Origin of the sequence: Labrys sp. (in: a-proteobacteria), from assembly GCF_047605565.1 — a bacterium.
Taxonomy (GTDB): Bacteria; Pseudomonadota; Alphaproteobacteria; order Rhizobiales; family Labraceae; genus Labrys; species Labrys neptuniae.
In genome coordinates, this window is sequence record NZ_JASGFM010000017.1 from 56512 (window position 1) to 112693 (window position 56182).

The following is a 56182-nucleotide window of genomic DNA, read 5'->3' on the forward strand; positions in this document are numbered from 1 at the left end:
ATCAACCGGCTGCTCGACTAAGGGCAGCACGGCGGAGGGCGGGCAACTGCCCTCCGCATTCAACGTGGACTTGGACTTTCAGGACAGAGCGCGACCAGCCTTCTCCCCTTGCGGGACCTGGCACTTCCTTTTGAAGTGCCTCGGGTGGCCGAGTGCAACGAGGTCGGATGAGGGGTGTTGGCAAAAAGCCCGCAAGGCAGTGTTTCTCCCCTCATCCGGTGCTTCGCACCACCTTCTCCCGCAAGGGGAGAAGGCTGGTCGCGCCTCATCCGGCCCGCTCCTGGCCCGCTCCGATCGCCGACTCCAGCAGGGTACGCACCGAGGTTTGCAGATGCTCTTCGAGCCGCATCTGCGCGTCTTCGATGATCCCGGCTTTCAGGGCCCGCAGAATGCCCAGATGCTCCGCCAGCGCCGTGCGATACCGCTCGATCTCGTCATCCTTGCGCCATTGATAGTGGTAGTGAAAGACGAAGGAGACGACATCGTAGAAGCTTGTCACGAAGCGATTGTTGAGCTGGTCTACCAGGAAGCGGTGAAAGCGACGGTCGAGTTGCGGAAACTGGCGGATGACCTCGTCCCCTCCCCGGCTCATGGCCTCATGCGTCTCGATCAGCCGGCCAATCTCCCGCCATACCGGATCGTCACTGCTCCGCTGCGTGAAGAGGCGGATCGCCTCGATCTCGAAAGTGCGCCGCGTTGCCGCAAGCTCACGGGCGAAGGGGGCATCGAAGGCGCAGAGCCGCCAGCCTCCGCGCGGCGCCTTCTCGACCAGGCCGTAGCGTGAAAAACCGATCAAGAATTCGCGCACGCTCACCGTACTGGCGCCGAAAGTCCGTGCGAGTTCAGCCTCCGAGAAATTGCGTCCAGGCATCAGATCCCCGGCGACAGCCATTTCGAGGAAGCGCCGTTCCACCAGATCCGAACGGCTCTCGGTTTCGGCCACGCCGAAATAATCCGAGGCCAACGGCAGTCGGTGCAGCAAGGTGCGCCGGCCGTCGCGCCGGACCAGCCCCGCTTGTTCCAGGCCTTCGAGGGCCGAACGCATCGCCGTACGGCTCACGCCGATTTCGCGCGCCAGCACCGCCTCCGGCGGCAGCAGCGCGCCGGGCTGCAGCTTCGCCATGATGTCGAGGGCCAGATTGGTGGCCTTCATCGAGACATTGCGCGGGCGCGGCATCGCCGTTCCTCAAGATTGCAGTCGCATTTCGTTTTCGCTCGACGTCTGGTCGTCTCTGCGTGGCCCGCTTAGACGCGATTCATCGCTGCACAATCAAGCGGTGCTGAAGTGACCGGGCCAATATGAACGCGACGCTTTGTGCCCTTGCCGCCCCCAGCAGCACATGTTAGTGTTCTCTATAAATAAAAGACACTTTGGTCACAAGAGTGTCGAGGAAACGCACAATGCTCGCCACCCGGCTCGAACCGAGTGATGCCGCACTGGAAGCGCGCGGCATCTCCAAACGGTTCGCAGGCGTCCCCGTCCTGCACGACGTCGACTTCTCGATCGCGGCCGGAGAGGTGCACGCGCTCGTCGGCGAGAACGGTGCCGGCAAGTCCACCTTGATGAAGATCGTCAGCGGCATCTTGACCGAGTTCGACGGCAACCTTTTCAGCCGTGGCCGCGGCCTGCGTTTCGCCTCGGTACGGGATGCCCAGGCTGCCGGCGTCGCCATCATCCACCAGGAGCTCAACCTCATTCCCGAGATGAGCGTGGCCGAGAACATCTTCCTCGGCCGCGAACCCCGTATCGCCGGGCTGTTCGTCGACCGCCGTGCCCTTGCCCGCGCCGCCGCCAACCTGCTCACCGGCTTCGGCGTCGCCCTCGATCCCGAAGCGCGGGTCGGGTCGCTGCGGGTCGGCGAGCAGCAACTGGTCGAGATCGCCAAGGCGCTTTCGCTGGAGGCGCGGGTCCTGATCATGGATGAGCCGACCTCGGCCCTGTCGCCGAGCGAATGCGAGCGCCTGTTCGGCATCATCCGCAAGCTCGCCGCCTCGGGCGTGGCCATCGTCTATATCAGCCACCGCATGGATGAAGTTTCCCTGCTCGCCGATCGCGTCACGGTAATGCGTGACGGGCGGCGCGTGCTGACGGCTGCCATGGCGGAGCTGACGCCCGAGCGCATCATCGCCAGCATGGTCGGCCGCGATCTCAGCCTCGCGACGCCGCCCCACACGCCTGATCGCTCTGCCGAAGCCCTTGCCGTGCAAGGTCTCGGCCTCAGCCTTCCCCAGACGCGCGGCGGTTGGAAACGCGTGCTGCGCGACGTGTCCTTCAACCTGCATCGCGGCGAGATCCTCGGCATTGCCGGCCTGCTCGGCTCCGGCCGCACCGAGATTCTGGAAACGATTTTCGGGGCCACCATGGGACGCCGTGAGGGCCGGATCGTCGTCGACGGCGTCGAAGCCCGGATCGACAGCCCGCGCCAGGCCATCCGGCACGGCCTCGCTTTGGTGACGGAAGACCGCAAGGCGACCGGGCTCCTCCTGCAATCGGCCATCCGTGACAATGTCTCCCTGCCTTCCCAGCCCTTGCAGCGGCGCTTCGGCCTGCGCGACGACGGCCTGGAAACCCGGCTTGCCCGCGAGGCGATCGCCAGCCTCTCCGTGCGCTGCCGCTCGGACGAACAGGTCGTAGCCGAACTCTCCGGCGGCAATCAGCAGAAGGTGGTGATCGGCAAATGGCTCGCCATCGGCCCGCGCATCCTGCTGCTCGACGAGCCGACGCGCGGCATCGACATCGGCGCGAAGAAGGAAATCTACGATCTGATCTTCCGCCTTGCCGGACAGGGCATGGCCATCCTCGTCGTCAGCTCCGAACTGCCCGAATTGCTGCTGCTCTCCGATCGCGTGCTGGTCATGCAGGAAGGGCGCCAGGCCGGCATCCTCGAACGCGGGGAGGCCAGCGAGGAAGCGATCATGACCCTCGCTTCGCCGCGGCGGTCTGGAAGCTCCCGTTCGCAGTCTCCGGCCGGCGACTTGCTTGCAGGCGGGTCCGAAGACCCGCCCCCCGATATTCCGCGCCCCTCGCCTTCCTCCATGAGCCGTCAATGACCTTTCTGAGACTTCTGTCGCGGACCAAGCTGTATTGGGGCCTCGCCGCCCTCTTTGCGATCGGTGTCGCCTTTTCGCCGGTCACCTCCAAGGGGCGGAACATCTTCCTGACCTCCGGCAATCTCTCCGACGTACTGCGCCAGGTCTCGATCACCGGCCTTGTCGCCGTCGGCATGACCATGGTGATCCTGATCGGCGGCATCGACCTGTCCGTCGGCTCGATCCTGGCCCTGGGCACCGTGCTGGCGGCGCTGCTGCTCACCCAGCCGGGTCTCACCGTGGCAGCGGGCATCGCCCTGCCTGTCACCTTCCTGGTCGCAATGGTCGGCGTCGCCCTGATCGTTTCCTTCGTCTCCGGCCAGCTCGGCATGGGCAGATCCGTGGCAACGGCGACATTGATCCGTCACGACCGGCGGCGATCGGCGCTTTCGGCCATCTGGCTGCCTCTCGTCGCGGGCATCGTCGTCGCGGGACTCCTGACGCTCTGGCTCGCCTCCCAGGCCGGCAGCCAGTTCGGCATGCCCGGCGTGCTGATTGCGGTGTCCTGCGTCGGACTCGCAGTCGGCGCGCTCAATGGGGCGATCATCGTCAGCGGCCGCCTGCAGCCCTTCATCGTCACCTTGGCGATGATGGTCACCATGCTCGGCCTCGCCCGCCTGGTCGCCGGCCAGGACAGTGCCGTGGTCGCCGTCTATTCCGGCACCAACGCCACCACCGACATCGATCTCCTGCGCGCCGTGCTCTGGGGCGTGCTGCCCGTGCCCGGCCTGTTCTTCCTGGCCGCCCTCGCCCTCTTCATGGTGGTGCTGAAGTTCACCGCCTTCGGCCGCTATGTCTATGCCATCGGCGGCAATGAGGAGGCGACACGCCTGTCCGGCATTGCCGTCACCCCGGTGAAGATCGCGACCTATGCCTTCTCGGGCATGCTCGCCTGCATCGCCGGCGTGCTCTATGTGGCGCAATACCGCCAGGGCAAGCCCGACGCCGGCGTCGGCCTCGAACTCGACGCCATCGCCGCCGTGGTGATCGGCGGCACCAGCCTGATGGGCGGGCGCGGGAGTCTCGCCGGCACGCTGGTCGGCGTGCTCATCTTCGGCCTGCTCACCAACATCCTGCAGCTTCACAACATCTCCACCAACGTCCAGTTGGTGATGAAGGGGCTGATCATCATCCTCACCGTGCTGCTGCAGGAACGCAATCTTGGCCAGATCTTCGCGTCGCTCAAGACGAGCCCGCAAGCCGAGGCACAGGATGAGAAGACCTATAACAAGCTGGAGGAAACCCCATGATCAATCGCCGGAACTTCATCCATGCCGCGCTCGCCGGCGGCGGCGCCATGCTGATCCCGTTGGGCTGGACGCCGCGCGCCCTTGCCGACGACAAGAAATATACGATCGGCTTTTCGCAAGCGACGACGCTCGAGCCCTGGCGCGTCCAGTTCAACAAGGACCTGAAGGCGGAGGCCGAGAAGCATCCCAACGTCAACCTGCTGATGGCCGATGCCGAGGACAAGACCGAAAAGCAGGTGTCGGACACCGAGAGCTTCATCACCCAGGAAGTCGACGCCATCCTGATCAGCCCGAAGGAATCGGCCGGCCTGACTGCGGTTGTCGAAAAGGCGATGGACGCCAAGATCCCGGTCTTCGTGCTCGACCGCAACGTCAATTCCGAGAAATACACCCAGTGGATCGGCGGCGACAATGTGGTGATCGGCCGTGCCGTCGGTGACTTCGTGGTCAAGACCCTGGGCGGGGCCGGCAAGGCCAAGGGCAATGTCGTCGAGATCTGGGGCGGCCTCGGCACCCAGGCGAGCCACGACCGCTCCAATGGCTATCACGAGAAGGCGGACAAGGAGAGTGGCATCAAGCATCTCCTCAACCAGCAATCGGCCGACTGGAAACAGGCCAAGGCCTATGAGGTTATGTCGACGGCCCTACGCAATTTCGAGGACATCAACCTGGTCTATGGCCACAACGACCCCATGGCCTATGGCGCCTATCTTGCTGCCAAGGATGCCGGCCGGGAAAAGAACATCCTGTTCGTCGGTGTCGACGCCCTGCCCAATGAAGGTGTCAAATACGTCCATGACGGCGTGCTTGCGGCAACCTTCGTCTATCCCACACCCGGCGCCGAGGGCCTGCGCCAGGCTCTGAAGGTGCTGGGCGGCGGGACGGTCGAGAAAAAGCTGGTGCTGGATACCCAGACCATCACCAAGGACAATGCCGACGCCATTTTGAAGGCGAACGGATTGCTGTGATTTTTAAAGGAGACGGCCGGCAGGCTCCCTCCTCCGACGCTCTGGGAAACAGCTCTCTTGACGAAAGGTAAGGGCGAGATTTTACTCAATCTCGCCCCTACCTCATGTCCCACACCCAGAGAGTTCGCATGCTGCGCCTCCGTACGGCCTGTCTCGGCCTCGCATTCGCCTTTATCGGCGTGAACAGCCTTCACGCCGACGACGCCGGGCGGCTGGCTCAAGCCAAGGAGATCATCGTTCTGGCGCGTACGACCGACAACATGCGCAAGCTCTTCCCGACTTTTCTGTCACAGATGAAGCCCATGCTCATGCGGCAAGGCGCCGATGAGAAGACTGCGGTCGAATTTTCCAAGCGCTTCGCGGAGCGGCTGGACAAGGATCTCGACAAGTTCGTCGACCTGGCAGCGCAAGTCTATGCGCGTGAATTCAGCGAGGAAGACCTCGCCAATCTCATCGCCTTTTATAAATCGCCGACCGGACAGAAGATGGTCGAGAAACAGCCGGTCATCGCTCAATTCATGGCGACCGTCGGGATGCGGTGGGGGCAGCAGGTCGGCAGCGAGGTGATGGGCGAATATCTGAAGGAAAGAGCCGGCAACAAGTCGGCGACGCCGTAAAGGCAGCAGCAGGATCATCCCAGCCGCATCAGCACCAGTCCGCCCAGGATGAGCAAGGCCGAGAGGCCGCGCACCGGCGTGAGGGGTTCCTTCAGGAAGACCATGGCGATCAGGCCTCCGAACAACACGCTGGTCTCGCGCGTGGCGGCAACCAGGGCGATGGGCGCCACCGTCATCGCCCAGATCACGATCCAGTAGGCGGCGAGCGACATCGCCCCGCCGGCAAAGCCCGGCACCAGGAATTTCAAGGCTGGTCGCACGCCGGCCCAGCCCTTGCGCCACAGGCAGATCACCAGCATCGGGTAGGCGTCGAGCGCGAACAGGGCAGCGGCATAGGAATTCGGGCTTCCCGCGGCGCGAGCACCGATACCGTCCACGATGGTGTAGAGCGAGATGGTGACGGCGGTGAGCAGGGCGTAGATCACGGCTGTTCGGCTCGGGACCAGCGAACCGCGCTGCCCCTTCAGCGAGATCAGCAGGACCCCGAGCCCCAGCACGGCAATGCCTGCGACGTTGCCCCAGGTCATGGGATCATGGATGAAAGCCAAGGAAATCGCGGTGGTGGCCAGCGGTGCCGCCCCCCGCGCGATCGGATAGACCTGGCTCATGTCAGCCCGCCGATAGGCCTCAGCCAGGAACAGGTAATAAGCCAGATGCAGGGCGGTCGACAGTGCCACCCAGACCCAGGCTCCCTTGTTGGGCAGCCCCGTGATCGCCAGGGCCGGCAGGGCAATGATGCCGCAGGACACCGCAATCAGCGTCATCGCCAGGAAGGGATCGAGCTTGATCTTGACCAGCGCATTCCACCCGGCATGCAGGGCCGCCGCAGTGAGCACGGCCAGGAAGACGGGGAGTTGCAATTCCATGGGGGGCGGACTTCGAAACGACGGACACCCACCGGCGGCGGCAGTGCCGCTGGCGGGTGGCACACGATAGAGGGACAGACAAAAACGCGGGACGAATTTCACCAGCGCTTTCAGTGCCCTCCTTCTCATTATGACAGTTCGATGTCAAAGTCGCTTCGCAGGGTGCGACGTTTCGCGTGCGCCTTTCAGGCCGCCACCCAGACCAGATTGTCGTTGGAGAGAATGGATTCGCCAGACCAGCGATAGGCGGTCAGCACACCGCCCTTGGCGACGCTGAAATCAAGACAGGATGCGGTAGGCGACAACAATTGCGGCCTGCCCGACAGCCAGTAATGGCCGAACATCACGGGCACGGCCTCTTGATAGTGATAGTCGTGGGGAACGGGATCATCCGGCAATTCGCTCCTCCGACCGTCCAGCCCCAGGGCCGCGAGCCGGAAAGTCTTGGCCTCCCGATCCCACCAGCGCAGGCGAGCCTCGTGCCTGGTGTGACCGTCCTTGTCGCGGAAAGAGTGCCCGACGGGCAGTCGCACTTCCGGTCCCTTGAGCAGGACATCGGCCGCGAGATGTTCCGGCGTGCCGCCGCGATAGGCCTTGCGCAGGCCCTTCTCGTGAAAGCACCCGGCTGCGTCGAGGCAGGTCGCTACGAGGCAGGCTTGCGAGGCGGCATGCCAGCACGCATGCACCATCCGCAATCCGCCGAGATCAAGCCACACCGGCAGGGAGGCAAACCAGGCCAGCGCCTCGCAGTGGGCCGGCGATCTCTCCCCGATCTGCGCCAGAAAGGCGGCATGCTGCTTTTCGTTCTTTTCGGTGTGGGGCCGCAGGAAGCCGCCGGTGCCGTTCGGCGTTGCCCAGCCAAGTGCATTGAACTCGTGGTTGCCCATGATCGCCCGGGCCGTGCCCGCTCTCGCCATGGCACGGACGACGCTGAGAACCTCGACCTGTTCCGGCCCGCGATCGATGAAATCCCCCAGGAAGATCACCTTGCGCGAAGCATGCCGATAGGCGCCGTCCCGTTCGCGATAATCGAGCCTCGCCAGCAGCCTGTGCAGCGCATCGGCATGGCCATGAATGTCACCGATCACATCATAATTCATCGTCAAACGATTGATTTTCCTTGTTCATGTCGAGATAGAGGCGATTGCCCATCCGATCCCGTCTCGTTGCTGGAGCGCGCACCGCCCATTCTCTCCGAAGTGTGCCATGATGGCGGCTTGACAGGGAAGGGTTGCCCACGGCAGGATAGCGTATGGCTATTTTGCGCATCACTCTTGCCGTCTCCAAACAGCACCTCCTCATCGGGGGTAGGTGATCGTCGCGCGCGCCATAAGCAGCGAACCAAGATCGAAAATGTACCCCGCCGGTTCGACGGGGTTCTTTTTTGCTGCCGTCTCCGGCACATCGGAGATGATCCATGGAAATCCCCTCTTCTGCCAACCGTTCGCAGGTTTCCCCGCAGGGCCTGTGGCTGCCCCTGATCACGCCCTTCCGCGACGGCGCGCTCGACGAGACCTCGCTGCGGCGTCTCATTCGCCATTACGGCACGCTCGGGCTGGATGGCCTCGTTCTCGCCGGGACGACAGGCGAGAGCCTGACCCTGGACGAGGATGAAACCCAGCGGCTGGTCGAGGTCAGCGCCGACGAGCTTGCCCGGCAAGGCTACCGACTGCCGCTCTATCTCGGCCTTTCCGGCAGCAATACGCGCAAGCTCGCCAAGCGGCTTCACCGCCTGGCGGACTGGACGATCGCAGGCCATCTGATTGCCTGCCCCTATTACAGCAGACCCTCCCAGGCCGGGCTGATCGCCCATTTTCGCGTGCTGGCGGACAGTAGCCGGCACCCCATCCTGATCTACAACATTCCCTATCGCACCGGCGTAAACATCGGCAACGAAGCAATGCTGCAGCTCGCCGAACGGGCCAATATCGTCGGGGCGAAGGACTGCTGTGGCGATCCGGCCCAATCGGCCGAATTGATCCGGCGTCGGCCTCCAGGCTTTTCCGTGCTGACCGGCGAGGATGCCTTCTACCACGCCGCCCTGACGGCCGGCGCTGACGGTGCAATCCTCGCCTCCGCCCATGTCCAGACCGCGAGCTTCATCGCCATCCGCGATGCCTTTGCCCGGGGCGACGAGCCAGCCGCCGGCGCCGCTTGGCGCTCCCTTGCCGATCTCGTGCCGCTGCTCTTTGCCGAACCCAATCCGGCTGCGATCAAGTATTGGCTCTGGCGCACCGGTCTGATCGACAGCGGCGAATTGCGGCTGCCGATGACGCCGGTGAGCGCCGCGCTCGCCGTCCGCCTCGACGGCGTGATCGACCGGATGAAGTCGGCGGCTTAGCCCTCGACGCAATCCCCCTTGAAGGGAAGACACCCCGATCTGCCATAGCCGGGCTTGACCCGGCTATCCTGAAGCCGCGCGAAGGGACTGGATTGCCGGGTCAAGCCCGGCAACGACAGGGTCCTGCGAAATCGAAAACTCTCAAATGACATGCATTGCACTGAGCCCACTCCACAGCCAGGAGGCTGCGCGCGGGATTGACGGGTCGCGGCGCGGGTGTAGGTTTCATTGCGGACGATGGAGGGGGACAGGATGATGAAACTGGCATCGTGCATCGTGCTGGCAGCCGCCCTGATGTCCATCATCCCGGCCTTCGCCCAGGCTCCCAAGAGCACGGCTGCATCCGCCGCCGTGCAGAAGGAATTCAGCAGCTTCATCACCAGGTTTCGGGCTGCGCTGAAGGCCAATGACGCAGCGGCCGTCGCCGGCCTGGCGAAACTGCCATTTCAGAATGACAGCGCCATCGCCGATGCCGCGCAGTTCCGCGCCAAGATCTACCGGCCCGATTTCACCGCAAAGACCCGGGCCTGCCTGCAACGCGAAAAGCCCGTTTATGATCGCGATGGCGACGGCAACGACTCCTATTCCGTTGGTTGCGGCGAGCAGATCTTTGTCTTCACCAGGACGCCAGCGGGCTTCCTCCTGATTGACATCGCCGTGAACGATTGACGGGCCCGGCGGGATCAAGCCGCAAGCCGACCTTCAGCTCACCAGTGCCGCCCTGCTGCGCTGGCGCCATTTCGGCCAGATCAGCAACCAGCCAACCAGGACGAGATTGACCACATTCCACAGGAAACCGTGCAGGAAGGCGAGCCGGTAGGACTGGGTGGCGTCATAGATGAAGCCCGAGGCGAGCCCACCGCACGCCATGCCGAGCACGGTCGCCATCAGTACCAGGCTGATGCGGGCCCCCGCCTCGCGCGGCGGCAGGAACTGGCGGATGATCACGGCATACATCGGCACGATGCCACCCTGGAACAGACCGAACAGGCCCGAAATGACCCAGAGCGAGGAAAGGCTGTTGAAGAAAAGATAGAGCAGTAGCGCCGCCCCCTGCATGGCCGAGCCGATCAGCAGCATCGGCCCGGCGCCGATGCGATCGGCGACCACGCCGGAAGCAAGGCGGCTGACCACGCCCAGCCCCAGCATCAGGGCGATGATCTGAGTCCCGATGGCCACGCCGTAACCGAGATCCCCGCAATAGGCGACGATGTGGACCTGCGGCATCGACATCGCCATGCAGCAGGCAAAGCCAGCCACCACCAGGATCGCCTGCAGGGCATTCGCCGAAAGACCGAGTTCTCCGCGCGCGGCCTCCGTCGCGGCCTCAGCGGCCGCATAGGTGGTGGTTGCGGGCCGTCGGGTCAGCGCCAAAGCGAGCGGCACCATTGCAACCGGTGCGAACAGGCCGATGCCGATATGGGTGGCACGCCAGCCATAATCGGACTGGAAGTGCTCGATAACCAGCGGCCAGACGGCGCCGGCAAGATAGCTGCCCGACGCGGCAAAGGTCACCGCCAGCGCCCGGTGCTTGCGGAACCAGTGCGAAAGATCCGAGATCAGCGGCGCGAAACCGGCAGCCGAACCGAGGCCGATCACAATCGAGAGGGCAGCGAACTGCCAGATATTGGAAGTGAAGGCTGCCAGCACATAGCCGGCGCAGAGCAGCACAGCCCCGATCAGGATCGGCACGACAATGCCGGCCCGATCAGCCAGGCGGCCCATCACCACCCCGCCGACCGCAAAGCCCAGCATGGTGCAGGTATAGGGCAGGGAGGCCCCGCCCCGCAGCGTATCGAACTCCACCTGCAAGGTCGGCAATACGACCACGACCGACCAGTTGCCGACACACGCCACCGTACCAAGGATGAGAGTGAGAACCAGACGCAACCAGGAATAGGCGGAATCGACGTCGCCAGGCCGATCGGCCTCACGGGGCAAAGCTGACACGGGGAGTTTCCTCGTTCCGGAATATTGTCCTGAATATGCTTGTTTCGCCGACCGGACGGCGTGCAATGGTCAGGCTATAGCAGCTTCCGTCCCGGCTTTGCCAGATCGATCCGAGCATGGCTGACCTTCTGAACGGGCGTCTCATGTGCCCTGCTCCAGGACGCGCAATACGAAGGCTGCCCGTTCGGCGACAGGCAGGAGCGGCAGTGGAACCAGTTCGTAGTCGAGGCGGGTATAGACATCGACCATAGCGGCATGGGTCGCCTCTGCTTCCTCGAGGCTCTGCTTGCGCTCGGCATCGCCGGCATAGATCGCCGGCCAGGGCGGGGCGATGAAGACTTGCCGCCGGTAGCGACAAAGCGCAGCTGCCCTGCGAGCCGGCTCAGGCACCGGCAAACCGCAGAGGTGAAGGTAACCGATCACATCGGGGATGCCGCGATCGAAAACCACCAGCCCTTCGAATGCCTGCGCCTCGCGATAGGAACGCATGTCGGCGGCGAGCATCAGATTCGCAAAGACAGCGCGGTCGGCCCATGGCAGGGCATCGCCGCCGATGATGATCTGGTCCTGGATGATACCCCGGCCGGCCTCCGGCATGGTACGCACCCCCTCGGCAGCCAGGGCCGACATCAAGGTGGTCTTGCCGGATCCGGGACCACCGGTAACGACGACGAAACGATCGATCTGAGGCAAGGCTCGATCTCCTCCTGTTTGAAATGACAGTGCTTTGGGAAAGACAGCGGGCGTGCGGAGTGCATCCGCGCGAACAGGCCGGATCACGCCGACGATGGAAGGATAGAAGGTAGCTGGTTTGAAGCCGGTCGCATCGACCGGGCACTTGCCCGGGAGGCCGATTTGGGGCCGCAGCTTCCAGGAATCTGGCCTGCCTCGCGACTCGCCGGGCAAGTCTACCCTGATAAGGCTCCAATCAAAACCCCTCGCTGCCGAGCCAGCTTCTCGCCCGTCAAAGGGCCCACGAAATCACACAAACCGTCGCCTCTCCTGCAGAGAGCGTCGGTTGCAGGTCATTTGCTCCGCGTCCGAGGCAACACCATGGCGATCGAGAGGGGGTATGGCCGCTCGTGGCCGCTCCTTCCGCAACATCACGGGGGACAGTCAGGCATGACAGACAGGATCGGCAAGTCGGGAGCACAGGGCTTGATCGTGGATCGCCGCGAGCTGATGAAGGGAGCCGCCGCACTCGGCCTCGGCTATGGCCTGACCGGCGTTCTCGGAGGGCCAGCCCTGGCCGCGGAGGCACCCAAGAAGGGTGGCACGCTGCGCATCGGCATGGAGGGCGGTTCGGCTTCGGACACCCTCGATCCGCGCTCCTTCGCCGATTCCATCCCGCTCAACTACGGCTATCAGATCTGGAACGGCCTGATCGAGATCGACAATAACGGCAATGCCGTCGGCGAGCTCCTGGAGAGCTGGGAAGCCAAGCCCGGCGCCAAGGAATGGATCTTCAACGTCCGCAAGGGCGTCACCTTCCATTCCGGCAAGACGCTCGATGCCGATGACATCATCTATTCGATCAACCTGCATCGCGGCGACACCAAATCGGCGGCCAAGGACCTTCTGTCGGGCATCACCGAGATCAAGAAGCTGTCCCCGACCCAGATCCAGATCAGCCTGAACGGCGGCAATCTGAACCTGCCCTACAACCTGACCGATTATCACATTCTCGGCGTGCCCAACGGCTTCACCGATTTTTCCAAGCCGGACGGCACCGGCGCCTACAAGCTGGAGACCTTCGAGCCGGGTGTGCGTGTGGTGACCAAGAACACCGGCAATTACTGGAAGCCGGGCTGCGGCAATTTCGACTCGGTCGAGCTGCAATATATCGGCGATTCCTCCTCGCGCCTGCAAGCGCTGATCGCCGGCCAGGTCGACGCCATCAACCGTCTCGACCCCAAGACCATGGATCTGGTGACATCCTCGCCCGATGTAAGCGTGGTGCAGACCAAGGGCACCGGCAACCGCTATGCCTTCGTGGCGCTGTGCGACGCCGATCCCTATTCGAATGTCGATCTGCGCTGGGCGCTCAAATATGGCATCGACCGCAAGAAGATCGTCGACACCGTCTATCAGGGCTATGCCACCGTCGGCAACGACACCACCATCAGCCCGATGAACAAGTATTTCGCCAAGGACCTGGCACAGACGCTCTACGACCCGGAGAAGGCGGCCTTCCATTACAAGAAGGCGGGCAGCCCCAAGCTGGAGGTCAAGGTCTCCGAGGGCGCCTATAGCGGCGCCACCGACGCGGCGCTGCTCTACCAGGAATCGATGAAACAGGCCGGTATCGAGCTCACCGTCACCCGCGTCTCCGCCGACGGCTACTGGTCGAACATCTGGCTCAAGGATCCCTTCTGCGCGGTCTATTGGGGCGACCGTCCCGCCATCGACCTGCAGCTCTCGCAGACCTATCTCTCGGATGCGGCCTGGAACGACACCCATTGGAAGCGGCCTGATTTCGACAAGCTTGTCCTCGCCGCACGGGTGGAGGAAGACGAGGCCAAGCGCAAGGAGATGTATTTCGAGGCGCAGAAGATGATCCACGACGATGGCGGCATGATCTGCTTTGCCGTCAGCGATTATCTCGACGGCTATGCCAAGAAGGTGATGGGGACGGCGCCCCATCCGCGCTACGACATGTGCGACCAGCGCATCGCCGAAAAGGCCTGGTTCGCCTGAGTTCGAACGCCCCAGCTAGGGCGCCGGTCAGCGCCCTAGAGCGTTTTTCAGAAAAGTTGATAGACTTTTCGATTAATAAAACGCGCCAAAACAAAGAGTTAGAGAGAAAGTGCGATTCAGAGAAATCGCACTTTACTCTAGCCCCACCAGAAAATGGCGGCGATGATGACGTAGAGGCCGACGAGCGCGGCACCGTCCGCCATGTCGGCCCGGCCATCCGCGGTGACGACCACGCCGATGATGGCCGACAGCATCAGGGCCACGGCCAGCATCGGCGGGATCACCAGGGTGAAGGGCGTCCCGCCTATGGCATAGCTGACGAAGACCAGCACCGGGATCAGGGCGAGCGCTACCTGCAGCGAGGAGTTCAGGATCACGCTGATGGCGAGTTCGGCCTGGTTGCGCAGGGCGAATTGGATGCCCACGACATTCTCCACCGCATTGCCGACGATCGCCACGATGACGAGGCCGGCAAAGGCCTGCGATATGCCGAGCGTCTCGATGGCCGGGTTCAGCGCTTCGACGAACCAGTCGGATACGAACAAGGCGGCAACGCCGGCGATCGCCAGGATCGCCAGTGACAGCCAGAGTGGCCAGCCGCCCTCCTGCTGGCCATGCGCCTCGGCTGGCACGGTGCGTTCGCTGCCGCCCAGCATGACCCTGACGGAAACCAGGAAGACCAGGAGCAGGACGCCGGCGCAGACCAGGGCCAGCTTGTCCTCATGGGCGCCAGCAGGCAGATGCATCACCGAAGCGAGCGTCGGGAGCATCAGCGCGGAAACCGCCAGCAGCAGCAGCGCCGCGATCATGCGTGGCCCGGCCGCATCGAAGACCAGTACCTTGTGGCGGGCACTGCCGGCGATGAAGGCGATACCGAGCACCAAGAGGCTGTTGCCGAGGATCGAGCCGATCAGAGACGCCTGCACCACCTCGATCAAGCCGGCCCGCAACGCGAAGATACATACGCAGAGTTCTGGCAGGTTGCCGACCGCCGATTGCACGATGCCGGTGGCGGCCGGGCTGAGATAGCGCCCGAGATGATCGGTGGCCTCGCCGATCAGCGAGGCCAGCCCGGCAAGAGCCACGGCACCGATGACGAAGACGAGGATTTGGGAAGAGCCGGTCCGGCTGGCAATACCCGTGGCAGCCGATGCCCCGCCTGCGATGGCGAGCGTCACGAAATCACGTTTCGACAGCATGGAACCTCCCGCGGAGCCGTGCAGGTTTCATAGCCCGGCGCGAAGACGCAAGGGAAGGTCAATCTTGCCCCGAAGAACAGGCTCCCCAGATTGAAGAGCCGTCGCCATTCGCCCGGAAGCAATGGAGCCATGCACGGATTTTCCATGCCACACCGGCTCGACAGGCAATGTTCCCCTGCCCTACCCTTCATGCTCGCAATGCCGGAGGGTCCATGCGCGCAACTATCCTTTTTACGATCGCGCTTGCGCTGATGGCAGCCCAGGCCCAGGCGGAGAACCTACCGCGCCTGCGCCAGGGCGACCTCGTCTTCCAGCAATCGAAGAGCCCCCAAAGCGAGGCGATCCGCCTGGCCTCGGGCAGCACCTACACGCATATGGGCATCGTCTCCCTCACGCCCGCCGGACCAATGGTGATCGAGGCAGCCGATATCGTACGGCAAACACCGCTCAAGACCTTCCTGGCCCGCGGCACGCAACGCCGCTTCGCCATCTATCGAGTACGCGGGCTCGATCAAGCCAAGGCGGATGCCGTCATCACGGCGGCACGGACCTATCTCGGCCGACCTTACGATCTCTATTTCCGCCTCGATCCCAGCGCCATCTACTGCAGCGAGCTGCCCTATGAGGCTTTCAGGAGCGTTGGGATTTCCCTCGGACGAATCGACCGTTTCGGTGACCTGTCGGTGCGAAACCCCACCGTGAAGGCGCTGTTCGCTCAGCGCTGGGCCAGCCATCCCGATTGCAAGGGCACGGCGGGTGATGCCGCAGCCTGCTGGACCCGCATCCAGGACCAGGGGATCGTCACACCTGTCAGCATCGCCCATGATAACCGGGTCGACCGTGTCGGCGGTGATCTCTAGAGCCCCCAAGGCTGGAAATCACCGCATTTCCGGCTTGCCCGACGGCTGCGCTGCAATAGGATGTCATAAAAGCCGTCGTCACCATCGGGAGAAAGCGCTGCCATGGCCCTCTTCGCCGATCGTTTCAAAGGCCGTAGCGCCGTCATCACCGGCGGGGCTTCCGGCATCGGCCTCGCCAGCGCCCGGCGCATCGCCGCCGAAGGTGGCCGGATCATGATCTGGGACGTCGACGCCACGCGCATCGATGCCGCGAAGGCGCAGATCGGCCCCGGCACCTTCGGCCTGGTGGTCGACGTCACCAATCCGGAGGCCGTCGAGACCGCCGCCAAGACCTCCGAACGCCATCTCGGCCAGATCGACGCCCTGATCTGCTCGGCCGGCGTCGCCGGGCGCAATGCGCCGGTGATCGACTATCCGATCGAGGAATGGAAGCGCATCTTCGAGATCAATGTGAACGGGTTGTTCTATGCCAACCGCTTCATCGCGGCGATGATGAAGAAGCGCGGCTATGGCCGCATCGTCAACCTGGCCTCGATCGCCGGCAAGGAAGGCAACCCCACCGCCTCCGCCTACTCGGCCTCGAAGGCCGCCGTGATCGGCTTCACCAAGGCCCTCGGCAAGGAACTCGCCAAAAGCGGCGTCACTGCCAACGTCATCGCACCGGCCACGATCGACACGCCCATCCTCAAGCAGGTGGCGCAGGCCCATATCGACTACATGCTGTCCAAGATCCCAATGGGCCGCTTCGGCAAGGTTGACGAAGTCACCGCCATGATCGCCTGGCTCGCCAGCGAGGAATGCTCCTTCGCCACCGGCGCGGTCTTCGATGCTTCGGGTGGCCGTGCCACCTATTGAGCGACTGTCGCTTCAGCGCCAGCGATAGTTGAAGCTGACGCTGATTCGCTCCTCGTCCGCCTGGTTGATCGGCACCTCGTGGCGCAGCCAGCTCTCCCACAGCAGCACCGTGCCGGCCTGAGGCGCCTCATAGACGAAGGGCCGTTGTTCCTGGGCGGCCTTGGCCTTGCGCGGGGGCGCCGCCATCATCAGGCCGAGCCGCGGATCCTCCAGCTTGAGCGCGCTGGAGCCCTTGGGCGTGGCCACGTAATAAGTGCCTGATATCACCGAGCGCGGATGGATATGCGAGGTGTGCACACCGCCTTCCGGCAGCACATTCACCCAGATGTCGTCGAGCTTGAGCTTGTCACGGCCGAGATCGAACTCGAGCTCCTTGGCAAAGGCGGCAACATGGCCGTCGAGCACCTTCACCAGCTTCTTGATGGCCGGAAAGCGCCAGGGCAGGTCGTTCAGCGATGCGTAGGAGGTATAGCCGGGATAGCCATGCTTGTGGCACCAGGCCTGCCCGGCCTCGTCATCCTCGGCAAGGGAGCGGCAGGTCGCGTCGATCTCGGCGAGCGGCGCCTGCGCCTCGTCGAGTTCGGCACGGTAGAGCTTGGTAACGAAAAGGGTCTTGATCTCGGCCATGGCGAGGAAGTGGCCGAGCCAAGCCTCGCCTGTCAAGCCGCTTGTCGCTTCGTCTCGGCTTCGGCAGCGAAGGCTCGCAAGCCCGACGACCTGCGGTGAGGCCCGTGGGCAATGCCGAAACCCTTCCCCTATCGCTGCCAGAAGGGCTTGGCGATCTCCGCCTCGACCTGCCACTTCTTCATGCCGATATCGTCGATCAAGTGAGGATTGGCTTTTGCCATTGCCTCAAGGTCCCTGCGAAAATAGATCCGCTCGCGCCAGATCGTGATCATTCTTGGCAGCATCGCCAGGCAGTAGAGCCGGCGCGATGTTTCATCTCCTCTCGACCAAGCCTGATGGCGGCAGGTCGACCCAAGGGCGGGAAAATCGTTCATGGCAACCTCCATAAAGTTCGAGGTCCAACAGGGTCCCCGATCTGATTGAGGCTGGATTCTGCAAGATATGAACGGCGCCGTACTTAAGCTCTTCCAAATAGTTCTCAAAACTTCCAAATGGGCTATAGATTGCGCCCCATGCAGGGATCGCGCTTTGCCTTCGGTTCGTTCGTGTTCGATTCAGGCGCGGGAACGCTTGTTCGGGACGACGCTCCCGTTGCCGCCGGCTATCGCGGACTGAAGCTGCTTGCGGCGCTGGTCGAAAAGCCCGGCGAGATCCTGGGCAAGGCCGTACTGATGGACGCCGCCTGGCCCGGTACGGCCGTCGAGGAAGGCAACCTCACCGTCCAGATCGCGCAACTGCGCAAGCTCCTCGGCTCGGCCCCCGATGGCGGCGAGTGGATCGTCACGGTTCCGCGCATCGGCTATCGGTTCACCGGCGCCGTCGAAGAGCTCGGGCGCGAGCAGCGAAAGCCGTTGCCGCTGCCCGGCAAGCCGTCGATAGCCGTGCTGCCCTTCGTGAATGTCAGCAACGATCCCGAGCAGGAATCCTTCGCCGATGGGCTGACCGAAGACCTGATCACCGATCTGTCGAGGATCTCGGGCTTGTTCGTCATCGCCCGCAACTCGGCCTTTGCCTATAAGGGCAAGGCGATGGATGTGCGTGGCATCGCACAGGATCTCGGCGTACGCTATCTGCTGGAGGGCAGCGCCAGACGTGCTGCCGGGCGTGTTCGTATCAATGCGCAACTGGTCGACGCCGTGAGTGGCGACCATTTATGGGCGGAGCGCTTCGACCGTAGCCTGGACGACATCTTTGCCGTCCAGGACGAGGTCACCGGCAAGATCATGGAAGCGTTGCTCGGCCGGCTGCGCACTCCGTCGCCCCGCAATCCGCCCCGGAATCTCGAGGCCTACGACCTTTGCCTGCGCGCACGCCGACTGATGGACGATTCACCGCAGACCGCGCAGGAGGCTCATATGATGCTGACGCGCGCGACCCTGCTCGATCCGGATTATGCCGAGCCCTATCGCTGGCTTGCCATGAACCACTGGATGGGATGGGTACATTCGGGTGGGCCGACCGAAACCTCCCGCAGCGTCGCGCTGGAGCTGGCGCGCAAGGCGGTCGCACTCGATCCAAACGATGCCGGCTGCCGCTGGGTCCTGGCCTATCTGCTGGCCTATGATCGCAGCTTCGCCGAATCGGACACGCAATTCGCCAAGGCGATCGACCTCGATCCGAATGAGGCCGACATCTGGGCTGTCCTGTCGGACATCTCGGTCCTAGCCGGCCGGGTCGAGGAAGGTCTCGAACAGATCCGCAAGGCATTCCGGCTGAACCCGTTTCCACCCAGCTGGTATTATCTGACGCTGGGCCAGGCGCAATATGCGGCCGGCGATTATGAAGCCGCCATCGAAACGCTGCGCAGGGACGAGACCTACCGCACCAGCTCACGCCGCTTCCTGGCGGCAAGCCTGGCCCAATTGGGCCGGCTCGACGAGGCGCGCGCGGAGGTCGAACTGTTCCTTGTCGGCAACCCGCATTTCACGATTCGCCACTGGGCCAGGACGGAACCCTTCCGCGATGCCGCCACGCTCGAGCATTTCGTCGATGGCTGCCGCAAGGCCGGCCTGCCAGAGTGAGAAACACAATTCGAGAAAATCGCCTCTTCTCTAATCTTCGGACCGGTCCGAAGCTTCACGATCGCGTTCGTAGTGGCTCTTGAGCGGAAACGGCGGTAACCACGATTCGCGGCGGACGGTCCAGCTTTCATAGGTGGGCATCAACTGATCGGGGGCATCGAGGGTGCCCAGATGCACTTCGATTTCGTCAGCGCTGCGTGCGAAAACAGACGAGCCGCAACGGGGACAGAAAAACCGGCCGGCATAGTCGCGTGTCTGGCCCTCGATCGTCACCGCCTCCTGGGGGAACACTGCGGAGGCATAGAAGAGCGCCCCATGATGCTTGCGGCAATCGAGACAGTGACACAGGCCGACCCGGTATGGGCGCCCCGATGCCACGAGCCGGACATCACCACACAAACAGCCGCCAGTGAATCGGTCCATGTTGCGCCTCCCCTGCGATCAAGCGATCAAATGGTTACAACGAACCGGCCCGTCATTGCCACGATCCCTCAGGGCGATCCTAAGACCGATTCGCGCTTTTTGCCGATCGCCCTGTCTCGTTGCATTTTCATACGTCGAAAAGTCAGCTGGCCTTTCGAAGGGCGCCCCGGACCGCTCAAGCCCATGCTGCCTAAAACCTGATCCTGCTGCCGCCGCATTGGCCAGGTCATCGTCTTGCCGAGACCGTCCGGCGGTATATGGATGCCGTCCCGTTTTCAGGCGGCGGTATTCTCTCCTCGACATGAAGAGCCCGAGCCCACCTGGATCGGCGATCGCGGCATCCGTAATCGAGACTTAACCCGGCAACGCTGGAAGGAAAAACTTTCCCTTTCAGCGTTGTTACAAAGTTGTCATGTAGCATTGTGCCGATGAAGCAGGCTGTAGAAAACTACCGCCTTGCACTCTGGACAAAAAAAGACGGCCGGGACGAACCCGGCCGTAGCTTGGACAAAGTCCAAAAGTCACCATCCAGAGGGGAACGTCAGATGCTCCAGGTCGCCACCGGGAGGATGATGGCCCGAACGTCTGACAAGGCTGAGAGTATATTTGCCGGCCCCCTCCTGCAACGCTTTCTTTCACATGCCGGCCCTGCGTGCTGCGCATAGATGCAATTGCCGCCGAAATGGCCACCCTTTTTGCCCAATCCTTGGTCAAGACGGCGCGCAGCACACCTTTGCTGTAAAAATAGGCAAGTCGATCGGGGAACCCAGCCGGAAAGCACCGCAGTTCACGGAAAGGAATGCCGCGGTTCCGATCCGATTGGCTGGGAGCTGCGCCTGCCGTCGGATAGACGCTGGGTGTCCGGGCCATGCCTGGTTAGGTCATGCAAGCTTGCGGGTGCCTGGATGAATCGCGCGGGATCTGCGGCACCCGATCCGATTTCGGAATCTGGCCCGGTGCCCACAGTCATTGTTGCCGCAGCGTTTTGCCGAAAACCGGCATCGTCTTCTTGGCACGAGGTTTTAGAAGGCCCAGCGCTGGGCCTTGCTGACCAGGAAATCCCTGAGAACCTGGATACGGGCCAGATTCTTCATCTCCTCGGGATAAACGAAATAGGTCTCGAGCTGCGGCATTTCCGCATCGGGCAGCACCTGGACCAGGGTCGACTCACGGCCGACGAGATAATCGGGCAGCACGGCGAGGCCCACGCCCCTCTCCACCGCCGTCTTGACGCCGCCGAGATTGTTGACCTCGAACACCGGCTCACGCGGGTCCTTGGGATCGCGCCCGACCGTATTCAGCCAGTTGATCGCCTGAAGGAAGCTGCCCGCCGTGCCACCGAAGCTGATGATGCGATGGCGGTCGATCTCCTCGATGCTGCGCGGCTGGCCGAAACGCTTGATATATTCAGGCGCGGCATAGGCATGAAAATGCACCGTGAACAGCCGGCGCTGGATGAGGTCTCCCTGCTCGGGCTGGCGCATGCGCAGCGCGACGTCGGCTTCACGCATGCCCAGGTCGAGCTCCTGCTCGGTCAGCAGGAGCTTGAGTCGCATATCGGGATAAAGATCGAGAAACTCACCGATGCGCGGCGTCAGCCAATAGGTGCCGAGCCCCACCGTGGTGGTCAGGCGCAATTCCCCGTTCGGCTTTTCCCGGCTGTCGCTGAGGGCGCCCATCGCCGCTTCCAGCTTGAGCATGACATCCTGGGTGGTGCGGAACAGCATTTCGCCCTGTTCGGTCAGGATCAGCCCGCGCGCATGACGATGGAACAGCGGCGTGCGCAGATCCCCTTCCAAAGCGGAGACCTGCCGGCTGACGGCCGACTGCGACAATCCGAGCACGTCGCCCGCATGCGTGAAGCTGCCGGCCTCCGCAGCCGCGTGAAAGACCTTGAGCTTATCCCAATCCATGAAGCACCCAGTTCAGCCCCGCTCCAGATTCTGCGCTTCGACCCTTGCTTTGCTTCGGTTCAACGTCGGCCAAGTTCAACGCGTATTCGGCGACGCGCGAAGATCTGATTTGCGCAGAGTATATGATGATTGCCTAAAAGTTTGAAACGGGTGGCAAATTTAGGGCGGAAATCGATTTATTCCGCAGCTTCCCTGTGGACTTCCTCAGCCGCCAGCCATTTCTCCGCCTCAAGCGCCGCCATGCAGCCCATGCCGGCCGCGGTGACGGCCTGGCGATAGACGTCGTCGGCGACGTCGCCGGCGGCATAGACGCCCGGAACGCTGGTCGCCGTCGTGCCCGCAACGGTCTGAATATAACCGCCATTCTTGAAGGTGAGTTGTCCGGCAAAGAGTTCGGAGGCGGGCTTGTGCCCGATGGCAATGAAGACGCCATCGGTATCATGCTTGGTCACGACGCCGGTTTCGACATTGCGCAGATTGACGTGGGTGACACCCAGCGGGATCTCGTTGCCGCCGATCTCGTCGAGCACGCTGTTCCAGACCACCTCGATATTGGGATGCTTGAACAGGCGATCCTGCAGGATCTTTTCGGCACGGAAATGGTCGCGCCGGTGCACGACCGTCACCTTGGCGGCGATATTGGCCAGATAGAGCGCCTCTTCCACCGCCGTGTTGCCGCCGCCGACCACGGTGACGTTGCGGTTGCGGAAGAAGAAGCCGTCGCAGGTGGCGCAAGCCGAGACGCCGAAGCCGCGGAACTTCTCCTCCGACGGCATGTCCAGCCATTTGGCCTGGGCACCGGTGGCAATGATCAGGGCATCGGCGAAATAGACGTCCCCGGTATCCCCTTCCAGGCGGAAGGGACGCTGCGACAGGTCGACTTTGGCGATATGGTCGGACACCATGCCCGTGCCCATATGCTCGGCCTGCTTGCGCATTTCCTCCATCAGCCAGGGCCCCTGGATCACCGAGGAGAAGCCGGGATAGTTCTCGACATCGGTGGTGATGGTGAGCTGGCCGCCGGGCTGGATGCCGGAGATCAGCAGGGGCGACAAATTGGCGCGCGCTGCATAGATTGCCGCGGTATAGCCCGCCGGGCCCGAGCCGAGGATGATGAGCTTGGAGTGACGGGTAGCCATGCCGAGGTTCCAATCAGGATGCCGCCCGAAGGCGCGCGAGGATTTCTTGAGCAATCAAAGGGGTTGAATCTAGGGGTTCATAGGGGTGGTTTTCAAGATGCCCGTCGAACTTCACCACAGCCCCGTGCGCAATCAGGCCGTCGACAAGGCGCATGATCTTGGCTGGCACGCCCTTGGGCAGGTAGACATGGACAGTCTTGCCGGTCGCCGCCGCCTCGCTGAGCATGTTGGCTGAATCGGCGGTCACCACGAAAGCATCCGCCAGCCCCAGCATCTGCGCATAGGGATTGGCCCCCTGCCCATCCCAGATCCATGCCGGCCTGCCCTCCAGGGCCCGCGCGATCGCCTGCGCCATCGCGGGCGGCGTGCGGCGCGACGGGGTGACCATCAGCCCTGCGCCGCTATCGGCCAGCCGCGACAATGCCGATACGAAGCCCTCGACATCATCGGGTGTGAAGGCGACGTCCTTGGAGGGACCGCCCGCCAACACGGCGACACGCGGCTGCGGCAAAGCGGTGAGTTCGGCGCGGGCGTCCACGCGCGCCGCCGCCAGCACGGCCGGCGTCTGCCGGTGCGGCGAGGTCAGTGTTGCCAGCACATTGGCCCCGCGCAGACGGTCATGCGCCGGCACCCAGATGAAATCCGCCGCCTTGGTTCCGGTGCGAGGATCCTTGAGAAATACGGTTAGCGTGGCGGGCGAGCGCCGCTTCAGCCAGGACAGGTAGCTCACGGCGCGACGGCCCGAGGCGATCGCCAGGTCGGGCCAGGGTGGCGCCAGCTTGCGCAGGTCGGCCGGGTCGGGCGGCCCCCAGGGCATGGCAAGGGCATAGAGGCGCCGCGGCGACACCTTGTGTTCCACGATGTTGCCGCCGGTCTGCGCCAGCACCGCCTCGGCAACGCCGAGGCACTGCAGAGCGTCGCCCGCCTTGCCATCCGTGAGGGTCCAAATCAGAGCCATGACGGCGGTCTTAACACGTCCTTTCGCCAGCACGCCACCGGGGTTCAAATCAGATGCGTTTTTTGTTTGGAAATCCAGTCCAGATTAGCTCCTCAGAGCGCTGACAACAGGCCTAAGTCCTTGAGTTCATCGGGGCTTTTTTGTCAATCATATTGAGAACACAATTCACCTTATAACCCGGCGCATCCCCAACTATTGAGAGCTTGACTGAATGACGTCTAAAACGACGAACGCTACATTTTTTGCCGCAGCAATTACTCTACTAACGATGACGGGAACTAGCTATGCTGACTCCGTCGGTGTGGCCTCCTACTACGGCAAGGAATTTAGCGGTCGCCGCACTGCCAATGGCGAACGTTTCAACCCGGGTGGTCTGACTGCCGCGCATCGCTCCCTGCCCTTCGGAACCAAGCTGCAGGTGACGAACCTGCGCAATGGCAAGAAGGTTGTGGTGCGCATCACCGACCGGGGCCCCTTCGCCAAAGGCCGTGTCCTCGATCTCTCCTATGGCGCCGCCCGCGCCGTCGGCATGGTGTCTTCGGGCACCGCCAAGGTGAAGATGGAGCGGCTCGCAGCCCGCTGAGCGAGACAATAAAGAGAAGACGAGCGAATAGGGGCGGCCTCCGGGCTGCCCTTTTTCTTTGCGCCCGCCGGCCTTTGGAGCCGGTGGCGACGCCCTTTCATTCCACGCCTTGGTTCAATTTGGAGAAGATGCGGACCAGTTCCGCCAGATCGACCGGAGCAAGGGCCGCGACTTCGCGCGGCGTGCGATAATATTCTTCCATCAACTCCTTGCGGGTGGCCTCCCCCTTTTCGGTGAGCCGCACCAGTTTCACCCGGCGGTCACCAGGCGCAGGGGAGCGCTCGGCGAGGCCCGCCCGCTCCAGCCGATCGACCAGCCAGGTGGCCGTCGAGGGATCGGCGCCCCATTGCCGCGCCAGCGTACCGATCGGACGCGCCTCTTCCCGATCCAGCGTGAACAGGACCCTGGAGTCATTGGGCGTGAGGCCGCGGCTTTGCAGGCTCTCCAGGCGCTGCGGCGAGGAGCGCATCAGATAATCGAACATCAGCCGCCAGGCCGCAGAAGCGGGGTCGGGGCTGCGATCCGGCGGCGTCATCAGGGCATCCTCGGCAGACACGAAAATTCGTTCGCTAAAAATATTTGACTATTAAAATATTTTAGTCAATCAAAATAATAGCGAACGGAGGCGATAGCCATGGAAACGATCTCGCAAACCAGAACCTCGGTGCTCATCGTCGGGGGCGGTCTCACCGGCCTGACGGCGGCCGCGCTGCTCGCCCATCGGGGCATAGGCTGCCTCGTGGTGGAGCGGCACGCCGGCACCTCGATCCAATACAAATTCACCGGCATCTCGCCACGCAGCATGGAGATCTTCCGCAGCATCGGGCTGGAGGACGAAATCCGCGCCGAGCGGACCGGCGATCAGCAGGGCGGCGGCATTGCACGGGCGAAGAACCTCGCCGATCCCGACATCCAGTGGAGCGACCTCGGCTGGCCGGACGCCTCCCCGTTCAGCCCCACCCAGCCTGCCACCTGCGACCAGCACGTACTGGAGCCAATCCTGCGCCGCCATGCAGAACGTCATGGCGCCGAGATCCGCTTTGGCCGCCAGCTCGAGGTCTTCGAGGAAGGCGCTACCGGAGCCCGCGCCCACATCCGCAACCTCGCCAGCGGAGAAGAAGAGGTCGTGCTCGCCGACTATGTGATCGCTGCCGACGGTGCCAATGGCGGCCTGCGCGAACGGCTCGGCATCGGTCGCAGCGGCCCCGGCTCCCTGCAGCACTGGATCAGCATCATCTTCGACACCAACCTGCCGCCAATCCTGCAGGGCAGACGCTTCACCTCCTGCTTCATCACCGATCTCAACGGCACCATCACGCCGCGCGCCGGCGGTCGTTGGCTGCTGGCGCTGCAATATTTTCCGCAGAAAGGCGAACGCCCGGCGGACTTCGACGCAGTCCGCTGCCGCGAACTGGCGATCTGTGCGGCAGGCCGCCCCGGCATCAAGGCGGAACCGGTCGACATCAGGGCATGGGAGGTCGCCGCCGCCATCGCCGACCGCTTTCGCGAGGGCCGGGCCTTCCTCGTCGGCGACGCCGCCCATCTGATGCCGCCGACCGGCGCCTTCGGTGGCAATACCGGCATTCACGACGCCCACAACCTCGCCTGGAAGCTGGCCATGGTGCTGAAGGGTGAGGCCGATCCGCGTCTGCTCGACAGCTATGACGCCGAGCGCCGCCCCATCGTGCAGGCGACATTGGCCCAGGCCCTCGCCCGGCTGCAAAGCTGGTTCAAGGACCCCTCCAAGCGCCTGCCGCCGGCAGTTCCGGTCGTGCCGGATTACGACGTCGTGCTCGGCCAGCGCCTCGAAGCCGGCGCCTTCCCGCCGGCCGGCCTCATGTCGAGCACGCCCTTCGAGTCTCATGCCACGCTGGCGGCGAATCCCGGCACCCGCGCCCCGCATCTTTGGCTCGAACGCGATGGCCAGCGCCTGTCCAGTCTCGATCTCTTCGGCAAAGGTCTCGTGCTGCTGGCAAGCAAGACCGACTGGCGCCAGGCAGCCGAGGAGGCTCGTCGGCGGCTCGACCTGCCGCTCGCCTGCGAGATCATCGGCGCCGAGGGCGATATCGTCGACATCGACGACCGCTGGCCGGCTGCCTATCGCCTCGATCCGGATGGAGCCGTGCTGGTACGGCCGGACGGCTTCGTCGCCTGGCGTTCTTCCCCGGATGAAAGCAAACCAGACACCCTGTATGCCGCCCTGCGTTGCCTTGGCATGGGCATGACCGGAAACGCGAACCAAGTATCATGACCGCTCCGATCGCACGCCTGCTCGCCCCCGAAATTACGCTTTTTGCCTGTGCCTCCCTGGTGCATGCGGGACTGCTGCCTTTTGGAGAGCCCCATTCGAGAGCTGCCACTGCGGAAGCGATCATCGCCGTCATCCTGGCGCTGGGCTTCGCCACCGGCCTTGTCCGTCCGTCCCTAGCGCGACATGCCGCCCTTGTCGCACAAGGCCTTGCCCTTCTCGGGACGCTGGTCGGCGCCTTCACGATCGCCATCGGCATCGGACCACAGACAGGTGGCGACACGATATTCCATGTCGTCCTGGTGGCCGTGCTGGTGTTCGGCCTGTGGCTCGCCGCCCGAAGCTGGCAACGCTGAAGGGGCTTTTGCCGTTGGGCAGGATCTTCGGCTTTCGTACGGCGATTGCCCCGAGCGACTAGCACCCGGACAAAGTCGCAACAGGCACGCTTTGCGTCGCTTCCCGCCCCCTGCTCGAGGCGTCGACAAGCGTAGCCTCCTCAAACTATGGCGGGCGAACCAGGGGGCATCACCATGGACAAGCGCGTTCTGATCACGGCGGGAGGCAGCGGCATCGGCCGGGCCATGGCCGAGGCGTTTCACAAGGCGGGTGCGCATGTATGGGTCGCAGACGTTGATGCAGGCGCCCTGGCCTCCTGTCCGCCGACCTGGGAGCGTACGCCGCTCGATGTCTGCGACGAAGCCGCAGTCGAAGCCTTGTTCGCCCGGATCTGCGCTTCCTGGGGCGGGCTGGACACCCTGTGTGCCAATGCCGGCATCGCCGGTCCCACGGCTCCGATCGAGACTATCGAGGTCGCGGCTTGGCGGCACTGCCTGGCGGTCAATCTCGAGGGCGCCTTCCTGTTCGCCAAGCATGCAACACCTAGCATGAAGACACAGCGCTCGGGCGCCATCATCCTGACTTCGTCGACGGCGGGCATTTACGGCTATCCGAACCGGGCTCCCTACAGCGCCTCGAAATGGGCCATCAATGGCCTGATGAAAACGCTGGCGATGGAACTCGGCCCCTATGGCATCCGGGCGAATTCGATCTGCCCGGGCGCCGTCGAAGGTCCCCGCATGGAAGCCGTCATGGCCAGGGAAGCTGCGGCCAAGGGCACGACGCGCGATGCGATCTATGCCGGCTATGCCGGCGGAACCTCGATGCGTTCCTTCGTCAGCGCCGAGGACATCGCGGCCATGGCCGTGTTCCTGGCATCCGATGCGGCCAGACTCGTGTCGGGCCAGATCATCGCGGTCGACGGGCATACGGAAAATCCGGATCCGAAAACGTAACCGCGCAAGGCCTGAAAATGCCGATCACACCTCAATAAAAAGCCCGCCCCATCTGGGGCGGGCCGGATGAGATCCCGATCCTAGACGATCAGACCAGCGTGTTGCAGAAGCGCTGGATACGGCGGCCGGCCTCTTCCAGGGCCTCGGTGGAGGTCGCATAGGAGATGCGGAAATTCGGGCCGAGACCGAAGGCCGAACCATGCACCACCGCCACGCCCTCGGCCTGCAGCAGTTCCGACACGAAATCCTCGTCCGTCTCGATCACCTTGCCGCTGGGCGCCGTCTTGCCGATCGTGCCGGCGCAGGAGGGATAGACGTAGAAGGCCCCTTCCGGCGTCGGACACTGGATGCCCTTGGCCTGGTTGAGCATGCCTACGATCAGGTCGCGGCGGCCCTCGAAGATCTTGCGGCGCTCGGGGATGAAGTCCTGCGTGCCATTGAGCGCTTCGACCGCCGCCCATTGCGCGATGGTGCAGGCGCCCGAAGTCTGCTGGCCCTGGATCATGTCCATCGCCTTGATCAGCTTCTCGGGGCCGGCGGCATAGCCGATGCGCCAGCCGGTCATCGAATAGGCCTTGGAGACACCGTTGATGGTGAGGGTGCGGTCATAGAGCTTGGGCTCGACCTGGGCCGGCGAGTAATAGACGAAATCGCCATAGACGAGATGCTCATACATGTCGTCGGTCATCACCCAGACATGGGGATGGCGCAGCAGCACGTCGGTGAGTGCCTTCAGCTCGTCACGGCTATAGGCGGCGCCGGACGGGTTGGACGGCGAATTGAAGATGAACCACTTGGTCTTGGGCGTGATCGCCTTTTCCAGCGCCTCGGGCGACAGCTTGAAATTGGTGGCCAGCGTGGTTTCGGCGAAGACCGGCGTGCCGCCGCACAGGGCCACCATCTCCGGATAGGACACCCAGTAGGGCGTGGGGATGACGACCTCGTCGCCCGTGTTGAGCGTCGCCATCAGACCGTTGAACAGGATCTGCTTGCCGCCAGTGCCGACGATGGTCTGCGAAGGCTTGTAGTCGAGCCCGTTCTCCCGCTTGAACTTGGCGGCAATGGCTTCGCGCAGCTGAGGGATGCCGGAGACCGGCGGATATTTCGTCTCCCCGCGCATGATGGCGTCGACTGCGGCCTTCTTGATGTTGTCGGGCGTATCCATGTCGGGCTCGCCCGCACCCAGGCCGATGATGTCGCGTCCCGCCGCTTTGAGTTCGCGCGCTTTCTGGCTCACCGCGATGGTCGCGGAAGGCTTGATGCGCGAGAGGGCGTCGGCGAGAAAAGCCATGGCTGGGAACTCCTGTAAGCCGTGGGAAATGCGGGTTGAAGCGGAACCTAGCGGCCGCCGCGCGGGCGGCCCCCTGCCCGCCCCGCAGGGCGCGCCTCTGCTTAGGCGCCGCCCGGCCTGCATTCAAGCGCAAAGATTACGTCCAATGCACAACTTGCCGGAGAGGTCGCGCGAGTTCATTGCTTGGTGACATCGACACAACAATGCCGCGAAACTTCCTCACCGCCGCCCGAGAACGTGCAAAAGCCCGCCGTGATCGGCAGCGATGCTTTGATCGTAGCCGATGCGCTTCATGGCCACGCGAGTTCCGGTGGTGTGAGGCGGAGTACCAAGTAACCGAGTTGAGTGCCGCGTGCGTTTTCGCACTTCGTCCCGCCGGGCGAAGGTCTAGACGGAAGGACGTTAGAGGTTTTCCAGTCGAGTGTTTCGAGGAGATCATGATGGCCGTCAATCAAGCAACCGCACGCATGTTCAAGGCCGACACCCGCGCCATGCGCGTTTCGGCGGCCGAGGCGGAACGTCAGCTGACCTTGGCGCTCTGGCTCGTCGGACTTCTCGCGACCGCAACAGTAGTAACAGCGACCATTGGGTTCTTCGCCTAGTCCCCCCGCAAGCGAATTGAACGGGTCGCTCAACGCGCCGGATGGTCCCCCCGCCATCCGGCGCATTTTTTTGGTACAGTCCTTCATACAATTCTTGGCACTTTTCGCTGACCTCATGGCGAGGCTATTTCAGAACCGATCATTCTGAGACGAGGTTAGCCATGTCCCAAACCACTTCACCTCGAACCATCTTTCTGGCCGGTGCGACCGGTGCCATCGGCGCGCCGCTCACGCGCCTGCTTCTTCGGGCCGGCCACCGCGTCGTCGGCACCACGCGTACGCCCGCCAAAGCCGACGCCTTGCAAGAACTGGGGGCCAAGCCGGTCGTGGTCGACGTCTTCGACCGTGACGCGCTGGTCGCCGCGGTAACGGCCGCCAGGCCTGAAATCGTCATCCATCAGCTCACCGATCTGCCCCCAGCCCTCGACCCGGCCCGCATGGCCGATTTCGTGCCGCGCAATGCCCGCATTCGCCGGGAAGGCACCGCCAATCTGGTGGCGGCCGCTCTCGCGGCCGGAGCCCGGCGGATCATCGCCCAGAGCATTGCCTGGGTCTACGCGCCCGGGCCGCTGCCACATGCCGAGACCGATCCCCTCAACCATGGCGCCGAGGGTCCGGGCGCCGTCAGCGTGCAGGGGGTGATCGCCCTGGAGGACGCCGTGCTCCAGGCGCCGGCCGAAGGCGTGGTCCTACGCTACGGCTATCTCTACGGTCCCGGCACTGGCAGCGACAGTCCGCGACGGCCAATGTCGGTGCATGTCGATGCCGCGGCATTGGCGGCGCTGCTCGCAATCGATCGCGGCCGGCCCGGTGCCTACAATGTCGCTGAGGCAAGCGCCGAACTCTCGACCGCCAGGGCTTTGGACGAGCTCGGCTGGCGGGCCGATTTCCGCCTTGCGGCCTGAGCGGAGCATGGTTTGCCGGGCGGCATAGGCTTTGCCGCCCTTGCCAGCGCTTGTCACTTTTCCCTTGCCACGGCCTCCAATCGGCGCGACGGTTCCAATCAGCCGCCCAAAAGAGCGGCGGCCAGAACAGGAGGGACGCGACAATGACGCAGAACACTCCAAACGGCAGACGATCCAGCGGGCCGCGCTGCATCGCCCTGGTCGGCCCGTTCCAAAGCGGCAAGACGACCCTTCTTGAAGCCATCCTCGCACGCATGGGCGCCCTGCAGCGCCAGGGCACCGTGGCGGCCGGCTCCACCATCGGCGATGCCAGCGCCGAGGCGCGTGCCCACACCATGAGCGTGGAGGCCAACATCGCCTCCGTGGATTTCATGGGCGAGACCTTTACTTTCATCGATTGCCCCGGCTCGATCGAATTTCTGGCCGAGATGCGCCCCGTACTGCCGGCGGTCGATGCCGCGGTGGTGGTCTGCGAGGCCGACGAGAAGAAGGTTCCGGCCCTGCAGCTGATCCTGCGAGAACTCGAAGACCAGAAAATTCCGCGCTTCCTCTTCCTCAACAAGATCGACAATTCGCACCAGAGCGTGCGCGAGGCCCTGCCGCTGCTGCAGCCGGCCTCCCGGCTGCCGCTGCTGCTGCGCCAGATCCCGATCTGGAAGAACGGCGTCGCCGTCGGCTATGTCGACCTCGCGCTCGAGCGCGCCTTCATCTACCAGGAGCATGCCGCCTCGCAGGTGGTCGAGATCCCGCCGGACGAACGCGACGAAAGCAAGGATGCCCGCTATTCCATGCTGGAACGGCTGTCGGATCATGACGACGCGCTGATGGAACAGCTCCTCGAAGAGGTCGAGCCGCCCCGCGACCGGGTCTTCGACGACCTCGCCCACGAGTTGCGCGATGGCCTGGCCGTGCCGGTCCTGATGGGTTCGGCGGCCAATGGCAACGGCATGCTGCGGCTGATGAAGGCGCTACGCCATGAGGCGCCCTGCATCCATGAGACCGCCGCACGGCTCGGCATCACGCCGGGATCGGAGCCCCTGGGCTATGTGATGAAGACCTTCCATACCGCCCATGCCGGCAAGCTCTCGTTGACGCGCGTGCTCAGCGGCGCCTTCCAGGAAGGCATGACGGTCACGACCTCTTCCGGCGAGACCGGCCGCATCGCCGGCTGTGCCCGGCTGCTGGGCCAGACCACCCAGAAGACGACGCAGGCGCAGGCCGGCGATACCGTCGCGCTCGGCAAGGTCGATGCCGCCCATACCGGCGACATGCTGGCTGTCGGCAAGGCCGTGCCCCGGCCGGCCGAGATCGAGGCGCCCCAGCCGGTGATGTCGCTCGCCGTCCGGGCGCGCGACCGCAAGGACGACGTCAAGCTCTCGGCCGCCCTCCAGCGCCTCACCGACGAGGACCAGGCGCTCGCCATGGAGCAGAATGCCGAGCTCGGCGACACTGTCCTGCGCGGCCAGGGTGAGATGCATCTGCGCGTGGCCGTGGAGAAGCTCGCCTCGAAATTCGGCGTCGCCGTCGACTCCAGCCAGCCACAGATCGGCTATCGCGAGACCATCCGCAAGCCGGTGACGGGCGTGCGCGGTCGCCACAAGAAGCAATCGGGCGGCCATGGCCAGTTCGGCGACGTGGTGATCGACGTCATGCCCCTGCCCCGCGGCGAGGGCTTCGCCTTCATCGACAAGATCACCGGCGGCGTGGTGCCGCGCAACTACATTCCCTCCGTCGAGGAGGGCGTGAAGCACTATCTCAAGCGCGGCCCGCTCGGCTTCCCGGTGGTGGATGTCGGCGTATCGCTGACGGACGGCTCCTATCACACGGTGGATTCCTCCGACATGGCTTTCCAGACGGCGGCGCGCATCGGCATGAGCGAGGCGATGCCGCAATGCAATCCCGTGCTGCTGGAGCCGGTGCTGGCGGTGGAGATCTCGGTGCCCTCGGATGCCACGGCGAAGGCCAACGCCATCGTCTCCTCTCGGCGCGGCCAGATCCTCGGCTTCGATGCCCGCGACGGTTGGGAAGGCTGGGACGTGGTGCAGGCGCTGATCCCGGAAGCCGAGATCACCGACCTGATCATCGAGCTGCGTTCGGCGACGGCAGGCGTCGGCACGTTCCGGTCCAAATTCGACCATCTGGCCGAACTCTCGGGGCGGCAGGCCGACACCATCGTGGCGTCCCGGCAGGCGGCGCAATAGGGAGGGGTCATCCCGGACAAGCTGCGGCACATCGTGCCGCGGCGCAGATCCGGGACCGCGTAGGGAGCCAAGCGCCGGTGCCGAAGAACGGTCCCGCATCTGCGGAGCAGCATTGCATGCTGCACCGCGTGCGGGATGACATGAGGAATTTGCCCCCCGCCTCCATTGGCGCTAAAGAGCGGCGATGCCGACCATCGAAATCGCCGCGTTCTATCATTTTGCCCGCCTGCCCGGGTTCGCCGAGCTGCGCGAGCCGCTGGCCAAGCTTACCTGCTCGCTCGGCATCAAGGGCATCATCCTGCTGGCACATGAAGGCATCAACGGCACGGTGGCCGGTACGCCCGAGGCGATGGCGAGCTTCCATCCGCGCCTGCGCGCGATCACCGGCCTCGATCGCATCGAGCACAAGACCTCCTTCGCCGAGGAGATGCCCTTCCTGCGCATGAAGGTGCGGCTGAAGGAAGAAATCGTCACCATCGGCGACAAGAGCGTCGACCCGCTGGAGCGCGTCGGCACCTATGTCGAGCCCAAGGACTGGAATGCCCTGATTTCCAATCCGGATGTGCTGGTCATCGACACGCGCAACGATTTCGAGGTGCGCATCGGCAGCTTCAAGGGTGCACTCGATCCGAAGACCGAGAGCTTCGGCGACTTCCCTGCTTATGTCAGGGACAATCTCGATCCTGCCAGGCACAAGAAGGTGGCGATGTTCTGCACCGGCGGCATACGCTGCGAGAAGGCGACCAGCCTGATGCTGCGCGAGGGCTTCGAGGAGGTCTATCACCTCAAGGGCGGCGTGCTGCGCTATCTGGAAGAGATTCCGCCCACTGAGAGCCTGTGGGAGGGCGCCTGCTTCGTCTTCGACAAGCGCGTTGCGGTCGGCCACGGCCTGAGGCCAGAGAATTTCAGCCTCTGCCATGGCTGCCTGTCGCCTCTCTCGGCAACGGACCGGCAATCGCCCGACTACGAGGAAGGGGTGAGCTGCCCCTATTGCGCCGCAACGCTCACCGAGACACAGAAAGCCTCCTCGCGCGAACGCCATCGCCAGGAGACGCTCGCACGCCGGCGCGGCCACGCCCATCTCGGCCCGCGCCTCGCCACGGCGGTTGGAGAAAGCTGACAAGCTCCGCTATTCCGCGCGCCTATGCCAACCAGTCTTGCGACCAACGCATTAGCGAAAGATAGACCGTGTCATCCCCGGCGCCACCGCAGTGGCGGGAAGGGGATCCAGGGACCGAAGGTCTCGACGCAATGGCCCCTGGATCCCCTTCCCCTCGCTCTTCCTCGCTGTGCTCGCAAGCAGCGAGGCCCGGGATAACAATTCAAAGTTCAGGATGGAGAGAACCATGTCTAACAAAGCCCTGGTCCTGTTCTCGGCCGGTCAGGATTCCACCACCTGCCTGGCCTGGGCGCTCGAGCGCTTCGACAGCGTGGAGACCATCGGCTTCGATTATGGCCAGCGCCACGGCATCGAGCTGGCGATGCGCCCCGTGGTTCTCGCCGCCTTTCGCGACGCCTTCCCCGCCTGGGCCGCGCGCCTGGGCGATGACCACCTGGTCGACCTCGGCATACTCGGCCGCATCAGCGAAACTTCCCTGACGCGCGACGTCGAGATCGCCATGCAGGAGAACGGCCTGCCCAACAGCTTCGTGCCCGGGCGCAATCTGCTCTTCCTGACCTTCGCCGCCACCCTCGCCTATCGGCGCGGCGCTCGCCATCTCGTCACCGGTGTGTGCGAGACCGATTTCTCCGGCTATCCGGATTGCCGCGACGACACCATGAAGGCGATGCAGCTGGCGCTCAATCTCGGCATGGAAAGCCGTTTCGTCATCCACACGCCCCTGATGTGGATCGACAAGGCGCAGACCTGGGCGCTGGCTCGGGAACTCGGCGGCGACCGGCTGGTGGACCTCGTCCGCGAACAGACCCACACCTGCTACAATGGCGATCGCAGCCATCGGCACGATTGGGGCTATGGCTGCGGCACCTGCCCGGCCTGCGAACTGCGCTCCAGCGGCTACCGGCGCTTCATGGCCGAGAGCGTTTCCTGACGTGAATGCCCATCCTCATTTGCTGCCTGATGGTACCTGGAAATAGCTGCCGTCCATCGAGCCGTTCTGGCCGCAATATTCGACCCGGTGCTCGCTCGCATCATCAGGAAACACGGTCTCGACCTTGAGGCTGGCGCCCTCGCGGGTGAGCTTGAGGAAGGAGGCGTCGCCTTCCTGCCTGGCCTCGAAGACGCCGCCGGCCTCCCTGCCGCTGGCATTGATCTCGCAGACCCAGCGCCCCATCACCGGTTCGACGGTATCGCCGGAGACGATCAGGCTGCCATCCGGCCTGGCCTCGATGTCGAACCCACCCGTATTGTTGTGCCAACTGCCCACGAAGCCGTCCTCCGGCTTCGTCCTGATCCCCTTCAGGAAACGCGCCCGCTCCATAAGACGCTCCTTCAGCGTGCGAAAGGCACCAACCCCTTCCTTGCTGGCGCCCGCATCGTCGCGGGCGCCCACGAACCAGCGCTGGTCGGCGGCAAGCGCGGCCGCGGCCCGGGGATCCAGGGCCTTGCGCAAGCGGTCATAGGCGATTGCGATCTCGGCATCGGCTTTCGACAGGGCTGGGCTGGCGCAGATTGCCTGCTCCACCTCGGTCGCCGCCTTACGGCAATCGAAGGAGGGCTTGCCGGCGGCCTGGGCGATCATGGGCGTGAAGACGGCCGGCAGGAGGCAGGCAATGGCAAGGCCGGCGAGACGGCGCCCGATCATGGCTGCGCCCCGATCTCGATGCTGGAGAACAGGTCCGTCTCGATATCGCCCTTCTCGCCGGGCGGCTTCACACCGGCGGCCGGACGATAATGGCCGTTGTCGTAGATCAGCTCGAATTTCGCCGGCTTGCCGGGCCGCTTGTCGAAGCGGCACTCGCCGCCGACCTTCTTCGAGGTTTCGTGGGTGACGGCCTGCTCGACCGTGAGGTCGCGATAGCCCAGCTCGACCTTGGGCCCGAGCTTGACGGTCCGCGTGACCGAGGTCGACTCGCCCTCGCAATCGCCATTGTTCTCGCCATTGCTGCGCTCGACGATCAGCCCGTCCAGCACGCGCTCGATGCGTCCCTTGTCGAAGGTGTACATCCAGAGCGCCTGTTCGTCATAGGGATTGACGCGCGAACTGCCGGATTGCGAGGTGCGCAGGCCGAAGGCGCGCAGCCCGTCGCCGACGTCGTAACGGGCGGTATCGAGGCTCATCGAGCCGAACTGGATGGCGTCCGAGAACGCCATGCCCTTTTCCAGCCGCCGCGCGACGGGATTGCCGGTGGCGACATCGGCGATGATGATCTCGACATCGCCCTTGTTCTCGCCCTCGACCGGCGGCTTGGCCTCGATCAGCGGCACGGCCGCCAGCATCAGCTCGGGGCGGTAGGGCCAGGCCTTGCAGACCACGTCATCCGGGTTGATTGCACGATCATAGCCGCCGCCCTTGACCAGCAGGCCGTTGTCGCCTTGCTGCGCGTCGGGATAGGCCTGCTTGAGCAGGGCGTCGGTGATGTCGCAATCGGCCAGGGCCTGGCCGGGCAGCATCAGGGCCAGGGCAGCGGCACCGAGGGCAAGCTGAAGCTTCATGTCGCGGTGATTCCATTCCGGAGGGACGATCCGAGATCTAGCATGAGCCGGAGCCAGGACAATCTAGGGCTGTGGCGATCTCTTGCATCGTTTGCCCGGGGCCTCAGTTTCGGCGGATACAGGACGCTCGCCCCCGCGATTGCCTGTGCGGTGCGGCATCGATAGGCTCAGCCCATGCCTCTCGACACAGATTCCCAGCGGGCCTTGCTGAGCCGCCGTCTCGACACGCTCTATGCCACCGACGCCCGCGGGCGCCTGCTGCACAGCAATGAGTGGGACTGCCGCCCGGCACCCCGCTTCCATCTGATGCGCACGCCGGCCGGGCCATTGTTTCGCTGCCGTGCCGACATGCCGGATGCCCTGGTCGCCCGTCTCGGCGAACTCTGCCGCGACGAGACGCTGGGCGAGGTGCCGAGGGAGCGCCCGGCCCGGGAGGAAGCCTATCTCGATTTGCTCGGCCACCAGGCTCCGGTGACGCAGATCTGGGCCGGGCCGGTCTACCGGGCGGATGCCGTCCCGCCGCCGCAACGGCAACCCGTCGCCATCCATGAGGGCAATGCCGACCTGCTGCGGTCGCTCTTTCCCGACTGGCTGCCGGACGTGCCGCACCGGCGGCCTTTCCTGGCAATGGTCGAAGGCGATCGCGCCGTGGCGCTCTGCGCCAGCGTGCGCATCTCGGACGCGGTGCATTGCGCCGGGGTCGAAACCCATGCCGATTACCGCCGCCGGGGCCATGCCGCTGCGGTCGTCGCCGGCTGGGCGCAGGCCGTGCGGGCGCTGGGGGCCGTGCCCTTCTACAGCACCTCCTGGGACAACCTGGCCTCCCGCGCCGTCGCCGCCCGTCTCGGCCTGCCTTTGGTCGCTACGGACTTCCACGTCCGTTGAGGCGGGGAGAAACCCGGCCACAAATGGCGACAGGTGATCCGGACTAGATGCTCTGTCATCCCCGGCCGAGCGCCTCGCGAGCGTAGCGAGAGAGGCCGAGGGTATCGCCGGGGACGACAGCGTTTTTCTTACTGCCCCTCGCCCAGGGCCGAGGCCCAGTCCTTCTTGACCTGGGCGATGCGCGCCGCATAGGCGCGCTCGATGCAGGGGGCGCCGGTGCAGATGTCGCGCACCGTCTCGCGCCAGCGGGTCTGGTCCTTGCCGAAGGGATCGCTGACCGCGCCGGTCTCGCCGTCGACCCCGCGCGTCTCGCCTTCGATGGCCTGGTAGAGCCGGTTCATCTCGTCATCGAGGCGGGACAGTTTGGGATGGGCGCAGATCAGCTTCTCGACGACCGTATGCGCCTTGCGGCAGTCGAAGCCGGCGGCCTGGGCCGGGCCTTGCAAAGCAAGGGTTGCGACCGCCAAGGTCGCTGCCATGATAAAACTTGCAGGACGGATCATCCGAAACTCCGAAGGCAATGATCCCCCGTCGCTAGCACAGGGACACCGGCCTTGTCGTGCCGCGGGGAACTTCGCCACCCTGCTGACAGGACGTTGTCAGCAAGTTTCCGACGACGGCCCTTCCCCCCGCGCGTGACTCACCCCATTATCAGGGCATGTCCGATACACCCAAAGCCCCCTCCTCGAGCAAGACCCCTGCTCCGAAGAAACTCCGCACGCCGAAATCCAAGGCGGCGCGGCCGGCCTTGCCCTCGCTCGACGAGCATCTGAAGGCCCTGCTCAATCCCGGCCTGCTCAAGGAGGCCAAGAGTAGCCTGCGCGACGACGAGAAGCCGGGCTTCGGCGAGGGGCCGCAGAGCGGCTTCGACACCGGCGCCATCACCGGCCTCGATCCGGAGCTGGCCGCCAAACTGGGCGTACCCTCGGCCGGCGGAGGCGCCGAGATGGAGGGCCGCGCGGTCAAACGCAAGGGGCCCGACAAGAAGGCACGCGCCAAGGATGGCGGCGAGGCCGATCCCGACGGGCTCGACAAGCTCGGCGGTTCGGCCGGCACCATCAAGGCGCTCTCCGAGCTGCTGGAGGGCGGCGACCCGCGCATGGTCGGCAAGCCGGTGTGGACGCCGCACCGCCCCTCGCGCCCCGACAAGAGCGAGGGCGGCATCCGCCTGGAGCTGGTCTCGGAATATCAGCCGGCCGGCGACCAGCCCACCGCCATCGCCGACCTGGTCGAGGGCCTGCAGAGCCATGAGCGTGACCAGGTGCTGCTCGGGGTCACCGGCTCGGGCAAGACCTTCACCATGGCGCAGGTGATCTCCCGCACCCAGCGCCCCGCTTTGATCCTGGCGCCCAACAAGACGCTGGCGGCCCAGCTCTATGGCGAGTTCAAGTCGTTCTTCCCCAACAATGCGGTGGAATACTTCGTCTCCTACTACGACTACTATCAGCCCGAGGCCTATGTGCCGCGCACCGACACCTATATCGAGAAGGAGTCCTCGATCAACGAGCAGATCGACCGCATGCGCCACTCGGCCACGCGCGCGCTGCTCGAACGCGACGACGTCATCATCGTCGCCTCGGTCTCCTGCATCTACGGCATCGGCTCGGTGGAAACCTACACCGCCATGACCTTCGGCATGAGCGTGGGCGAGCGCGTCGAGCAGAAGCAGCTGATCGCCGACCTCGTCGCCCTGCAATACAAGCGCATCAATGCCGATTTCGGCCGCGGCACCTTCCGGGTGCGCGGTGACACCATCGAGCTGTTCCCGGCCCACTATGAGGACCGCGCCTGGCGCATCAATCTGTTCGGCGACGAGATCGAGAGCATCGCCGAATTCGATCCGCTCACCGGCCAGAAGATCCAGGACCTGCAATTCGTCAAAGTCTACGCCAATTCGCATTATGTGACGCCGCGCCCGACGCTGAACCAGGCGATCAAGGGCATCAAGGACGAGCTCAAGACCCGGCTGCAGCAGCTCTATACCGGCGGCCGCCTGCTGGAGGCCCAACGCCTCGACCAGCGCACCACCTTCGACCTGGAGATGATGGAGGCCACCGGCTCCTGCGCCGGCATCGAGAACTATTCGCGCTGGCTCACCGGCCGCCTGCCCGGCGAGCCGCCGCCGACCTTGTTCGAATATCTGCCCGACAACGCCCTCGTCTTCACCGATGAGAGCCACGTCACCGTGCCGCAGATCGGCGCCATGTACAAAGGTGACTTCCGGCGCAAGGCGACTTTGGCCGAATATGGCTTCCGCCTGCCCTCCTGCCTCGACAACCGTCCCTTGCGCTTCGAGGAATGGGACGCCATGCGCCCGCAGACCGTGCATGTCTCGGCCACCCCCGGCAAATGGGAGCTGGAGCACACCGGCGGCGTCTTCGCCGAGCAGGTGATCCGCCCAACCGGACTGATCGATCCAATATGCGAGATCCGTCTCGCCCGCACCCAGGTCGACGATCTCCTCGGCGAGGTGCAGGAGGTCGCGCGAAAAGGCTATCGCAGCCTCGTCACCGTGCTGACCAAGCGCATGGCCGAGGACCTCACCGAATACATGCACGACCACGGCGTGCGCGTGCGCTACATGCATTCGGACATCGACACCATCGAGCGCATCGAGATCATCCGCGACCTGCGTCTCGGCGCCTTCGACGTGCTTGTTGGTATCAACCTGCTGCGCGAGGGCCTCGACATTCCCGAATGCGCCCTGGTCGCCATCCTGGACGCCGACAAGGAGGGCTTCCTGCGCTCCGAGACCTCGCTGGTGCAGACCATCGGCCGCGCCGCCCGCAATGTCGACGGCCGCGTCCTGCTCTATGCCGACAACATGACCGGCTCGCTGGAGCGCGCCATCGCCGAGACCAACCGCCGCCGCGAGAAGCAGATGGCCTGGAACCAGGCCAACGGCATCACGCCGGAGAGCGTCAAGCGCTCGATCGCCGACATCACCAATTCGGTCTATGAGCGCGACCGCGTCACCGTCGACAAGGGCCTTGCCGACAATGTCGCCACCGTCGGCCACAATTTCGAAGCGGTCACCGCCGACCTCGAAAAGCGCATGCGCGACGCCGCCGCCGACCTCCGCTTCGAGGAAGCCGCCCGCCTGCGCGACGAACTCAAGCGCCTGCGCGAGACGGAAATGGCCGTGGCCGACGACGGCTCGGCCCGGCAAATCAACGTGCGCCAGAAGGCCGGCGCCTATAAGGGCCCGAAGGCCTATGGCGACGCAGCGAATCTGCCGAAGACGCGGGCCGCCAAGCCGGGGCTGGACAGCATGGGGCCAGGCACGGATCGCGAGGTGCCGTTGGGTGCGGAGGCCAGGAAGAAGGGTGGTGGGAAGCCTGGACGGGGGTGGAAGCGGTAGCGGACCTGGGCAATTCTCCAGCTCCGCTACCTCGCCTCTGGAGAATGGCAATCAACCGCAACCATAATTCTATATATGCCTCACGAATATTCACACATAGCTCATGTAAAAATTGAACAAATCGTGACCAAGAAACTCCATCGCAAATTTTACTCACAACCATTCAAGCCAAATGATGGAGATCTGTTCTTCGCAACATCAAGAAATATGGTAGAAAAATCTAATGAGACATTTTTGACTCTATTTATAATGGGCAATAGGAGACTATTTGGGTCTATATACTCCGGGCTTCTACCTGATTATTTCCATAGTATGCCACGTGAAAGCGGAGTTCTTATTTGCCCTGTAGCAAAAACTGAATTAATTTTCCACGGACAAAAACTCCCAGGCGATATTGATTTAATTGTAATACCGTACGAACGAGACACGCTCATACTCGATAAGACAATGGCGGTAGAAATTAAGATTATCAGAGCTAGTTATAAAAAACAGGACAAGTCGCCCAACGAATTTGGTTATTCTCAATGCCGGTCACTGCTTGACATTGGATTTCCTTATGTATCTCTACTGCACATAATAGTATCCGACAGAAGCCCTAAGGACACGTGGGAGGATGTTCCTGCCTACCGTATTATCAATGATCAAGGAGAAGCAGAAAGCGCCGGCACGGAGCGCATGGACACAATGCCTTGGCGGCTTATTGAGCGTGCGTTTGGTCGCTTGACGAAGAATGCTGGGACGGAACTCATTGGCCTCTCTGCAACGTACGTCGACACCGGACATCCAGGGAGCAAAGACAATACCGAAATTAATGGATTTCACTTTCCGCTATGCAAGAAATGCCAGGAAAATCCAAATCTGAGTGAAATTAATATGTCTATACTCGGTAATTTTTTCGAAGAAAACAGTCGTCGTTTTTTCATGACGCCTAGATTTGATCCCAATTGAATTTTGATTACAGCGATAGCGCATTTAATTTCTATTAAATTCGGCACTGTCAATAAAATGCACTGTTACCGTAATTCCAGCCGCCTAAAGGCGGGGGGTTTACGGATCCCCAAGAGGGGACTCTAAATTAAGCCTGAGCTGGGCGGCATAGACCCGGGCACGGATCGCGAAAAGTACCCCTGGGGGCCGAGGCGAGGAAAAAGAGTGGCGGGAAGCTTGGGCGGAGGTGGAAGCGGTAAACCTCAGATTGTAGATAATGCTATCCTACAAACTTGGGGATATCGGCTATGCTTTATGTTGCGCACGCGCAATAGCGAGGTAATCTTCACCTGATTGATCCTTAGCATTGAGAAATTCGATCTGCGCTGCGATGGCAAAAGCGAATAAACACAACAATCCCATTCGACTGCATTATGGGATGAGCATTGGCAGCAACGCAGCCGAATCCGATGACGAATTTCTATTCGACTGCTTTGTCTATCATCCGGCTGTAAGGGCGTGTCAAAGCGTAGAATCTTCCGGTATGATAATATCGGCTCGTACCGGCGCTGGAAAAACGGCCATAATACGCTACATATCGAAAAATTCGGAACACTACTCGGAAATAGACCCCCTAGATATGGCGATGAGTTACATAAGTAGCTCGGATGTAGTGAATTTTCTTCATAGCATTGGTGCAGATTTAGATCTTTTATTTCAGATACTCTGGAAACATATCTTATGTTTGGAGTTTATCCGACTGCAACAAAGAGTAGATGACGAAGCTAGATCTATTGGTGTTTTTGCTAGATTTATGGATATATTTAGGCGCGACGAAAGAAAGAGAAAGGCTTTGGAATATTTAAAGGAATGGGAAGCAAAATTCTGGATAACGGCGGACCAGAATGTAAAGGAGATCACCGAGAAATTTGAGAAGAAATTCGAAGCCGAACTGGGAGGTGAAATACGTCGCTTTAAAGGACGTGGTCAGTATGACAAACAAATCGCCGTCGACAAAAAGACGGAGATTTTATCCCGCGTTCGAAAAATAATTGACACTGATCAACTTAGCAAACTCTCGGGCGTGATTGATATGCTTTCTAGTATATCCGCGAATGAGCAAAAGCATTACTACATCCTTATAGACAAACTAGATACCAATTGGGTTGACACCTCTCTGCGTTTCAGGCTCACTAGGGCGCTAATTGAAACACTGAAGACATTTCGACGAATAAGAAATTTAAAAATCATTGTTGGCGTCAGATCCGATATACTGGAAAGGTCGATTCAAGAGACAAACGACCTCACTTTTCAGAGTGAAAAGCTGGTCGATTATTTTGTACAAATCAAATGGAGCAGAGCTCAGTTACGTGAGCTAGTTCAAAAACGCATCCGTGAACTTTTCCGGCGGCAATATAGCGCGGGTCTCGTGGAATTTGAAGATATTTTTCAAAACAATGTCGGGAATGCTAATCCATTTGACTATATGATCGATCGAACTCTTTACCGACCGAGAGATATAATCGAATTTGTTAATCAATGCCTCATTGCCTCTGAAGATCATTTTGACGTTTCGGCGACCAATATACGAAGAGCCGAAAAGGAATATTCCAGAAGACGCCGAGAAGCGCTTGAGCAAGAATGGCGCAGCGCATTCCCTACACTGCCTAAGCTTTTAGGGTTTGTTGCTGGCGTAGGAAAAACCACATTCGATCTTTCTGATCTTATTTTGAATGATAGAGTAGAAGCATTAGCCTTAGAAATTGCGACCTCTAATAAGATCGACTTTGATCCAGTACATGCCTTTGCGACGTTACAGGTTGAGGGGAATCGAAGCTTGGATCAGTTTGTTAAATACATCGTGTCCATTCTTTACAGAGTTGGAGCGATTGGAGTCAAATTGGATCCCTCAGAGAAAACAAGTTACTCTCACATTAACCAACCGCTGCTGGACGACGCCCTAATTCCAGACGTTGCCAGAATTAGAATTCACCCAATGTTTCACCAGGCGCTTCTACTTGGACAAGATTGAGGAATTACGCTGACTTTTTGCTCATTGTCCGCCACTCCTGTGTAACCGAAACCCGCATACGCAATCCGTTACAGCCCCTGTCATTCACCCGTCACGGCATCTCCAACGGATGCATGTGCTCGAGCCACAGCCCGGCCAGATCCGGGGCCTGGGAGAATTCGTCGAGGTCGACGCTGAGCGTCCCCGGCTGCCTGAGGCGATAGAGACCGAGCTTGACATATTGCGTCCCCGGATCGGCCTGGGGATCGATGGGCGGCCGGGTGCCGAAATCGCCGCTGACGCGCACGATCTTCCGGCCGTCGGCCCAGACTTCGAGCAGGGCGCCGACGGGCCTGCCGGACGGGTCATGGTGTGAACCCCTGATATGGTAGACCATGTCGACCCAGGCATCCCTCGGCGTCGGCAACGGCCGGTTCGACACCGGCTCGATACGGACCAGGCGACAGCCGAGATAATTTTCGGGGGCGGACAGGAAGGCGAGCCCTTGCAGGTAATCGGCGGCACGGTTCTCCCCGCTGCGCCGGTCCTCCAGCTCCCTGCCCGGCAGGGGCGCCGGCAAGGGTGCGTCGGCCGGCAACACGCCGGTCAGCACCTCCGCCTGCCGCTGCTGCCCGATTCTGCCCCGCATCAGCGCGACAGCCTGTTCGCGCACCCGATCGTCGGACGCGTCGAGGGAGGCGAGAAGGCCCTGGGCCTCGAGCACCTCGGCCACATTGTTGCGATCCGTCGCAACGAGGCAGCGCCCGTTGGCCGTTTCCACGGTGATATGGAAAATGCCGTCATCGTAGCGCTGCGCCACGAACGGGCTGTCATTACCAGGCCCCTTCCATTGGCCGATGACCGTGCGGTGGCTGCCGGTGTCGGCGACCTGCCCCCGGATGCGGAAGCTGAACGCATACCAGCTGTCGGCGCCGTAAGGCAGCGCTGCGCTCTTGGCGACCTGCAATTCGGCGCGCTGGCAGCCGCCCGCCGGCATTTCCTCGAGCGGGCAATCATTGCCGCCATCGGCGTCGGTCGTGACGATCGAGATCGCGCCCGCGGTTCCGCCACTGCCGGAGAAGAGCGGTTGCACCTGCCTGGACGGATAGCCGCCGACGAACTTGCCGAAGCTCCACGACGCCCGGTCGGCGCTGCCGCTGTCGAAACCGTCATGGAGATCGCGGGCCCGGCAGCCTCCGGCCAGACTCGACGAGATCAGCAAGCCGGCAACCAACCACCGCATGCGGTGCCTCCCAATTCCGCGAACATCAGGCAAAGCCAAGGCGGTGTCAAAACAAGGGGCCGGAATTACGATGGCGGTTTACTGATTTTGTTGCCTCATACACTCTATCGTTCTTGCTGGTCATGGTGAAATTGGGCGTTACGCCGACAGCGCGCTCAATTCCAGCGCTGTCGGCGTGGACTGCCTCGCACGGCATATTGCCGGGCCCATGATACCCGTGCCATGCTACCCCGGCCGCGACAGACACCAGCCCGGGATCGGGCCAGGAGATCGGAATGCCCACGCAGAGAACCTACGCCTTCGTCGCCGCGGCGATGCTGCTCGCCGGAGCAACGCAGGCTGCAAAAGCGGCGGAGGCCGTGCCGGCCGCGCTGCAGCCGCCGCCCGGCTACACGCTCGCCTTCACCGCCAAGGCCAGGGGTCTGCAGGTCTATACTAGCACGGCGGAAGCCGGCGCGGCGCCCAAATGGGTGCTCGAGGCCCCCGTGGCCGAGCTGGCGGCGAAACCAGGCGCCGTCCATCATTATGCAGGCCCCTCCTGGGAGGCCGCCGATGGCAGCAAGATCGTCCGCGACAAGGATACGGCCGTGGTGACGGTGCCGGCAAGAAAAGCCAGCGCCGACATCCCCTGGCTGCTCATCAAAGTCACCGCCGATCCGGCGGCCGGCGTGCTGGACAAGGTCGGCTATGTGCAGCGCATCGCCACCCATGGCGGCGTCGCCCCCACCGCGCCGCCCGTGCGCACCGGGACGAAAGTCGGCGTGCCCTACACCGCGACCTATGCGTTCTTCGCCAAGGCCAACTGACAGCGGACGTATAAGGATCGCTCCTCCCCGGGATCGCAGGCGTCCTCGCCTGCTCTTGGAAACGCCCGCCGCCAAAGCTGGCTCCTTGCTGTCCGGGATGCCCCTTTACCTCGACCCGCCGTCGCTCCGGCTCAGCTCTTGCATTGGCGGTCCTGCGCCGCGACGCTCTGCCTGTATTGGGTGATCAGGCGATGGAACACCTTCGGAGGATCCTCGTCCAAGGCCCATAGGGAAGGATCCGGCTGCGCCAGCACGGCGGTGTGAAGGGCCGCATCCCGCTGGTAATCCAGCAGAAATTCCAGCTTGTCGCTCACCCGCATCGCATTGGGCCCGAAACCGCAACTCTCATACAGGCTGTTTGCTGCGAGTATGGCGGTCGTATCGAGCAGATCCGTTCGCTGCATCAAGGGAACAGCGCGCCCGCCTCGCATGAACAAGGCGTCCAGATACATGAAAGCCTCCGGAGAAAGCGAAGGTTTCGTCTTCAAGGCGTACAGATACAAAGCCGCCAGATCGGTACGCCGCAGCGGCAGGTCCCACTTGTCCCTCCCCTGAACCTCCTGAACGTCACAGAGGACGCCGTCTCCCCATGTCCGGCAATCCGTGCCAGCCGTGTAACCCTTTGATTGCAGCCATCCCAGAATCTGGGGATGCACGACGTTCAGATCGGAAATACTCAGAGCGATCGTTCTTCGGTCGACTTCCGTGTCGAATAGCTGCTTTGCCTGCTTCTCCCGATCATCCGTCCAGATCTTGTATCCGGAGACACCTGACGACGCGAGAATGATGAAGATGAGGCCGTATTTGACCCAGCGAGGCGGCTTGTCCCAGATCGCTCCGGCGAGGCCACTGGCAAGGGTGAGCAGCAACAGGGCGTATTCCATTCCCACCTCCATGTCTTCATTGCCTGGAATTCCACTCGATGGGGCAGTTGAAACGACGGTGACGGCTTGCCTGAATTCTCGGCTTTATGGGAAGGAGTGCAGCTTACCTCGCCTCTCCCTCTACTTCGGAATGATCAGCGCTCGCATGATCGTCTCGAAATCCGGGCGGGTCTGGTCGAACCGCGCTACCGACGTATAGCAGCGAAGGGTGGCTCGTCCCCTGGCGGTTTCGAACAGCGCCCACATGAAACGCGGATCATCGGGAGCGGAGCGATGTATCCAGCCAAAGGTAAAGGTGATACCGGCCGCGTCCCCCTGCTGAATGTCGCGCACCTCGCCCATACGGTAGCCGGACTGAAGAGCTGTATGCGCCGCCTCGATTAGACTGGCATGGATCGGCCGGCCGCCCCCGGCAGCACCCGATTGAGCAGGCGGCCGGCGTATGAACGTCGCCAGGCAGCTGCCGAACCCTTCTGTCCTGCCCGTGCTCGAGAAGCCGGCACCATCGGGCTGCGGATAGGGTTTGACCCTGAACGCTTCAGGCAGCGGGGCAAGGCCGAAGCCAGTGCTCTTGTCCTTACGGGCGCCGGCGGCGGCTGATGACGCCAGGAGCACGGACATCGCCAAGGCCAATAGCCATCGCATGGGCAGCGCCTCTGTAAGAGAAGGAAATGGCGGCGGATGAACTTGCCGCCTCGATTTCAGCCAGACGTGACGAAGCGTCAGGAACGCCGCTTCAGCAGTTCCGCGAAGGTCGTGCGCTGCCGTGGCAGCACGAAGGGCACGGCCCCGCGCTTGCCTAGGCCGAAAGGATCGCCCGCCACGCGCTCGACGACATGCCCCTGATAGAGGGCGATCCCCTCGCATTCCCAGTTGCCGCCATAGTTGAGCGTCAGCGGATTATAGGTGTTGGCGCCGTATTGGAAGCAGATGTTGTCCTGGAAACCTGTAGTCGGATCCGCGCCGACGAGACGCCAGCGGCCCTGCAGCACGATACCGTTGCCGGGATACCAGAGGGCGGTGCGGCCGTCCTTGCTGAGGAACTCGACCTGCGTGCCATGGGCGCTGAATGTCATGTTGGTCGTGCCGCCCTGGAATTTCTTCCTGGTTTCCGCGCTCGGCGGCGTCGTGCTGTTGGCATTGACGCCGACCAGGGGCGCGCAGCCGGCCAGCAAGACTGACATCCCCAATGCCACCATGAAGTTCCGCAACATCGTTACCTCTGCTGTCCAAAATTACTTAATTCTTGTGGTGCTCTGTTTTGACCGGCCAACGGTTCCATTCCGTATAACAGTAAAATGCGCTCGCAATGACAGCCGGCCGTCTTGCTGGAATCCAAGCCAAGCAACCATGAAGGCCGCAACCGTGACAGCCCCGTGAAAACCGGCTCGGGAGCACCAAAACAGTCGTTGAAAACATCGCCCGGCGGTGCGTTACTTATCGGCGAACTATCCATGCCTGAAATACCCGACTTCGTAGCAGAAAGCCTCGCTCTGCACCGCATCCCTGCGCTTCTATTGTGACTATCGATTTCGGCCAGCAGCCCTTTTCCCGTCGTGAATTCCTGAATCCTTTTCACGCCGCGACGCCGTGCGAGGTCACGGAAGTAAAAACCGCGCGACCATACCTATCCGCCTGAGATCTGCTGTCCAAATGGGAGGGGCTGCCATGGCTGATTGCATCGTGATTTCGCAGGCATCGCTTTTTCCGGATCCCGACGATACGTCCGCGGCGCTCGTCAGCCTGGCGGCGGGCGACCGGGTTTCGCAGCTGCGGGCGCTGTCGAATTGGGCCAAGGTCTCGTTCACCGACAAGGCCATCCAGACCTATCTCGGCTGGCTGCATGCCGACATGCTGAAGATCGCGCAGGCGACCGCGTTCAAGCTCTATGACGAGCCCCTGGGCACGCCGCGGCCCGTAACCGGCAGCATCATCGAGGAACGCGCCCAGCTGCCCCCCTGGAAGAAGGTGCGGATCCGGCTGGAGGATGGCAGCGCGGCCGAAGGCTGGATCGACACCGGCGACCTGCCGGCCGGCGGCGGCGACGGCTCCGACGAACAGGAAGCCGAGGGGCCGGGTTCCGAGGCCGCCGACGAGCTCAGCTTGGGGCCGAACGAGGTCTATCGCGCGCCCCTCCTGAAGGCCCACGGCATCACCGACATCGATGCCGCCGCCATCGCCGCCCTCATCGATGCCGAGGCGGCCAAATTGCCGAGCGGCCAGTGGAACGCCAACTCCAAGGCCGGCACCAGCAGCGCAGCCGGGCTCACGCAGTTCCTCGACAGCACCTGGACCTCGCACGCCACCAACAAGAAGACGCTGCTGAACCAGGTCTGCAAGGCCAAGGGATTCATCGACGCCGGCAACGACATCATGGCCGCGCGCAGGCAGGCCGTGCTCGACCTGCGTTTCGATCCCGAGCTCGCGATCGTCTCGGCGGCCGAATACGGCCTGTTCAACCTGAGCGCCCTGATCGCCGAGGGGCTGGTCGACGACCAGATCGGCGACGACGAGAAGGCCCGCTTCATCTATATCGCCCACCATGAAGGGCTCGGCGGCGCGCAGGCCTTCCTGAAGCAGACGCGGTCCTACACCTTCAGCGACCTGGTGACCCAGATCGGGCGCAGCAAGGCGCAGACCTATGTCGATGCCGCCGGCGGCGACACCACGCGGGCCTATCGGGCCTGGCTGAACGACTATGTCGACAGCCATATCGTGCCCGCCAAGTTCCGCAGGAACGGCAGCGCCGCCGCAGCGGCGGGCGGCGGCACGACCGCCCTGTCGCAATTCGACGGCGCCGCCATCCCGGTGGCCGAGCTCGGCGGCAAGACCGGCCTGGTCAAGGCGATCCAGTGGCGGCTGTCGGAGCTGGGCTTCCTCGATCCGCCCGCCGACGGCAAGTTCGGCCCGGTCTCGCTCTGGGCGCTCAGCGAATTCTGCGACTTCAACGGCATCTCGCTCGGCGGCGGCTTCACCGGCGCCATCGCCCGTCGGCTGCTCGAACCGACAGCGCTCCTGCCCGAGATCACCGCGACCGGAACCTGGTTCGACAAGGTCATCGCCTATATGAAGGCGCAGAAATACTTCATCTGCCGCCATCCCGACTGCAAGAACATCGCCTATCTCGAAGGGGTGAACCCGGACGGCACGCTCAACGACGACAGGCACAATGTCTTCAACGACCTGAGGATCGTCTTCGCCATCGACCGGAGCGGCCGCCCGAATTTCGGGGACTCGCTCTGGGAAGGCACCACCGAGCCGGGCGATTTCTGGACCATCCATCCGATGAACCCCAAGGGGGCGGCCAGGATCGCCTTCAACCAGTACAAGGCCTGGGTGGTCGGTACCCACCATGCCGGCTCGCCGTCGGCCCATGAGGCCCTCGTCCAGGCCGAGCCCCTCAGCGTCTTCCGGGACCTCAACAAGGACTTCCAGCGCACCGGCGACCGGCTCGATACCGGCCTGTTCGCCATCAACCAGCATTGGGGCTATGACGCGCCGCAGGACGATCTCGGCCGCACCAGCGCCGGCTGCCTCGTCGGCCGCACCAAGAACGGCCACCGCCAGTTCATGACGCTGATCAAGGCCGATCCGCGCTATGGCGTGAACCGCGGCTACAAATTCCTGTCCGCCATCATGCCGGGCGACAAGGTGCTGGGCTGAAGGGGCGGAGCGCCGGCGACGTTCGGCTCATGCGTTCTTGCAAGCGCCGCCCCTCACCACGGCTTCCACCAGGGCTTCTTCGCTGTGCGAGGCTTGATGACGCCCTCGACCTTGGCGATGCGTCGCTGCGTATCGAAGGCAAGCCTGATCTCCGCGCCATCCGTGTCCCGGCTCGCCGAGAGCAGCGCGGGCTCCGCCTTCACCACGAAGCCCTGCTGGTGCAGGAAACTCTCGGCCATGCTGCGGTGATCGACCTCGAAATTGCTGACCACCTGCATCAGCACCGTGTTCACCCGCTCAGGCGCCACCGGTGCTCGGATCGCGGCGGGAAGCTTGTCGAGCAGGAGGAAGACGGCGCCGCCCTGATAGGGTGCGCGGTAGTAGCAGCCCCTGTCCAGAAGAGCGCCGCAGAGCATGGCGAGCATGTGGTCGGCGATGCGGTCGAGCGTGAATTTCGGCTCGACGAATTCGCCGATGCCGCGCTGGCTGCCGATGTCCTTGATGCGCAAGCTCGCCACGAGGACGGCGGCCGGCAGGCCGCTCTGATGGTTGGCCCAAGCCCACAGCCAGCTGCTGTCCTGTTCCGAGCAGGTGCCGAGGACCTGGATCGGGAAGGCAAGATCGCTGCCGAAGGTGATCTCGCCGCGCCCGATGTCGACGTTCCAGGGGCGGTCGCCGATCAGATCGCCGAGCGCCAATTGCCGGGCGAAGGCCGAGCCGGCCTCCGCGAAGAACAGGTCGTTCAAGCTGGGGGCCATGGCTGCCTTCCCCGATTGCTGCGTGGATGCCCGACGGCCGAGCGGCATGATCGCGCCGCCGCATTTGTGCACCCGGGACACGACGGCACAATGTCCGAGGGAACATGGGCCAAGGGAACTTGGGCCAAGGGAACATGGCGCCCATCAGCGCGCGTCTGACATTCGCTGCATCGGGCCTCCGGCGTTGAATCGCCGCCCGCTTTTCAGCTACCCTGGCCCGGTCAATGCGGAGACTGCCATGCGCTCGCTGTTCCACCTTGCCTATCACGTCACCGATCTCGACCAGGCCCGCCGCTTCTATGGCGAGGTGCTGGGGTGCGAGGAGGGGCGCAGCACGCAGAGCTGGGTCGATTTCGACTTCTTCGGCCACCAAATCTCGCTGCATCTGGGCACGCCCTTCGCCACCAGCCGCACCGGCAAGGTCGGCGACCACCTGGTGCCGATGCCGCATCTCGGCGTGATCCTGCCGCTCGACGTCTGGCTGGCGCTGGCTGCCCGGCTGGAAAAGGCCGGCATCGCCTTCGAGATCCCGCCGGTGATCCGCTTCGAGGGCGAGCCCGGCGAGCAACGCACCATGTTCTTCCGCGACCCGAGCGGCAACCCGATCGAAATCAAGGGCTTCAAGGATTTCGACGGCGTGTTCGCGCGCTAAAGCGTTTTGTGATTTGAATGAATCACTTCAAATCGCAAAGACGCGTCGAACCAAAGAGTTAGAGCAAAGCGCGTTCGCGCCTGGACGCGCTTTGCTCTAAAGCGTTTTCCATAACTGGCACCGTTCACAAACAACAGGCACCCTCTCGGGCGCCCGTCATCACGCAGCCGGTGCCGAACGATCCTACCAGACGGCCTGTACCTCCGGCGCCTTGCGCTTGAGATGCACCTGTTCGTCGACATGGTCGACCCAGTCCAGCGGCACGAAATGATGCACGCCATCGGGCGAGGTATTCTTGGCGAGCCGGATCTGGTCGTCGCCGAGATCGTCGACCGTGCCGATATTGACGCCATCGGAGGTGATGACCTCCATGTTCTCGCGGATGTCGCCCCCGGCGGCATGTTCGGGAGCAAGCAGCGCGCCGTCCGGGGCCACGGCGGCGTAGCCCGGCCAGCCGCTCTTGCGCCAGCTCTCGGCCCGCGCCGGCAGGTCGATCGAGCCATATTCCTCCATGATCATCCGGGCGGTTTCGATCTGGTGGCTTTCGGCCTCGACGGTGAGCAACGTGCCGCCGCGGCTCAGGCCCTCGCTGTAGAGGTAACGCCGCTCATCGGGAAAGAAGAAGTGCTTGAGCATCGCCCAGAAGCCACCCTCGTCGCGCTGGTGATCATAGGAGGCGGTGTCTTCGCCGCGCACATAGTCGGAATTCTCGTCCTTCGCATTGAGCGTGATCTGGTCGCGGGCAAACCCGGCTGACAGCAATTGCTCGAGGGCGGCTTGGGCATCGGATCGATTGTCGTAGAAGCCGGTGATGATCTCGGTCATGGCAGTCTTCCTTTGCATCCGACCGTGGAGGCCACGGGTCTTGGGTGAGAGGACATTCCACCATGACAATCCCCGAACGGCCTCTGCGTTCCATCGAAAACGCAAATCGATGCCGGAAAAGACCGGGCGAACAGCCTGAACCCCCGCTCCAAATGGCTGATTTGGCGCGCAGGAGCGCGTTCTGGGCGTGCCCGCCAGCCCCTATTCCCGCACCGCCTCCACCACGCTGACGGCGGACTCGGTCGGCACCACCTGCGTCAGGCGGAAACCGGCCTTGGCGAGAAGCTGGCGGTATTCCTCTTCCGTGCGCTCCTGGCCGCCGGGCAGCGTCAGCATCACCATGTCGAGCAGCTTGCCGGGATGGGGCGCATCGCCGGCCGGCAGCACCATCTCGACCAGCAGGAGCCGCCCATCGGGCTGCATCGCCTTGCGGACATGGGCGAGGATGGCCAGGCACTGCGCCTCGCTCCAGTCATGGATGACATGGGACAGCACATAGGCATCGCCCCCGGCCGGAACCGTCTGGAAGAAATCGCCGGGCTCGATCGTCACCCGCTCCCGCACGCCGCGCGCCTCGAGCAGGTCCGGCGCCTCGGCCACCACATAGGGCCGGTCGAACAGGACACCGCGTGGTTCCGGATGCCGGGCCAGGATCGCGGCGAGCAGATTGCCGGTGGCTCCGCCTACATCAACAATGCTGCGGAAAGGCGAGAAGTCATAGGCCGCAGCGACGGCCTCCGGCTCCTGGCCATGCACGCCGACCATGGTCTCGCTGAACAGGGAAGCTTCCTCGGGGTGCTGGCCGAGATAGTCGAAGACCGGCATGCCGTGCACCTTCTCGAAGGCGGTCTTGCCGGTCTGCAGCGAATAAATGATCTCGTCGAGGGGGCCGCAGAACCAGGAACTGCCGAAGGTCAGCACTGTGGCCCGCGCCGCGCCCGGCGCGCCGGTCCTGAGCGCCTCGCCCATCTCCGTCAGGGCGAAGCGTCGGCCGGGGCGCTCGCCGAGGATACCCAGGCTCGCCAGGCAGCGCATGAAACGGTGCAGCGAGGGCGCATGCAGGCCGAGCGGGCCGGCCAGTTCCTCGGCGCCGCGCGGACCGGCGGTGAGCTGATCAGCCAGGCCCAGCTTGGCCGCCGCCCAGACCATGCGCGCGACCCAGCTGCCGGTTGCGATCTGGATCAGCTTGACATGCGGGGGAGGTTCCTGGATTGCCGAAGGCATGGGCTGGGCTGAGGCCGCGCGAGTCTTGTCGTCCATGGCACCTCTCCCGGGTGGCTTGTGATGGACCATATCTGCAACCTAAAATAGCATGACCGCTGATGCCTCGCACGCAATTACAGGGTTGAATCCTACCGCTCCGAAGCAAACCCCTTCCCCCGGTTCATGGGCGGGCAAGCGCCGCGAGCCGCGTTTCGACCTAGCCAAAGCCTTGCATTATCTCGGGATTCTCTACGGCAATCGCGGCGAAAAGCCTTGCCTATCCGCGAGACCATCCTGCTTCAAAGTGAGCTCGAAGCTCTGGCGACGAATAGGCCAGGACTGATCCTGCCTCCAGCCAAAAAATGCTCCCGAGCAAACGTTAGCATACGAACAAACATTATTGAGACGTCCTTATGAAATGTTATTTCCTGCAATACTACTTGGATGTACTCCCTTGACCCAGTTGACATTGCAAAAAGTGGGTATAATCTTCCCCACCAACAGCCCTATTACAGGGAAGAATGGAAGTTGGGGATGTCAATCGTCAGCGTCATTGCCGCCCCAGGCAGAGACCAGCGCGACTTTCGACCTTGATGACCGGATAAAACTGAAATCTGAGGGAGGTTTTCGGACCTCCCTTTTTTATTGCCGTAGCGTTATCGCAGAGCATCGCGCAAAAAGTGGCTGGTTCCTGCCAGGAAGAATACGGCAATAGTAACCGGCAACACTGACCTTTCCTCAACCTGCGAAGAGCCTCGCCTTGCTTTCGGCGGCAGCGTTGACGCGGCCGACGTCACCAGGTCAGCCCGTGACGCGTCCCCTCCCCGCCATCAGCGTTACGCAGACTGCCGTCAGGGCGACCATGGCGACATAGCCGATGGCGAGCGGGATCACGGTACCGTCGAACACCTGGCCGATCAGGATGCCGATGGCGGCGCCGGGCACCATCTGCAGGAAGCCCTGGGTCGAGGCGGCGGTTCCCGCCACTTCGCCGAGCGGTTCCATGGCCAGGGCGCCGAAATTCGACAGGATCATGCTGAACACCAGGAACTGCGCCGCGCTGAGCCCGAAAAACAGCCAGAGCGGCAGCGCCTGCAGCAAGGCAGCGACCAGGATGGCCAAGGCTGCCGCGCCGAACACACCGAGCGCCAGCCAGGACAGGAGCCGCATGCCATAGCGGTTGACCAGCTGCGCATTGACCATGCCGCCCAGCGCCGAGCAGGCGGCGCCGCCGGCGAAGAACAGCGGAAACATCGTCTCGACGCCGAAGACGTCGCGATAGATCTGCTGGGAGGAATTGAGGAAGCCCATCAGCGCCCCGAACAGCGCCGCCATGCCGATGATATAGGCGAGCGAGACCCGGTTAGCGAAGACGATGCCGAAGCCCTCGATCACGGCCTTGAGGCTGAGAGGACGCTTGTGCTCGGGCTGCAGCGTCTCGGGCAGGCGCCACCAGACCCAGCCGATCACGATCGCCCCCCAGCCCGCCATGAAGCCGAACAGGCCGCGCCAGTCCATCACCGTCATCAGGCCCTGGCCGAGCGAGGGCGCAAGGATGGGCGAGAGCATCAGCACGGTGAACACCAGCGACATGATCCTGGCCATCTGGTTGCCGGCGAAGACATCGCGCACCAGGGCGGTGGCGATCACGGCGGAAGCGGCTGCGCCACCGCCCTGGACCAGACGCAGGGCCACCAGGGCATTGAAGTCCGTGGTAAAGAAGGCGCACAAGGCCGCCAGGCAATAGATGCCGAGCCCGACCAGCAGCGGTCCGCGCCGGCCGAAGCGATCGGACAGCGGCCCGAACACCAACTGCAGCAGGCCGAAACCGAGCAGATAGGCCGGGATCACCAATTGCCGCCGGTTGGGATCGGGCTCGCCGAGACTGGCGCCGATCTGCTGCAAGCCCGGCAGCATGATGTCGATCGCGAAGGCATTGACGGCAACGAGGCTGGCCACCAGCACGATGAATTCCGTGCGCCCGAGCTTGCCCACCACGGGCGAGTGGCTTGTCGTATCGGTCATGATGGGATTCCTATGAGGCGCTTTCATAGGATGATTCCAGGGGGTGCCGATAGGGTTTGGCCGCGATTCGCCGGCGCCCCTACAGCCCGGCCAGCCGTGCCCTGCCTGCCTCGCTGATCGCCACCTTGGTGCGCTGCGTGCGCGCCTGGCGTTCGACCACGTCGAGCCAGCGCCCCTCCTCGGTGAGCTCATGGGCGGCACGGATCACCAGGGCATGCTCCACCTCGAACAGCCTGGCGAAGCTGCGGGTATCATCGGCGATATCCAGGGTCACGGCGGCGAGTATGACGCCGTCGAGCGGCGAAAGGCGCGGGTCGAGCCGCCGTATCGCCTCGATCGTCGCCAACAGATCTTCTTCTTCCTCGCTCATGCGGCCACCGCCAGCCGGCGCCGGAGAGAAACCAGCACCGATTTGGAGGTCGGCGTG

Annotated in this window: 53 protein-coding genes and 2 pseudogenes (2 of these 55 running past the window's edge); 27 read left to right on the forward strand and 28 right to left on the reverse strand. The window is 63.2% G+C overall.

The genetic code is table 11. From position 1 onward, the window contains the following. Positions 1 to 21, forward strand: the end of a protein-coding gene (tuf, locus tag QM672_RS16560) for an elongation factor Tu (protein WP_415083851.1). 1185 nt of this gene lie to the left of the window's left edge; only the last 21 of its 1206 coding nucleotides appear in the window; its start codon lies off the left edge, out of view; it ends in the stop codon at positions 19 to 21. Between the two features lie 244 nt (positions 22 to 265). On the opposite strand, the gene QM672_RS16565 is transcribed toward tuf, so the two are convergent. After that, positions 266 to 1177 carry a GntR family transcriptional regulator gene (locus QM672_RS16565; protein WP_415083853.1) on the reverse strand — a complete coding sequence of 304 codons (912 nt, stop codon included), beginning with the start codon at positions 1175 to 1177 and terminating at the stop codon, positions 266 to 268. Between the two features lie 224 nt (positions 1178 to 1401). On the opposite strand from QM672_RS16565, the gene QM672_RS16570 reads away from it, so the two are divergent. The 4 genes from QM672_RS16570 (at position 1402) to QM672_RS16585 (ending at position 5925) form a co-directional block, all read left to right on the forward strand. Beyond that, positions 1402 to 3051: a sugar ABC transporter ATP-binding protein gene (locus QM672_RS16570; RefSeq protein WP_415083855.1), complete on the forward strand. Its 1650-nt coding sequence runs from the start codon at positions 1402 to 1404 to the stop codon at positions 3049 to 3051. Next, positions 3048 to 4340: an ABC transporter permease gene (locus QM672_RS16575; protein WP_415083857.1), complete on the forward strand. Its 1293-nt coding sequence runs from the start codon at positions 3048 to 3050 to the stop codon at positions 4338 to 4340. The genes QM672_RS16570 and QM672_RS16575 overlap by 4 nt, the downstream gene beginning before the upstream one ends. Before the next feature lie 47 nt (positions 4341 to 4387). Then, positions 4388 to 5308, forward strand: coding sequence for a substrate-binding domain-containing protein (locus QM672_RS16580; protein ID WP_311944405.1), 921 nt, complete (start codon positions 4388 to 4390; stop codon positions 5306 to 5308). Between the two features lie 128 nt (positions 5309 to 5436). Then, a complete protein-coding gene (locus QM672_RS16585; RefSeq protein ID WP_311944372.1) occupies positions 5437 to 5925 on the forward strand; it encodes a DUF2059 domain-containing protein in 489 nt (162 codons plus the stop codon). A 14-nt stretch (positions 5926 to 5939) separates the two neighbouring features. On the opposite strand, the gene QM672_RS16590 is transcribed toward QM672_RS16585, so the two are convergent. Further along, entirely contained in the window at positions 5940 to 6791 is an 852-nt protein-coding gene (locus QM672_RS16590; RefSeq protein ID WP_415083860.1) for an EamA family transporter, read from the reverse strand. A gap of 185 nt (positions 6792 to 6976) precedes the next feature. Next, positions 6977 to 7891 (reverse strand): metallophosphoesterase, encoded by a 915-nt coding sequence (locus tag QM672_RS16595; RefSeq protein WP_415083948.1) that lies wholly within the window; start codon positions 7889 to 7891, stop codon positions 6977 to 6979. A gap of 317 nt (positions 7892 to 8208) precedes the next feature. Between QM672_RS16595 and dapA the strand changes: the two genes are divergently transcribed. Both dapA and QM672_RS16605 read left to right on the forward strand, forming a co-directional pair. Next, positions 8209 to 9132: a 4-hydroxy-tetrahydrodipicolinate synthase gene (dapA, locus tag QM672_RS16600; protein WP_415083862.1), complete on the forward strand. Its 924-nt coding sequence runs from the start codon at positions 8209 to 8211 to the stop codon at positions 9130 to 9132. A gap of 252 nt (positions 9133 to 9384) precedes the next feature. Further along, the gene (locus tag QM672_RS16605; RefSeq protein ID WP_311944376.1) at positions 9385 to 9801 is read left to right on the forward strand and encodes a hypothetical protein; all 417 of its coding nucleotides are present in this window, start codon (positions 9385 to 9387) and stop codon (positions 9799 to 9801) included. Positions 9802 to 9834: 33 nt separating this feature from the next. Here QM672_RS16605 and QM672_RS16610 read toward each other — a convergent pair whose 3' ends face one another. Both QM672_RS16610 and QM672_RS16615 read right to left on the reverse strand, forming a co-directional pair. Further along, positions 9835 to 11082 carry an MFS transporter gene (locus tag QM672_RS16610; protein ID WP_311944377.1) on the reverse strand — a complete coding sequence of 416 codons (1248 nt, stop codon included), beginning with the start codon at positions 11080 to 11082 and terminating at the stop codon, positions 9835 to 9837. A 141-nt stretch (positions 11083 to 11223) separates the two neighbouring features. After that, positions 11224 to 11775, reverse strand: coding sequence for an AAA family ATPase (locus QM672_RS16615; protein ID WP_311944378.1), 552 nt, complete (start codon positions 11773 to 11775; stop codon positions 11224 to 11226). 429 nt (positions 11776 to 12204) lie between these two features. Here QM672_RS16615 and QM672_RS16620 point away from each other — a divergent pair, with 429 nt between their 5' ends. Next, a complete protein-coding gene (locus QM672_RS16620; protein WP_311944379.1) occupies positions 12205 to 13779 on the forward strand; it encodes an ABC transporter substrate-binding protein in 1575 nt (524 codons plus the stop codon). 137 nt (positions 13780 to 13916) lie between these two features. Here the strand turns inward: QM672_RS16620 and QM672_RS16625 are convergent, their stop codons facing one another. Beyond that, the gene (locus tag QM672_RS16625; RefSeq protein WP_415083865.1) at positions 13917 to 14978 is read right to left on the reverse strand and encodes a calcium:proton antiporter; all 1062 of its coding nucleotides are present in this window, start codon (positions 14976 to 14978) and stop codon (positions 13917 to 13919) included. Between the two features lie 212 nt (positions 14979 to 15190). Between QM672_RS16625 and QM672_RS16630 the strand changes: the two genes are divergently transcribed. Next, on the forward strand, positions 15191 to 15838 hold the full coding sequence (locus QM672_RS16630; protein WP_415083867.1) for a YiiX/YebB-like N1pC/P60 family cysteine hydrolase: 648 nt from the start codon (positions 15191 to 15193) through the stop codon (positions 15836 to 15838). Between the two features lie 102 nt (positions 15839 to 15940). After that, the gene (locus QM672_RS16635; protein ID WP_311944382.1) at positions 15941 to 16693 is read left to right on the forward strand and encodes an SDR family NAD(P)-dependent oxidoreductase; all 753 of its coding nucleotides are present in this window, start codon (positions 15941 to 15943) and stop codon (positions 16691 to 16693) included. Positions 16694 to 16705: 12 nt separating this feature from the next. Here the strand turns inward: QM672_RS16635 and QM672_RS16640 are convergent, their stop codons facing one another. Then, positions 16706 to 17356: a TIGR02466 family protein gene (locus QM672_RS16640; RefSeq protein ID WP_311944383.1), complete on the reverse strand. Its 651-nt coding sequence runs from the start codon at positions 17354 to 17356 to the stop codon at positions 16706 to 16708. A 92-nt stretch (positions 17357 to 17448) separates the two neighbouring features. Then, positions 17449 to 17694, reverse strand: coding sequence for a DUF1127 domain-containing protein (locus QM672_RS16645; protein WP_415083870.1), 246 nt, complete (start codon positions 17692 to 17694; stop codon positions 17449 to 17451). Positions 17695 to 17832: 138 nt separating this feature from the next. Here QM672_RS16645 and QM672_RS16650 point away from each other — a divergent pair, with 138 nt between their 5' ends. Further along, entirely contained in the window at positions 17833 to 19341 is a 1509-nt protein-coding gene (locus QM672_RS16650; protein ID WP_415083872.1) for a winged helix-turn-helix domain-containing tetratricopeptide repeat protein, read from the forward strand. Between the two features lie 30 nt (positions 19342 to 19371). Here QM672_RS16650 and QM672_RS16655 read toward each other — a convergent pair whose 3' ends face one another. The 4 genes from QM672_RS16655 to QM672_RS16670 form a co-directional block, all read right to left on the reverse strand. After that, positions 19372 to 19764 (reverse strand): GFA family protein, encoded by a 393-nt coding sequence (locus QM672_RS16655; protein ID WP_367623338.1) that lies wholly within the window; start codon positions 19762 to 19764, stop codon positions 19372 to 19374. Positions 19765 to 20786: 1022 nt separating this feature from the next. Further along, positions 20787 to 21677 (reverse strand): LysR family transcriptional regulator, encoded by an 891-nt coding sequence (locus QM672_RS16660; RefSeq protein ID WP_068291406.1) that lies wholly within the window; start codon positions 21675 to 21677, stop codon positions 20787 to 20789. A gap of 176 nt (positions 21678 to 21853) precedes the next feature. After that, positions 21854 to 22816 (reverse strand): thioredoxin-disulfide reductase, encoded by a 963-nt coding sequence (trxB, locus tag QM672_RS16665; RefSeq protein WP_311944387.1) that lies wholly within the window; start codon positions 22814 to 22816, stop codon positions 21854 to 21856. 13 nt (positions 22817 to 22829) lie between these two features. Then, positions 22830 to 23774: a mitochondrial fission ELM1 family protein gene (locus tag QM672_RS16670; RefSeq protein ID WP_415083875.1), complete on the reverse strand. Its 945-nt coding sequence runs from the start codon at positions 23772 to 23774 to the stop codon at positions 22830 to 22832. Between the two features lie 211 nt (positions 23775 to 23985). Here QM672_RS16670 and QM672_RS16675 point away from each other — a divergent pair, with 211 nt between their 5' ends. Next, positions 23986 to 24357, forward strand: a complete 372-nt coding sequence (locus QM672_RS16675; protein WP_082979910.1) for a septal ring lytic transglycosylase RlpA family protein — start codon at positions 23986 to 23988, stop codon at positions 24355 to 24357. Positions 24358 to 24454: 97 nt separating this feature from the next. Here the strand turns inward: QM672_RS16675 and QM672_RS16680 are convergent, their stop codons facing one another. Then, positions 24455 to 24913 carry a MarR family winged helix-turn-helix transcriptional regulator gene (locus QM672_RS16680; RefSeq protein ID WP_367623339.1) on the reverse strand — a complete coding sequence of 153 codons (459 nt, stop codon included), beginning with the start codon at positions 24911 to 24913 and terminating at the stop codon, positions 24455 to 24457. 78 nt (positions 24914 to 24991) lie between these two features. Here QM672_RS16680 and QM672_RS16685 point away from each other — a divergent pair. From QM672_RS16685 to QM672_RS16695, 3 genes and pseudogenes are all read left to right on the forward strand, one after another. Next, positions 24992 to 26551: pseudogene (locus QM672_RS16685) on the forward strand (FAD-dependent monooxygenase); the annotation flags it as partial. Positions 26552 to 26604: 53 nt separating this feature from the next. Further along, on the forward strand, positions 26605 to 26961 hold the full coding sequence (locus tag QM672_RS16690; protein ID WP_311944391.1) for a hypothetical protein: 357 nt from the start codon (positions 26605 to 26607) through the stop codon (positions 26959 to 26961). Positions 26962 to 27135: 174 nt separating this feature from the next. Continuing rightward, positions 27136 to 27897: an SDR family oxidoreductase gene (locus QM672_RS16695; RefSeq protein ID WP_415083878.1), complete on the forward strand. Its 762-nt coding sequence runs from the start codon at positions 27136 to 27138 to the stop codon at positions 27895 to 27897. A gap of 88 nt (positions 27898 to 27985) precedes the next feature. On the opposite strand, the gene QM672_RS16700 is transcribed toward QM672_RS16695, so the two are convergent. Next, complete coding sequence (locus QM672_RS16700) at positions 27986 to 29188, reverse strand: pyridoxal phosphate-dependent aminotransferase (protein ID WP_311944393.1); 1203 nt, start codon at positions 29186 to 29188, stop codon at positions 27986 to 27988. 437 nt (positions 29189 to 29625) lie between these two features. On the opposite strand from QM672_RS16700, the gene QM672_RS16705 reads away from it, so the two are divergent. The 5 genes from QM672_RS16705 (at position 29626) to queC (ending at position 34947) form a co-directional block, all read left to right on the forward strand. Beyond that, on the forward strand, positions 29626 to 29790 hold the full coding sequence (locus tag QM672_RS16705; RefSeq protein ID WP_311944394.1) for a hypothetical protein: 165 nt from the start codon (positions 29626 to 29628) through the stop codon (positions 29788 to 29790). Positions 29791 to 29951: 161 nt separating this feature from the next. Further along, positions 29952 to 30695, forward strand: a complete 744-nt coding sequence (locus tag QM672_RS16710) for an NAD-dependent epimerase/dehydratase family protein (protein WP_415083883.1) — start codon at positions 29952 to 29954, stop codon at positions 30693 to 30695. A 143-nt stretch (positions 30696 to 30838) separates the two neighbouring features. After that, positions 30839 to 32896, forward strand: a complete 2058-nt coding sequence (locus QM672_RS16715; RefSeq protein ID WP_415083885.1) for an elongation factor G — start codon at positions 30839 to 30841, stop codon at positions 32894 to 32896. A 184-nt stretch (positions 32897 to 33080) separates the two neighbouring features. After that, the gene (locus QM672_RS16720) at positions 33081 to 34016 is read left to right on the forward strand and encodes a rhodanese-related sulfurtransferase (protein ID WP_415083887.1); all 936 of its coding nucleotides are present in this window, start codon (positions 33081 to 33083) and stop codon (positions 34014 to 34016) included. Between the two features lie 226 nt (positions 34017 to 34242). Beyond that, positions 34243 to 34947: a 7-cyano-7-deazaguanine synthase QueC gene (queC, locus tag QM672_RS16725; protein ID WP_415083889.1), complete on the forward strand. Its 705-nt coding sequence runs from the start codon at positions 34243 to 34245 to the stop codon at positions 34945 to 34947. Between the two features lie 15 nt (positions 34948 to 34962). On the opposite strand, the gene QM672_RS16730 is transcribed toward queC, so the two are convergent. Beyond that, the gene (locus tag QM672_RS16730; RefSeq protein WP_415083891.1) at positions 34963 to 35661 is read right to left on the reverse strand and encodes a lysozyme inhibitor LprI family protein; all 699 of its coding nucleotides are present in this window, start codon (positions 35659 to 35661) and stop codon (positions 34963 to 34965) included. After that, complete coding sequence (locus QM672_RS16735) at positions 35658 to 36512, reverse strand: hypothetical protein (RefSeq protein WP_415083893.1); 855 nt, start codon at positions 36510 to 36512, stop codon at positions 35658 to 35660. The genes QM672_RS16730 and QM672_RS16735 overlap by 4 nt, the downstream gene beginning before the upstream one ends. Before the next feature lie 174 nt (positions 36513 to 36686). Between QM672_RS16735 and QM672_RS16740 the strand changes: the two genes are divergently transcribed. Beyond that, the gene (locus QM672_RS16740) at positions 36687 to 37397 is read left to right on the forward strand and encodes a GNAT family N-acetyltransferase (protein ID WP_415083895.1); all 711 of its coding nucleotides are present in this window, start codon (positions 36687 to 36689) and stop codon (positions 37395 to 37397) included. A gap of 128 nt (positions 37398 to 37525) precedes the next feature. On the opposite strand, the gene QM672_RS16745 is transcribed toward QM672_RS16740, so the two are convergent. Beyond that, the gene (locus QM672_RS16745) at positions 37526 to 37900 is read right to left on the reverse strand and encodes a lysozyme inhibitor LprI family protein (RefSeq protein WP_415083897.1); all 375 of its coding nucleotides are present in this window, start codon (positions 37898 to 37900) and stop codon (positions 37526 to 37528) included. A gap of 155 nt (positions 37901 to 38055) precedes the next feature. Here QM672_RS16745 and uvrB point away from each other — a divergent pair, with 155 nt between their 5' ends. The 3 genes from uvrB to QM672_RS16760 all read left to right on the forward strand — a co-directional run bounded on the left by uvrB (position 38056) and on the right by QM672_RS16760 (position 43717). Next, on the forward strand, positions 38056 to 40758 hold the full coding sequence (gene uvrB / locus QM672_RS16750) for an excinuclease ABC subunit UvrB (RefSeq protein WP_415083899.1): 2703 nt from the start codon (positions 38056 to 38058) through the stop codon (positions 40756 to 40758). A 123-nt stretch (positions 40759 to 40881) separates the two neighbouring features. Further along, positions 40882 to 41706 carry a hypothetical protein gene (locus tag QM672_RS16755; protein ID WP_415083901.1) on the forward strand — a complete coding sequence of 275 codons (825 nt, stop codon included), beginning with the start codon at positions 40882 to 40884 and terminating at the stop codon, positions 41704 to 41706. Positions 41707 to 42076: 370 nt separating this feature from the next. After that, positions 42077 to 43717: a P-loop ATPase, Sll1717 family gene (locus tag QM672_RS16760; protein ID WP_415083903.1), complete on the forward strand. Its 1641-nt coding sequence runs from the start codon at positions 42077 to 42079 to the stop codon at positions 43715 to 43717. A gap of 91 nt (positions 43718 to 43808) precedes the next feature. Here QM672_RS16760 and QM672_RS16765 read toward each other — a convergent pair whose 3' ends face one another. Then, entirely contained in the window at positions 43809 to 44939 is a 1131-nt protein-coding gene (locus QM672_RS16765) for a hypothetical protein (RefSeq protein ID WP_415083905.1), read from the reverse strand. Positions 44940 to 45214: 275 nt separating this feature from the next. Between QM672_RS16765 and QM672_RS16770 the strand changes: the two genes are divergently transcribed. Then, positions 45215 to 45745, forward strand: coding sequence for a DUF3455 domain-containing protein (locus tag QM672_RS16770; protein WP_415083907.1), 531 nt, complete (start codon positions 45215 to 45217; stop codon positions 45743 to 45745). A gap of 131 nt (positions 45746 to 45876) precedes the next feature. On the opposite strand, the gene QM672_RS16775 is transcribed toward QM672_RS16770, so the two are convergent. From QM672_RS16775 to QM672_RS16785, 3 genes are all read right to left on the reverse strand, one after another. Beyond that, positions 45877 to 46629 (reverse strand): hypothetical protein, encoded by a 753-nt coding sequence (locus tag QM672_RS16775; RefSeq protein ID WP_415083909.1) that lies wholly within the window; start codon positions 46627 to 46629, stop codon positions 45877 to 45879. Between the two features lie 120 nt (positions 46630 to 46749). Continuing rightward, positions 46750 to 47250, reverse strand: a complete 501-nt coding sequence (locus tag QM672_RS16780) for a hypothetical protein (protein ID WP_415083911.1) — start codon at positions 47248 to 47250, stop codon at positions 46750 to 46752. Positions 47251 to 47351: 101 nt separating this feature from the next. After that, entirely contained in the window at positions 47352 to 47813 is a 462-nt protein-coding gene (locus QM672_RS16785) for a hypothetical protein (RefSeq protein ID WP_415083912.1), read from the reverse strand. 484 nt (positions 47814 to 48297) lie between these two features. Between QM672_RS16785 and QM672_RS16790 the strand changes: the two genes are divergently transcribed. Beyond that, the gene (locus QM672_RS16790; RefSeq protein WP_415083914.1) at positions 48298 to 50292 is read left to right on the forward strand and encodes a peptidoglycan-binding domain-containing protein; all 1995 of its coding nucleotides are present in this window, start codon (positions 48298 to 48300) and stop codon (positions 50290 to 50292) included. A gap of 53 nt (positions 50293 to 50345) precedes the next feature. Here the strand turns inward: QM672_RS16790 and QM672_RS16795 are convergent, their stop codons facing one another. After that, entirely contained in the window at positions 50346 to 51050 is a 705-nt protein-coding gene (locus QM672_RS16795; protein WP_415083916.1) for a DUF6882 domain-containing protein, read from the reverse strand. A 238-nt stretch (positions 51051 to 51288) separates the two neighbouring features. Here QM672_RS16795 and QM672_RS16800 point away from each other — a divergent pair, with 238 nt between their 5' ends. Further along, positions 51289 to 51702: a VOC family protein gene (locus QM672_RS16800; protein WP_415083918.1), complete on the forward strand. Its 414-nt coding sequence runs from the start codon at positions 51289 to 51291 to the stop codon at positions 51700 to 51702. Positions 51703 to 51885: 183 nt separating this feature from the next. On the opposite strand, the gene QM672_RS16805 is transcribed toward QM672_RS16800, so the two are convergent. The 6 genes and pseudogenes from QM672_RS16805 to QM672_RS16830 form a co-directional block, all read right to left on the reverse strand. Then, positions 51886 to 52074 carry a DUF2171 domain-containing protein gene (locus QM672_RS16805; RefSeq protein ID WP_068291536.1) on the reverse strand — a complete coding sequence of 63 codons (189 nt, stop codon included), beginning with the start codon at positions 52072 to 52074 and terminating at the stop codon, positions 51886 to 51888. Positions 52075 to 52284: 210 nt separating this feature from the next. Further along, positions 52285 to 52545 (reverse strand): annotated as a pseudogene (locus QM672_RS16810) (general stress protein); the annotation flags it as partial. A 183-nt stretch (positions 52546 to 52728) separates the two neighbouring features. Next, positions 52729 to 53787, reverse strand: coding sequence for a methyltransferase (locus QM672_RS16815; protein ID WP_311945243.1), 1059 nt, complete (start codon positions 53785 to 53787; stop codon positions 52729 to 52731). A 744-nt stretch (positions 53788 to 54531) separates the two neighbouring features. Further along, positions 54532 to 55755 (reverse strand): multidrug effflux MFS transporter, encoded by a 1224-nt coding sequence (locus QM672_RS16820; protein WP_415083921.1) that lies wholly within the window; start codon positions 55753 to 55755, stop codon positions 54532 to 54534. Between the two features lie 79 nt (positions 55756 to 55834). Then, entirely contained in the window at positions 55835 to 56125 is a 291-nt protein-coding gene (locus QM672_RS16825; RefSeq protein WP_068291360.1) for a hypothetical protein, read from the reverse strand. Further along, positions 56122 to 56182: the end of an FdhF/YdeP family oxidoreductase gene (locus QM672_RS16830; protein WP_415083922.1), read on the reverse strand. It continues 2258 nt past the right edge of the window; the window shows 61 of its 2319 coding nt (coding positions 2259-2319); the start codon falls outside the window, past its right edge; it ends in the stop codon at positions 56122 to 56124. Before QM672_RS16830 ends, QM672_RS16825 begins: the two co-directional genes overlap by 4 nt.

What these genes read in the sequence shown, in the direction of transcription:
- QM672_RS16820 (WP_415083921.1), bottom strand. Translation starts at nt 55,755, where the DNA reads ATGACCGATACGACAAGCCACTCGCCCGTGGTGGGCAAGCTCGGGCGC.
- QM672_RS16825 (WP_068291360.1), bottom strand. Translation starts at nt 56,125, where the DNA reads ATGAGCGAGGAAGAAGAAGATCTGTTGGCGACGATCGAGGCGATACGG.
- QM672_RS16595 (WP_415083948.1), bottom strand. Translation starts at nt 7,891, where the DNA reads ATGAATTATGATGTGATCGGTGACATTCATGGCCATGCCGATGCGCTG.
- QM672_RS16775 (WP_415083909.1), bottom strand. Translation starts at nt 46,629, where the DNA reads ATGGAATACGCCCTGTTGCTGCTCACCCTTGCCAGTGGCCTCGCCGGA.
- QM672_RS16745 (WP_415083897.1), bottom strand. Translation starts at nt 37,900, where the DNA reads ATGATCCGTCCTGCAAGTTTTATCATGGCAGCGACCTTGGCGGTCGCA.
- QM672_RS16730 (WP_415083891.1), bottom strand. Translation starts at nt 35,661, where the DNA reads ATGATCGGGCGCCGTCTCGCCGGCCTTGCCATTGCCTGCCTCCTGCCG.
- QM672_RS16585 (WP_311944372.1), top strand. Translation starts at nt 5,437, where the DNA reads ATGCTGCGCCTCCGTACGGCCTGTCTCGGCCTCGCATTCGCCTTTATC.
- QM672_RS16635 (WP_311944382.1), top strand. Translation starts at nt 15,941, where the DNA reads ATGGCCCTCTTCGCCGATCGTTTCAAAGGCCGTAGCGCCGTCATCACC.
- queC (WP_415083889.1), top strand. Translation starts at nt 34,243, where the DNA reads ATGTCTAACAAAGCCCTGGTCCTGTTCTCGGCCGGTCAGGATTCCACC.
- QM672_RS16710 (WP_415083883.1), top strand. Translation starts at nt 29,952, where the DNA reads ATGTCCCAAACCACTTCACCTCGAACCATCTTTCTGGCCGGTGCGACC.
- QM672_RS16630 (WP_415083867.1), top strand. Translation starts at nt 15,191, where the DNA reads ATGCGCGCAACTATCCTTTTTACGATCGCGCTTGCGCTGATGGCAGCC.
- QM672_RS16765 (WP_415083905.1), bottom strand. Translation starts at nt 44,939, where the DNA reads ATGCGGTGGTTGGTTGCCGGCTTGCTGATCTCGTCGAGTCTGGCCGGA.
- QM672_RS16780 (WP_415083911.1), bottom strand. Translation starts at nt 47,250, where the DNA reads ATGTCCGTGCTCCTGGCGTCATCAGCCGCCGCCGGCGCCCGTAAGGAC.
- QM672_RS16800 (WP_415083918.1), top strand. Translation starts at nt 51,289, where the DNA reads ATGCGCTCGCTGTTCCACCTTGCCTATCACGTCACCGATCTCGACCAG.
- QM672_RS16695 (WP_415083878.1), top strand. Translation starts at nt 27,136, where the DNA reads ATGGACAAGCGCGTTCTGATCACGGCGGGAGGCAGCGGCATCGGCCGG.
- QM672_RS16670 (WP_415083875.1), bottom strand. Translation starts at nt 23,774, where the DNA reads ATGGCTCTGATTTGGACCCTCACGGATGGCAAGGCGGGCGACGCTCTG.
- trxB (WP_311944387.1), bottom strand. Translation starts at nt 22,816, where the DNA reads ATGGCTACCCGTCACTCCAAGCTCATCATCCTCGGCTCGGGCCCGGCG.
- QM672_RS16660 (WP_068291406.1), bottom strand. Translation starts at nt 21,677, where the DNA reads ATGGATTGGGATAAGCTCAAGGTCTTTCACGCGGCTGCGGAGGCCGGC.
- QM672_RS16735 (WP_415083893.1), bottom strand. Translation starts at nt 36,512, where the DNA reads ATGAAGCTTCAGCTTGCCCTCGGTGCCGCTGCCCTGGCCCTGATGCTG.
- dapA (WP_415083862.1), top strand. Translation starts at nt 8,209, where the DNA reads ATGGAAATCCCCTCTTCTGCCAACCGTTCGCAGGTTTCCCCGCAGGGC.
- QM672_RS16690 (WP_311944391.1), top strand. Translation starts at nt 26,605, where the DNA reads ATGACCGCTCCGATCGCACGCCTGCTCGCCCCCGAAATTACGCTTTTT.
- QM672_RS16815 (WP_311945243.1), bottom strand. Translation starts at nt 53,787, where the DNA reads ATGGACGACAAGACTCGCGCGGCCTCAGCCCAGCCCATGCCTTCGGCA.
- QM672_RS16645 (WP_415083870.1), bottom strand. Translation starts at nt 17,694, where the DNA reads ATGAACGATTTTCCCGCCCTTGGGTCGACCTGCCGCCATCAGGCTTGG.
- QM672_RS16785 (WP_415083912.1), bottom strand. Translation starts at nt 47,813, where the DNA reads ATGTCAGTCTTGCTGGCCGGCTGCGCGCCCCTGGTCGGCGTCAATGCC.
- QM672_RS16620 (WP_311944379.1), top strand. Translation starts at nt 12,205, where the DNA reads ATGACAGACAGGATCGGCAAGTCGGGAGCACAGGGCTTGATCGTGGAT.
- QM672_RS16605 (WP_311944376.1), top strand. Translation starts at nt 9,385, where the DNA reads ATGATGAAACTGGCATCGTGCATCGTGCTGGCAGCCGCCCTGATGTCC.
- QM672_RS16760 (WP_415083903.1), top strand. Translation starts at nt 42,077, where the DNA reads ATGGCAAAAGCGAATAAACACAACAATCCCATTCGACTGCATTATGGG.
- QM672_RS16705 (WP_311944394.1), top strand. Translation starts at nt 29,626, where the DNA reads ATGATGGCCGTCAATCAAGCAACCGCACGCATGTTCAAGGCCGACACC.
- QM672_RS16795 (WP_415083916.1), bottom strand. Translation starts at nt 51,050, where the DNA reads ATGGCCCCCAGCTTGAACGACCTGTTCTTCGCGGAGGCCGGCTCGGCC.
- QM672_RS16625 (WP_415083865.1), bottom strand. Translation starts at nt 14,978, where the DNA reads ATGCTGTCGAAACGTGATTTCGTGACGCTCGCCATCGCAGGCGGGGCA.
- uvrB (WP_415083899.1), top strand. Translation starts at nt 38,056, where the DNA reads ATGTCCGATACACCCAAAGCCCCCTCCTCGAGCAAGACCCCTGCTCCG.
- QM672_RS16720 (WP_415083887.1), top strand. Translation starts at nt 33,081, where the DNA reads ATGCCGACCATCGAAATCGCCGCGTTCTATCATTTTGCCCGCCTGCCC.
- QM672_RS16575 (WP_415083857.1), top strand. Translation starts at nt 3,048, where the DNA reads ATGACCTTTCTGAGACTTCTGTCGCGGACCAAGCTGTATTGGGGCCTC.
- QM672_RS16770 (WP_415083907.1), top strand. Translation starts at nt 45,215, where the DNA reads ATGCCCACGCAGAGAACCTACGCCTTCGTCGCCGCGGCGATGCTGCTC.
- QM672_RS16650 (WP_415083872.1), top strand. Translation starts at nt 17,833, where the DNA reads ATGCAGGGATCGCGCTTTGCCTTCGGTTCGTTCGTGTTCGATTCAGGC.
- QM672_RS16700 (WP_311944393.1), bottom strand. Translation starts at nt 29,188, where the DNA reads ATGGCTTTTCTCGCCGACGCCCTCTCGCGCATCAAGCCTTCCGCGACC.
- QM672_RS16715 (WP_415083885.1), top strand. Translation starts at nt 30,839, where the DNA reads ATGACGCAGAACACTCCAAACGGCAGACGATCCAGCGGGCCGCGCTGC.
- QM672_RS16740 (WP_415083895.1), top strand. Translation starts at nt 36,687, where the DNA reads ATGCCTCTCGACACAGATTCCCAGCGGGCCTTGCTGAGCCGCCGTCTC.
- QM672_RS16590 (WP_415083860.1), bottom strand. Translation starts at nt 6,791, where the DNA reads ATGGAATTGCAACTCCCCGTCTTCCTGGCCGTGCTCACTGCGGCGGCC.
- QM672_RS16570 (WP_415083855.1), top strand. Translation starts at nt 1,402, where the DNA reads ATGCTCGCCACCCGGCTCGAACCGAGTGATGCCGCACTGGAAGCGCGC.
- QM672_RS16565 (WP_415083853.1), bottom strand. Translation starts at nt 1,177, where the DNA reads ATGCCGCGCCCGCGCAATGTCTCGATGAAGGCCACCAATCTGGCCCTC.
- QM672_RS16790 (WP_415083914.1), top strand. Translation starts at nt 48,298, where the DNA reads ATGGCTGATTGCATCGTGATTTCGCAGGCATCGCTTTTTCCGGATCCC.
- QM672_RS16675 (WP_082979910.1), top strand. Translation starts at nt 23,986, where the DNA reads ATGACGTCTAAAACGACGAACGCTACATTTTTTGCCGCAGCAATTACT.
- QM672_RS16580 (WP_311944405.1), top strand. Translation starts at nt 4,388, where the DNA reads ATGCTGATCCCGTTGGGCTGGACGCCGCGCGCCCTTGCCGACGACAAG.
- QM672_RS16655 (WP_367623338.1), bottom strand. Translation starts at nt 19,764, where the DNA reads ATGGACCGATTCACTGGCGGCTGTTTGTGTGGTGATGTCCGGCTCGTG.
- QM672_RS16805 (WP_068291536.1), bottom strand. Translation starts at nt 52,074, where the DNA reads ATGGAGGTCATCACCTCCGATGGCGTCAATATCGGCACGGTCGACGAT.